The sequence below is a fragment of the Myceligenerans salitolerans genome (genome assembly GCF_017349295.1).
GTDB lineage: Bacteria > Actinomycetota > Actinomycetes > Actinomycetales > Cellulomonadaceae > Myceligenerans > Myceligenerans salitolerans.
On sequence record NZ_JAFMPK010000047.1, the window covers coordinates 669,527 to 727,197 of the forward strand.

The 57,671-nt window shown below is 72.9% G+C and carries 51 protein-coding genes (1 of these 51 cut by a window edge); 29 read left to right on the forward strand and 22 right to left on the reverse strand.

Annotated features, from left to right (window positions below; genetic code table 11):
• Nucleotides 1-16 precede the first annotated feature (16 nt).
• The gene (locus J0911_RS16535; RefSeq protein WP_207276552.1) at nt 17-820 is read right to left on the reverse strand and encodes an SDR family oxidoreductase; all 804 of its coding nucleotides are present in this window, start codon (nt 818-820) and stop codon (nt 17-19) included.
• A gap of 112 nt (nt 821-932) precedes the next feature.
• Between J0911_RS16535 and gnd the strand changes: the two genes are divergently transcribed.
• From gnd to J0911_RS16595, 12 genes are all read left to right on the forward strand, one after another.
• Nucleotides 933-2,378: an NADP-dependent phosphogluconate dehydrogenase gene (gene gnd, locus J0911_RS16540; RefSeq protein ID WP_278186828.1), complete on the forward strand. Its 1,446-nt coding sequence runs from the start codon at nt 933-935 to the stop codon at nt 2,376-2,378.
• Nucleotides 2,375-3,691: a carboxylate--amine ligase gene (locus J0911_RS16545; RefSeq protein ID WP_307865128.1), complete on the forward strand. Its 1,317-nt coding sequence runs from the start codon at nt 2,375-2,377 to the stop codon at nt 3,689-3,691. Before gnd ends, J0911_RS16545 begins: the two co-directional genes overlap by 4 nt.
• A 288-nt stretch (nt 3,692-3,979) precedes the next feature.
• On the forward strand, nt 3,980-4,423 hold the full coding sequence (locus J0911_RS16550) for a DUF805 domain-containing protein (protein ID WP_207276554.1): 444 nt from the start codon (nt 3,980-3,982) through the stop codon (nt 4,421-4,423).
• Between the two features lie 220 nt (nt 4,424-4,643).
• Nucleotides 4,644-5,264, forward strand: coding sequence for a DUF3000 domain-containing protein (locus J0911_RS16555; protein WP_307865129.1), 621 nt, complete (start codon nt 4,644-4,646; stop codon nt 5,262-5,264).
• The gene (locus tag J0911_RS16560) at nt 5,261-6,499 is read left to right on the forward strand and encodes an HRDC domain-containing protein (RefSeq protein WP_207276555.1); all 1,239 of its coding nucleotides are present in this window, start codon (nt 5,261-5,263) and stop codon (nt 6,497-6,499) included. Before J0911_RS16555 ends, J0911_RS16560 begins: the two co-directional genes overlap by 4 nt.
• Before the next feature lie 220 nt (nt 6,500-6,719).
• Nucleotides 6,720-7,820, forward strand: a complete 1,101-nt coding sequence (locus J0911_RS16565) for a lipid II:glycine glycyltransferase FemX (protein WP_207276556.1) — start codon at nt 6,720-6,722, stop codon at nt 7,818-7,820.
• A gap of 280 nt (nt 7,821-8,100) precedes the next feature.
• Nucleotides 8,101-9,351 carry a thiolase family protein gene (locus J0911_RS16570; protein WP_207276557.1) on the forward strand — a complete coding sequence of 417 codons (1,251 nt, stop codon included), beginning with the start codon at nt 8,101-8,103 and terminating at the stop codon, nt 9,349-9,351.
• Nucleotides 9,348-11,486, forward strand: coding sequence for a 3-hydroxyacyl-CoA dehydrogenase NAD-binding domain-containing protein (locus J0911_RS16575; protein ID WP_207276558.1), 2,139 nt, complete (start codon nt 9,348-9,350; stop codon nt 11,484-11,486). Before J0911_RS16570 ends, J0911_RS16575 begins: the two co-directional genes overlap by 4 nt.
• Before the next feature lie 219 nt (nt 11,487-11,705).
• On the forward strand, nt 11,706-13,382 hold the full coding sequence (locus tag J0911_RS16580) for an NAD-binding protein (RefSeq protein WP_207276559.1): 1,677 nt from the start codon (nt 11,706-11,708) through the stop codon (nt 13,380-13,382).
• A gap of 97 nt (nt 13,383-13,479) precedes the next feature.
• The gene (locus J0911_RS16585) at nt 13,480-14,415 is read left to right on the forward strand and encodes a hypothetical protein (RefSeq protein ID WP_207276560.1); all 936 of its coding nucleotides are present in this window, start codon (nt 13,480-13,482) and stop codon (nt 14,413-14,415) included.
• A 70-nt stretch (nt 14,416-14,485) separates the two neighbouring features.
• Nucleotides 14,486-15,148 (forward strand): hypothetical protein, encoded by a 663-nt coding sequence (locus tag J0911_RS16590; protein WP_207276561.1) that lies wholly within the window; start codon nt 14,486-14,488, stop codon nt 15,146-15,148.
• Nucleotides 15,145-15,468 (forward strand): hypothetical protein, encoded by a 324-nt coding sequence (locus J0911_RS16595; protein ID WP_207276562.1) that lies wholly within the window; start codon nt 15,145-15,147, stop codon nt 15,466-15,468. The genes J0911_RS16590 and J0911_RS16595 overlap by 4 nt, the downstream gene beginning before the upstream one ends.
• Nucleotides 15,469-15,528: 60 nt before the next feature.
• Here the strand turns inward: J0911_RS16595 and J0911_RS16600 are convergent, their stop codons facing one another.
• The 4 genes from J0911_RS16600 to dxs form a co-directional block, all read right to left on the reverse strand.
• Nucleotides 15,529-15,786 carry an excisionase family DNA-binding protein gene (locus tag J0911_RS16600; protein WP_207276563.1) on the reverse strand — a complete coding sequence of 86 codons (258 nt, stop codon included), beginning with the start codon at nt 15,784-15,786 and terminating at the stop codon, nt 15,529-15,531.
• 124 nt (nt 15,787-15,910) lie between these two features.
• Nucleotides 15,911-18,202, reverse strand: a complete 2,292-nt coding sequence (locus tag J0911_RS16605; protein ID WP_207276564.1) for a DEAD/DEAH box helicase — start codon at nt 18,200-18,202, stop codon at nt 15,911-15,913.
• A gap of 106 nt (nt 18,203-18,308) precedes the next feature.
• Nucleotides 18,309-19,199 (reverse strand): NRDE family protein, encoded by an 891-nt coding sequence (locus tag J0911_RS16610; protein WP_207276565.1) that lies wholly within the window; start codon nt 19,197-19,199, stop codon nt 18,309-18,311.
• Nucleotides 19,200-19,251: 52 nt separating this feature from the next.
• Complete coding sequence (dxs, locus tag J0911_RS16615; protein WP_207276566.1) at nt 19,252-21,228, reverse strand: 1-deoxy-D-xylulose-5-phosphate synthase; 1,977 nt, start codon at nt 21,226-21,228, stop codon at nt 19,252-19,254.
• A gap of 190 nt (nt 21,229-21,418) precedes the next feature.
• Between dxs and J0911_RS16620 the strand changes: the two genes are divergently transcribed.
• The 3 genes from J0911_RS16620 (at nt 21,419) to J0911_RS16630 (ending at nt 24,727) form a co-directional block, all read left to right on the forward strand.
• On the forward strand, nt 21,419-22,921 hold the full coding sequence (locus J0911_RS16620) for a GuaB1 family IMP dehydrogenase-related protein (protein WP_207276567.1): 1,503 nt from the start codon (nt 21,419-21,421) through the stop codon (nt 22,919-22,921).
• A 37-nt stretch (nt 22,922-22,958) separates the two neighbouring features.
• Nucleotides 22,959-23,657 carry an NUDIX hydrolase gene (locus J0911_RS16625; RefSeq protein ID WP_207276568.1) on the forward strand — a complete coding sequence of 233 codons (699 nt, stop codon included), beginning with the start codon at nt 22,959-22,961 and terminating at the stop codon, nt 23,655-23,657.
• A 119-nt stretch (nt 23,658-23,776) separates the two neighbouring features.
• Nucleotides 23,777-24,727, forward strand: coding sequence for an aminoglycoside phosphotransferase family protein (locus tag J0911_RS16630; RefSeq protein WP_207276569.1), 951 nt, complete (start codon nt 23,777-23,779; stop codon nt 24,725-24,727).
• Between the two features lie 64 nt (nt 24,728-24,791).
• Here the strand turns inward: J0911_RS16630 and J0911_RS16635 are convergent, their stop codons facing one another.
• On the reverse strand, nt 24,792-25,523 hold the full coding sequence (locus J0911_RS16635; protein ID WP_242636767.1) for a TetR/AcrR family transcriptional regulator: 732 nt from the start codon (nt 25,521-25,523) through the stop codon (nt 24,792-24,794).
• 80 nt (nt 25,524-25,603) lie between these two features.
• On the opposite strand from J0911_RS16635, the gene J0911_RS16640 reads away from it, so the two are divergent.
• Nucleotides 25,604-26,476 carry an alpha/beta fold hydrolase gene (locus tag J0911_RS16640; protein ID WP_207276570.1) on the forward strand — a complete coding sequence of 291 codons (873 nt, stop codon included), beginning with the start codon at nt 25,604-25,606 and terminating at the stop codon, nt 26,474-26,476.
• Nucleotides 26,477-26,573: 97 nt separating this feature from the next.
• Nucleotides 26,574-27,113, forward strand: coding sequence for a hypothetical protein (locus J0911_RS16645; protein WP_207276571.1), 540 nt, complete (start codon nt 26,574-26,576; stop codon nt 27,111-27,113).
• A 78-nt stretch (nt 27,114-27,191) separates the two neighbouring features.
• Here J0911_RS16645 and J0911_RS16650 read toward each other — a convergent pair whose 3' ends face one another.
• The 3 genes from J0911_RS16650 to J0911_RS16660 all read right to left on the reverse strand — a co-directional run bounded on the left by J0911_RS16650 (nt 27,192) and on the right by J0911_RS16660 (nt 29,402).
• Entirely contained in the window at nt 27,192-27,605 is a 414-nt protein-coding gene (locus J0911_RS16650; RefSeq protein ID WP_207276572.1) for a VOC family protein, read from the reverse strand.
• A 77-nt stretch (nt 27,606-27,682) separates the two neighbouring features.
• On the reverse strand, nt 27,683-28,285 hold the full coding sequence (locus J0911_RS16655) for a YdeI/OmpD-associated family protein (protein WP_207276573.1): 603 nt from the start codon (nt 28,283-28,285) through the stop codon (nt 27,683-27,685).
• Nucleotides 28,286-28,337: 52 nt separating this feature from the next.
• Nucleotides 28,338-29,402 carry an alpha/beta fold hydrolase gene (locus tag J0911_RS16660; RefSeq protein WP_207276574.1) on the reverse strand — a complete coding sequence of 355 codons (1,065 nt, stop codon included), beginning with the start codon at nt 29,400-29,402 and terminating at the stop codon, nt 28,338-28,340.
• Between the two features lie 146 nt (nt 29,403-29,548).
• On the opposite strand from J0911_RS16660, the gene J0911_RS16665 reads away from it, so the two are divergent.
• A complete protein-coding gene (locus J0911_RS16665; protein WP_207276575.1) occupies nt 29,549-30,136 on the forward strand; it encodes a TetR/AcrR family transcriptional regulator in 588 nt (195 codons plus the stop codon).
• Nucleotides 30,137-30,242: 106 nt separating this feature from the next.
• Here J0911_RS16665 and acnA read toward each other — a convergent pair whose 3' ends face one another.
• The 4 genes from acnA to J0911_RS16685 form a co-directional block, all read right to left on the reverse strand.
• On the reverse strand, nt 30,243-33,020 hold the full coding sequence (acnA, locus tag J0911_RS16670) for an aconitate hydratase AcnA (RefSeq protein ID WP_207276576.1): 2,778 nt from the start codon (nt 33,018-33,020) through the stop codon (nt 30,243-30,245).
• A 163-nt stretch (nt 33,021-33,183) separates the two neighbouring features.
• The gene (locus J0911_RS16675) at nt 33,184-33,375 is read right to left on the reverse strand and encodes a hypothetical protein (RefSeq protein WP_207276577.1); all 192 of its coding nucleotides are present in this window, start codon (nt 33,373-33,375) and stop codon (nt 33,184-33,186) included.
• A gap of 70 nt (nt 33,376-33,445) precedes the next feature.
• Nucleotides 33,446-34,852: a class I SAM-dependent RNA methyltransferase gene (locus tag J0911_RS16680; protein WP_207276578.1), complete on the reverse strand. Its 1,407-nt coding sequence runs from the start codon at nt 34,850-34,852 to the stop codon at nt 33,446-33,448.
• A 124-nt stretch (nt 34,853-34,976) separates the two neighbouring features.
• Nucleotides 34,977-36,977 (reverse strand): APC family permease, encoded by a 2,001-nt coding sequence (locus tag J0911_RS16685; RefSeq protein ID WP_207276579.1) that lies wholly within the window; start codon nt 36,975-36,977, stop codon nt 34,977-34,979.
• 56 nt (nt 36,978-37,033) lie between these two features.
• On the opposite strand from J0911_RS16685, the gene J0911_RS16690 reads away from it, so the two are divergent.
• Together J0911_RS16690 and J0911_RS16695 are read left to right on the forward strand one after the other, a co-directional pair.
• Complete coding sequence (locus tag J0911_RS16690; protein WP_207276865.1) at nt 37,034-37,687, forward strand: potassium channel family protein; 654 nt, start codon at nt 37,034-37,036, stop codon at nt 37,685-37,687.
• Entirely contained in the window at nt 37,687-38,352 is a 666-nt protein-coding gene (locus tag J0911_RS16695) for a potassium channel family protein (RefSeq protein WP_207276580.1), read from the forward strand. Before J0911_RS16690 ends, J0911_RS16695 begins: the two co-directional genes overlap by 1 nt.
• Here J0911_RS16695 and J0911_RS16700 read toward each other — a convergent pair.
• The 4 genes from J0911_RS16700 to dut all read right to left on the reverse strand — a co-directional run bounded on the left by J0911_RS16700 (nt 38,294) and on the right by dut (nt 41,008).
• Entirely contained in the window at nt 38,294-39,133 is an 840-nt protein-coding gene (locus J0911_RS16700) for a DUF3159 domain-containing protein (RefSeq protein WP_207276581.1), read from the reverse strand. The two genes, J0911_RS16695 and J0911_RS16700, sit on opposite strands and share 59 nt — an antisense overlap.
• Nucleotides 39,134-39,314: 181 nt before the next feature.
• A complete protein-coding gene (locus J0911_RS16705) occupies nt 39,315-39,683 on the reverse strand; it encodes an OB-fold nucleic acid binding domain-containing protein (protein WP_207276582.1) in 369 nt (122 codons plus the stop codon).
• Between the two features lie 10 nt (nt 39,684-39,693).
• A complete protein-coding gene (locus J0911_RS16710) occupies nt 39,694-40,416 on the reverse strand; it encodes a DUF3710 domain-containing protein (RefSeq protein ID WP_207276583.1) in 723 nt (240 codons plus the stop codon).
• Between the two features lie 106 nt (nt 40,417-40,522).
• Nucleotides 40,523-41,008, reverse strand: a complete 486-nt coding sequence (gene dut / locus J0911_RS16715) for a dUTP diphosphatase (protein ID WP_307865130.1) — start codon at nt 41,006-41,008, stop codon at nt 40,523-40,525.
• Nucleotides 41,009-41,036: 28 nt separating this feature from the next.
• Here dut and J0911_RS16720 point away from each other — a divergent pair, with 28 nt between their 5' ends.
• Complete coding sequence (locus J0911_RS16720) at nt 41,037-41,495, forward strand: DUF3093 domain-containing protein (protein WP_207276585.1); 459 nt, start codon at nt 41,037-41,039, stop codon at nt 41,493-41,495.
• Nucleotides 41,496-41,630: 135 nt separating this feature from the next.
• Here J0911_RS16720 and J0911_RS16725 read toward each other — a convergent pair whose 3' ends face one another.
• Together J0911_RS16725 and J0911_RS16730 are read right to left on the reverse strand one after the other, a co-directional pair.
• On the reverse strand, nt 41,631-41,933 hold the full coding sequence (locus J0911_RS16725) for a DUF4193 domain-containing protein (protein ID WP_123814110.1): 303 nt from the start codon (nt 41,931-41,933) through the stop codon (nt 41,631-41,633).
• Nucleotides 41,934-42,267: 334 nt separating this feature from the next.
• Nucleotides 42,268-43,119: an inositol monophosphatase family protein gene (locus J0911_RS16730; RefSeq protein WP_307865131.1), complete on the reverse strand. Its 852-nt coding sequence runs from the start codon at nt 43,117-43,119 to the stop codon at nt 42,268-42,270.
• A 253-nt stretch (nt 43,120-43,372) separates the two neighbouring features.
• Here J0911_RS16730 and sepH point away from each other — a divergent pair, with 253 nt between their 5' ends.
• The 4 genes from sepH (at nt 43,373) to J0911_RS16750 (ending at nt 47,587) form a co-directional block, all read left to right on the forward strand.
• Complete coding sequence (sepH, locus tag J0911_RS16735; RefSeq protein WP_207276587.1) at nt 43,373-44,785, forward strand: septation protein SepH; 1,413 nt, start codon at nt 43,373-43,375, stop codon at nt 44,783-44,785.
• A gap of 111 nt (nt 44,786-44,896) precedes the next feature.
• The gene (locus tag J0911_RS16740; protein WP_372434894.1) at nt 44,897-45,481 is read left to right on the forward strand and encodes a DUF5998 family protein; all 585 of its coding nucleotides are present in this window, start codon (nt 44,897-44,899) and stop codon (nt 45,479-45,481) included.
• A complete protein-coding gene (locus tag J0911_RS16745) occupies nt 45,478-46,878 on the forward strand; it encodes an alkaline phosphatase family protein (protein ID WP_307865132.1) in 1,401 nt (466 codons plus the stop codon). Before J0911_RS16740 ends, J0911_RS16745 begins: the two co-directional genes overlap by 4 nt.
• Nucleotides 46,879-46,900: 22 nt before the next feature.
• The gene (locus J0911_RS16750) at nt 46,901-47,587 is read left to right on the forward strand and encodes a thymidine kinase (RefSeq protein WP_207276588.1); all 687 of its coding nucleotides are present in this window, start codon (nt 46,901-46,903) and stop codon (nt 47,585-47,587) included.
• 90 nt (nt 47,588-47,677) lie between these two features.
• On the opposite strand, the gene J0911_RS16755 is transcribed toward J0911_RS16750, so the two are convergent.
• Nucleotides 47,678-50,572, reverse strand: coding sequence for a bifunctional acetate--CoA ligase family protein/GNAT family N-acetyltransferase (locus J0911_RS16755; protein ID WP_207276589.1), 2,895 nt, complete (start codon nt 50,570-50,572; stop codon nt 47,678-47,680).
• A gap of 174 nt (nt 50,573-50,746) precedes the next feature.
• Here J0911_RS16755 and J0911_RS16760 point away from each other — a divergent pair, with 174 nt between their 5' ends.
• Nucleotides 50,747-53,224 carry a DNA gyrase/topoisomerase IV subunit A gene (locus J0911_RS16760; RefSeq protein WP_207276590.1) on the forward strand — a complete coding sequence of 826 codons (2,478 nt, stop codon included), beginning with the start codon at nt 50,747-50,749 and terminating at the stop codon, nt 53,222-53,224.
• 75 nt (nt 53,225-53,299) lie between these two features.
• Complete coding sequence (locus tag J0911_RS16765; protein ID WP_207276591.1) at nt 53,300-53,731, forward strand: GNAT family N-acetyltransferase; 432 nt, start codon at nt 53,300-53,302, stop codon at nt 53,729-53,731.
• Between the two features lie 12 nt (nt 53,732-53,743).
• Here J0911_RS16765 and J0911_RS16770 read toward each other — a convergent pair whose 3' ends face one another.
• Nucleotides 53,744-54,430, reverse strand: coding sequence for an HAD hydrolase-like protein (locus J0911_RS16770; protein WP_307865133.1), 687 nt, complete (start codon nt 54,428-54,430; stop codon nt 53,744-53,746).
• 179 nt (nt 54,431-54,609) lie between these two features.
• Here J0911_RS16770 and fgd point away from each other — a divergent pair, with 179 nt between their 5' ends.
• Nucleotides 54,610-55,611, forward strand: a complete 1,002-nt coding sequence (gene fgd, locus J0911_RS16775; protein WP_307865134.1) for a glucose-6-phosphate dehydrogenase (coenzyme-F420) — start codon at nt 54,610-54,612, stop codon at nt 55,609-55,611.
• Nucleotides 55,612-55,639: 28 nt separating this feature from the next.
• Here the strand turns inward: fgd and J0911_RS16780 are convergent, their stop codons facing one another.
• Entirely contained in the window at nt 55,640-56,818 is a 1,179-nt protein-coding gene (locus tag J0911_RS16780; RefSeq protein ID WP_207276592.1) for a GNAT family N-acetyltransferase, read from the reverse strand.
• A gap of 199 nt (nt 56,819-57,017) precedes the next feature.
• Between J0911_RS16780 and metH the strand changes: the two genes are divergently transcribed.
• Nucleotides 57,018-57,671, forward strand: partial view of a methionine synthase gene (gene metH / locus J0911_RS16785; protein WP_207276870.1) — the 5' end (the start) only. It continues 2,913 nt past the right edge of the window; the window shows 654 of its 3,567 coding nt (coding positions 1-654); its start codon is at nt 57,018-57,020; the stop codon falls past the right edge of the window.

Consider the following 57,671-nt stretch of genomic DNA (forward strand, 5'->3'; position numbering starts at 1 on the left):
GGACCGACCGCAAAGCTCAGACGTGGACGACGGCGGGGGTGGCCGGGTCGTCGAGGATCGTGGTCAGGGCCGCGGTGACGGCGGCGGGGGCGACCGTGCGGTCCGGGGTCACGTTGCGGTCGTCGCCGGCGACCGCGTGGTCGATGACGAGTTCGTGGAAGCGGACACGACGGCGCTCCTCGGCGTCCGGCGGGGTGGCACCGAGCGGGTCCTCCTCGAGGTTGAGGACCCGGACCAGCATGGCCAGGCCGGCCCCCGTGACGTTGATCGCTCCCGAGCCCGCCATGGGCTGTGCGCGGGCGGCGCCGTTGAGGACGACATGGGCGGGGCGCGGGTGGGCGGAGTCGCGCAGGACCGGGACGAGGGCGCGGATGGTGGCGAGGTGGGCGGTCAGGTGGCTGTCGAGGGTGGTGCGCCATGCGTCGAGGTCGGGCTCGTCCAGCAGGCGCGCGCCGAGCTGCCAGCCGCCGATGGCGGCGGCGACCCCGCCCGGGAGCGGGAGGCCGTCGCGGTCACAGGCCTCTCGGACGGCGTCGCCCAGGCCCGCGGCATCGGCGTAGGTCACGGGCCGCACCAGTCCCCCGAGCTCGTCCGGCACCGGCTCTGGGCCGCCGTCGTGCACGGGCACGGGAACGGGCGTCCGGGAAGCGGCGAGGACCGTGCGGCCGGTGCGGGCGAGGCCGGCGGCCAGCCGGCTGCCGACGTACCCGCCCGCGCCGACCACGACCACGGGGGACGGCGAAGGCTGTGCCGCGGCGTGCGGTGTGCTCCCCGGCGCGGTCCGTTCCGGCCTGCCCGCCGGTGCCGTCTCGCTCGTCATGGCGCCGACGCTACCCGGGACGCGCCGGTCAGGGGATGGACACGGCCTGGCAGGTCTCGCCCGCGGAACTAGGCTGGCCGCGACTCGTCCGTCCGTACGACAGGAGCGCACATTGTCAGCACGAGCACAGATCGGCGTCACCGGCCTGGCGGTCATGGGCCGCAATCTGGCCCGGAACTTCGCCCGGAACGGATTCACGGTGGCGGTGCACAACCGCTCGTCCGCGCGCACCAAGTCCCTGGTGGCGGAGCACGGCGACGAGGGTGACTTCGTGCCGTCGGAGTCGCTGGAGGACTTCGTCGCGTCTCTGGAGCGGCCGCGCAAGGTCGTCGTCATGGTCAAGGCCGGTGGCCCGACCGATGCGGTGATCGACGAGCTGGTGCCCCTCCTGGAGCAGGGAGACATCGTGGTCGACGCCGGGAACGCGCACTTCCCCGACACGATCCGGCGGGAGAAGGACCTGGCCGCGAAGGGGCTGCACTTCGTGGGCACGGGCGTGTCCGGCGGCGAGGAGGGCGCGCTGAACGGCCCCTCGATCATGCCGGGCGGCACGGCCGAGTCGTACGAGTCGCTGGGGCCGATCCTGGAGAAGATCTCGGCCCATGTCGACGGCGTGCCCTGCTGCGCGCACGTCGGCCCCGACGGCGCGGGCCACTTCGTCAAGATGGTGCACAACGGCATCGAGTACGCCGACATGCAGCTCATCGCGGAGGCGTACGACCTGCTGCGGCAGGGCCTGGGTGCGTCGGCCGCCGAGATCGGCGGCATCTTCGCCGAGTGGAACACGGGCGACCTCGAATCGTTCCTGGTGGAGATCACCGCGGAGGTGCTGCGCCACCAGGACGCGGCGACCGGCCAGGCGTTCGTCGACGTCGTGCTCGACCAGGCCGAGCAGAAGGGCACCGGCCGCTGGACCGTGCAGAACGGGCTCGACCTGGGCGTCCCGATCACCGGCATCGCCGAGGCCACGTTCGCCCGCTCCCTGTCCGGTTCGGTGCCGCAGCGCGAGGCCGCCGCGAACCTGCCCGCCCACACCGCCGGCTGGGAGGTCGGAAAGGACGACGCCTCCCGCGCCCGTTTCGTCGAGGACGTCCGCCAGGCGCTCTACGCGTCCAAGGTGGTCGCCTACTCGCAGGGCTTCGACCAGATCGCGGCGGCGTCGGCCGAGTACGGCTGGAACATCGACCGCGGGGCGATGGCCCGCATCTGGCGGGGCGGCTGCATCATCCGCGCCGGGTTCCTGAACCGGATCACCGAGGCGTACGAGCGCGACGAGAACCTGCCGCTGCTCATCGCCGACGAGTACTTCGCCGACGCGGTCGGCGCCGGCCTGGCGTCGTGGCGCCGCATCGTGGCCGGTGCGGCGCAGGCGGGTATCCCCACCCCGGCCTTCTCCTCGTCCCTGGCCTACTACGATGCGGTGCGCGCGCCGCGTCTTCCCGCAGCCCTCGTGCAGGCGCAGCGGGACTTCTTCGGTGCGCACACGTACCGTCGCACGGACCGCGACGGCACGTTCCACACCGACTGGTCAGGTGACCGCACGGAGGCTGAGGCGTGAGGGGATTCCCCAAGGATCTGAACGAGGCGGGCGGCGCGGGGGCGCCGGCCGCCTCGATCACCGGCGACAACACGGTCGCGGTGGGAGTCGGCGGTGACGTCGGCACCTATGCCCTGATCCGGGCTTTCCACGAGCAGTACGGGATCACGGGCGTGGTCCTGTCGTCGGTCGCGACCCGGCCGATGCAGGACTCGGCGATCGTGGAGAACGTCGTCGTGCCGAACCTGGACGACACGGAGACGTTCCTGTCGTCGCTGGAGGAGGTCGCCCGCCGGCACGCGGGCAAGCGGCCGATCCTGCTGACCAACGCGGACTGGTTCGTCCGCGAGGTCATCGTGCACCGCGAGCGCCTCGAGGCGGCCGGGTTCGTGACGCCGTACCCGAGCCTGGAGGTGCTCGAGCAGGTCTCCAGCAAGGAGGGCTTCGCCGAGGTGTGCGACCGGCTCGGGATCCCGACGCCGCGCACCGTCGTGGCGGACATCCCGAAGCTCGTCGCCGGTGGCGGTCGTGCGGCCGTCGCCGAACTGGAGCTGGACCTTCAGTTCCCCCTCATCGGCAAGCCGTCCAACAGCGCGGACTGGCACTACGTGTCGTTCCCGGGCAAGGCGAAGATCCACCACCTGAACGACCGCGCGGAACTGGACGAGGTGCTGGGGCACCTGGTCGACGCCGGCTACCCGAGCGCGTTCCTGGTGCAGGAGTTCATCCCGGGCGACGAGACGCAGATGCGGTCGCTGACGGCGTACCGCGACTCGTCGGGCACGGTGACCCTGCTGGCCACCGGGCGCGTGCTGCTGGAGGAGCACACGCCCGGCACGCTCGGCATCCCGGCCGCCATCCTCGTGGAGCCGTACGACGACGCGATGGAGGCAGCCACGCGGTTTCTCGACGCGACCGGCTACGTGGGCTTCGCGAACTTCGACTACAAGCTCGACCCGCGCACCGGCAGACACGTGTACTTCGAGGTGAACCCGCGCATCGGGCGGAACAACTTCTACGTGACGGCCGGCGGGGCGAACGTGGCGCGCGTGCTCGTGGAGGACCAGGTGCTGGGGCGGCCGATCCAGCCGCTGCGGGCCACGTCCGAGGTGTTGTACACGGTGGTGCCGTTCGGGCTGCTGCTGAAGTACGTGCTCGACCCGGAGCTCAAGGCTCGTCTCAAGCGCCTGAAGTCCGAGGGCAAGGTCGTCAACCCGCTGAAGTACGACCAGGACACCGGTCTCAAGCGGCGCCTGATCGTCGAGGCGATCACGCAGAACTACCGGCGCAAGTACGCGCAGTACTACCCGGAGCCGACCAGCACGGGCTACTGAGCGTCGGCGGACGGGACGGCGGGCCCGCCGTGGACCGGGTTCGTGCGGGGCTTTGCCCGTACGGCCACGGTCCGCGGCGGGCCCGCCGTTCCCGGTCCGCGAGGGCGAGGCGTCGCCGGCACCCATACCGGGGATGCGACCGCCGGACAAGTCATAACGATTCGGCGTCGATACGTGGGGTTTTACCCCGAGACGCCGGAAAACGGCGTGAAGAACCTGTGGAAGCCGCCAGACTGTGGCGCGAACGGGTGGTGACGGTATCCACCCTTGGTCACAGAAAGGTCTCTCATGTCCTTCATGGAGTCGATCCGCACCGTGCTGTCCAAGTATGCGGACTTCAACGGGCGGGCGCGCCGGTCCGAGTACTGGTGGTACATGCTGGCGTACGTCGTCGTCGTGCTGGTCCTCGAGGCGATCTTCATCTTCCCGGCGCTCGGCCAGATGACCGCGGCCCAGACGGAGAACCCGGGCGCGGTGGCGGAGACGCCGCCCATGATGGTCGTCGGGTACGTGATCCTCCTGATCGTCACGCTCGGCCTGCTCCTGCCGAGCCTGGCCGTGACGATCCGCCGCCTGCACGACAGCGACAAGTCCGGGTTCTTCTTCCTGCTCGGCTTCATCCCGTTCGTCGGCGGGATCATCGTGCTCGTCCTCACGCTCCTGCCCGGGACCCCCGGTCCGAACCGCTTCGGCCCGGACCCGAAGGCCGCGCAGGTGCCGGCCCAGGCCTGACGCCAGAGCGGGCCGGGCGCGGCTGAGGACGACGTGGCGGGTGGAGGGAACAGCCCCCACCCGCCACGTCGTCCGGCGACCGGGACCGGCACGGTCAGCGCTCCGGCCCCCGACGGGACCTCGCAAGGACGCGGGGACGGGTCACGATCTGGGCACGGAGCGCCGCGTGCGTCCGCGTGGCGGCCCGGGCGTGGCGTGCGCGGCGCGTACCGTGCTGTGCGTGAGCAACGACGTGCCGGCCGAGTTCGCGGAAGCCCTCGCCGATCTGCGGGCGCAGGGCGCACGGCCCGGCGTGCACGTCGAGGAGATCGCGGCGCCCGTGCGGGTCGCCCCGTACAGCGCCGCGTTCGCCGGCGAGGTGACCGGCGAGGACGCCGGGGCGGACGACGACCCGGTGGCCACCGGACGCTTCGTCGTCCTGCACGATCCGGCGGGGCAGGAATCCTGGCAGGGCACGTTCCGAATCGTCACCCTGGTGCGCGCCACGCTCGAACCGGAGATGGCCGCCGATCCGCTGCTGGCCGAGGTCGCCTGGTCCTGGATCCCCGAGTGCCTGCAGCTCGCGGGGCTGCGGCCCGGCAGCGACGCCGTGGCCGAGGGCGGCACGGTGACACGCGTGATGTCCAAGAGCTTCGGCGCACTCTCCAACACGCCCGACGCCGTCGACCTCGAGCTCCGCGCCTCGTGGACACCGGCCGACACACGTCTCGGCGCCCACCTGCAGGCCTGGACGGCACTCCTGTCGACCGCCGCCGGGGCCCCTCCGCTGCCGGCCGGCGTCACGGCGCTCAACAGGCGCTTTACCGATCGCCCCCCACGCCCGCATACGGTGGGACCATGAACGAACCCCCTGCGCACCGCGCCGACGACGGCGTGGTGGTGACGCCGCTGACGGAGCCGGCCGGGGGCCTGCCTCCCGTGACCACCCGGCCGGAGGAGCTCGAGAAGGTCGTCGACGCGTTCGCACGCGGCACCGGGCCCGTCGCCGCCGACGCCGAGCGAGCGTCCGGCTACCGCTACGGACAGGCCACCTACCTCGTACAGCTCAAGCGCGCCGGCGCGGGGATCGCCCTCGTCGATCCCGTGGCGCTGCCCGACCTCTCCGCCCTCGCCGACGCGATCGGCGACGCCGAGTACGTGCTGCACGCCGCCTCCCAGGACCTGCCCGGCCTGAACGAGCACGGCCTCGTCCCCGCGCGCGTCTTCGACACCGAGCTCGCGGCACGCCTCCTGGGCTTCGAGCGCGTCGGCCTGGCCGCCGTCGTCGCCGAGACCCTGGGCCTGGGCCTCGCCAAGGAGCACTCCGCCGTGGACTGGTCCACCCGTCCGCTGCCGGAGGACTGGCTGCGCTACGCCGCCCTCGACGTCGAGGTCCTGGTCGAGGTGCGAGACGTCCTCGAGGAACGCCTGGCGGACGCGGGGAAGGCCGACTGGGCCGCGCAGGAGTTCGAGGCCGTGCGGACCGCGCCGCCCCCTGCCCCGCGTGTCGACCCGTGGCGCCGCACCTCAGGAATGCACGTCCTGCGCAACCCGCGCCAGGTCGCCGTCGTCCGGGCACTGTGGGAGGCACGCGACGCGACCGCACGCGCTCGCGACATCTCGCCGGGCCGCGTGCTGCCGGACCGCGCGATCGTCGCCGCGGCACGAGCCATGCCCCGCACGGCCGGACAGCTCGTGGCGCTGCCGGAGTTCGCCGGCAAGGGCACCCGGCGCCGGGCGGGCTACTGGCAACGCGCGATCGACGACGCGCGGGCACTGCCGGACGGACAGCTTCCCACGGTCCGCGGGCCCCGCACCGACGGGCCGCCGGCCCCGAGACTGTGGGCAGACCGCGACCCGGCAGCGGCCCGCCGGCTCAAGGGCGCGCGCGAGCTCGTCGCGGCGTTCGCCGAACGCCACTCCGTCCCGGTGGAGAACCTGCTGCAGCCGGACGCGTTGCGACGGCTGTGCTGGAAGCCTCCCGAGCCCACCGATCCCGACAGCGTCGCGGAGTTCCTGCGGGACCGCCGGGCGCGAGAATGGCAGATCGGCCTGCTCGCGACTCCCCTCGCCGAGACCCTCGCGGGAATTCGCTGACCTCTTCGTCGTTGTCCGTGCCTCCGTGGACACCTCCTCGAGCTCCACTCCAGGCGCCGGCCTCGTACCTCGGCCCACACCCTGCGTTTCACTCTTCGTCGTTGTCCGTGCCTCCCTGGACACCTCCTCGAGTTCCACTCCAGGCGCCGGCCTCGTACCTCGGCCCACACCCTGCGTTTCACTCTTCGTCGTTGTCCGTTGCTCTCGATAGAGTCTGACCATGCCAGCCTCCGCGACACCCTCGCCTGCCACGTCAGCCGCCGCTTCCGTCTCCGTCGAGGTCGTCACCGACCGGACCGTGTGGGACCACGAGGTCAACGGGCTCGGGGGCCATCCGCTGCAGCTGTGGGGCTGGGGCGAGGTGAAGTCGGCCGGGGCGTGGACGGCACACCGGCTGCGTATCACGGCGGGCGGGCACACGGCCGGACTGGCACAGGTCCTGGAGCGGCCCCTGCCGGCGCAGTTCAAGGCGCTCACCTACGTCCCCCGCGGACCCGTCGTCGCACACCTGGACGGGGCGAACACCATGCGGGCGGTGTTCGGCGTGGGTGATTCCGACACCCGCAACCTCGTCACCAACGCCGTCACGGACTGGGCCCGGGAGAACGTGGGTGGCGTGGGCATCACCCTCGAACCCGACTGGCCCGTCGGCACCCGGGCGGACCTGCCGAACCGGCGCTACGCGCCCAACCCGGTCCTGTACCCCTCCACGCTGATCCTCGACCTGCGCAAGAGCGAGGACGAGCTCATGTCGGCCATGTCGAAGAAGACCCGGCAGTACATCCGCAAGTCTCTTCGCGAGGACCTGGAGTTCCGGGAGGTCACCACGTCGAAGGAGATCGACGCGTGCCTCCGGATCTACCGCCAGACGGCCGAGCGCGCCGGCTTCGGCCTGCACTCCGACAGCTACTACCACCTGGTCAAGACCGAGCTGGGCAGCGCCTCACCCGTCTTCGCGGCCTTCGCGCGCTCGTCGGCGGACGGCCCGTACGACCGGCCCGTGTCGTTCGTGTGGTTCGCCGCGTCGAACACGACCTCGTTCGAGCTGTACGGCGGCATGAACGACGACGGCATGAACCTGCGGGCGAACTACGGCCTGAAGTGGCACGCCATCTGCGCCATGAAGGATCGCGGAGTGATCCGTTACGACGTCAACGGCCTGCTCAACGACGGCATCTCCAACTTCAAGCGCGGCTTCGCCAAGCACGAGGACGAGCTCGTGGGCAGCATCGACGTGCCGTTCTCCCGCTGGTACAGCACGTGGAACAGCGCCCTGCCGACCGCCAAGAAGGTGGTCCGCAAGCTCCGCGGCAGCCACTGAGCTCTGTTTTCCCGAGCCGCTCTGTTTTCGCGAGCCGCCGGGCTCAGCCGTCCTCGGCTCGCACCTCGCCTGCGGGCGGCTTCGCTGCGCTTCGCATCCGGCGGCCGGGGACCGGTTGGGTCATAGGGGACGAGACCGAGCGAGGCTGAGACTCGATCTCACGGCTCGGTGGACTCGGTCTCGTCGGAGCTAGGATTTTTACCGATACTCGGGGTAGCGTGTATTGCGAGCACCGAGCGGCGTCGCTGAGGGACGCCGCCGTCCGACCAAGGAGCTGCCCATGACGGCCACATCCGCGCCCACGCGCCGGACCGTACGCGACGTCGTCTTCGTCGACGGCGTCCGCACCCCGTTCGGCAAGGCGAAGCCCGACGGCATGTACGCCGAGACCCGTGCCGACGACCTCGTCGTCAAGCTGATCCGCGAGTTGCTGCGCCGCCACCCCGAGCTGCCCACCGAGCGCATCGGTGAGGTCGCCATCGCGGCGACGACCCAGGAAGGCGACCAGGGCCTGACCCTCGGCCGCACGGCCGGCGTCCTGGCGGGCCTGCCCAACACCGTCCCCGGCTACGCGATCGACCGCATGTGCGCGGGCGCGATGACGGCCGTGACCACCACCGCCGGCTCCATCGCCATGGGCGCGGCCGACATCACCGTCGCCGGCGGTGTCGAGCACATGGGCCGCCACCCGATGGGCTTCAGCGCCGACGTGAACCCGCGCTTCGTCGCCGAGAAGCTCGTCGACCCGCAGGCGCTCAACATGGGCGTCACCGCGGAGAACCTGCACGACACGTTCCCGGGGCTCACCAAGGAGCGCGCCGACGCCTACGCGGTGAACTCCCAGGCCAAGTACGCCAAGGCCCTCGCCAACGGGAACATCGACCCGGACCTCGTGCCCGTCGCCGTACGCTCCACGGAACTGGGCTGGGGCCTGGCCACCGCCGACGAGCTGCCCCGCCCCGAGACCACCATGGAAGGCATCGCCGACCTGAAGACGCCGTTCCGCCCCGGGGGCCGCGTCACCCCGGCGACGTCGTCCCCGCTGACGGACGGCGCGACCGCGTCGGTGCTCGCCGCCGGCGACACGGCCGCCGAGCTCGGTCTCCCGGTCCGGATGCGTCTGGTGTCCTACGCGTTCGCCGGCGTGGCCCCCGAGATCATGGGCTACGGCCCGGTCCCCGCCACGGACAAGGCGCTCGCGAACGCCGGTCTGGCCATCGACGACATCGGCCTCTTCGAGATCAACGAGGCCTTCGCCGTCCAGGTCCTCTCCTTCCTGGACCACTACGGCATCGCCGACGACGACCCGCGCGTCAACCCGTACGGCGGCGCCATCGCGATGGGTCACCCCCTCGCGTCGTCGGGCGTGCGCCTCATGACACAGCTCGCCCGCCAGTTCGAGCAGCACCCCGAGGTGCGCTACGGCATCACCACCATGTGCGTGGGCCTGGGCCAGGGCGGCACCGTCATCTGGGAGAACCCGCACCACGCCGACTACACCGGCCACACCAGCGAGGAGAACGACAAGTGACCGAGAACGCCCCCGCCGAGCGCGTCACCCACGCCCTCGTCCGCGACGTCACCCTCCCGGGCGGGGCCGGCACCCTGGCCCTCGTCACGCTGGACAACGGCTTCGACCACACCAAGCCCAACACCCTCGGCCCGCAGGGCATGGCCGAGCTCACCGCCGCCCTGGAGGGCGTGCGGGAGCGAGCGGCCGCCGGCGAACTCGCCGCGGTCGCCGTCACCGGCAAGCCGTACTTCCTGGCCGCCGGCGCCGACCTCAAGGGTGCCCAGGCCATCACCAGCCGCGAGGACGCCCTCGAACTCGGCCGCGCCGGTCACCGCGCCTACTCGATCCTCGGTGACCTGCGCGAGCAGCACGGCGTCCCGACGTTCGCCTTCGTCAACGGCCTGGCCCTGGGCGGCGGCCTGGAGGTCGCGCTCAACTGCGACTACCGCACGGTCGCGTCCGACGCAGCGGGTCTGGGCCTGCCGGAGGTCTCCATCGGGCTGGTCCCGGGCTGGGGCGGCGCCTACCTCGTACCGCGCCTGGTCGGCATCGAGAAGGCGATCGACGTCATCTTCACGCGGCCCGCGTCGCAGAAGCCGTACAAGCCCGCCGAGGCCCTGGAGATCGGCCTCGTCGACGCGCAGTTCGACGCCGCCGACTTCCTGGAGCAGTCGATCCGGTGGGCCGCGAAGGTCGTCCAGGGAGAGATCGAGGTCACGCGCCGCGAGCTGGACCCGCAGCCCGTGTGGGACGCCGTCACCACCGGCGTACGGCAGCACCTCGAGGCGACGATCGGCGACTCCCGCCCCGCGCCCTACCGCGCGCTGGACCTCGTCACGGGCGCTCGCAACGCCTCGCGCGACGAGGCGTTCGCGGCCGAGGACGAGGCGCTGGCCGACCTCATCATGTCCGACGAGATGCGCGCCGGCGTGTACGCGTTCAACCTCGTCTCCGGCGGCAAGAAGCCGCACGGCGCCCCTGACCCGAAGCTGGCCCGGCCGGTGACCCGCGTGGGCATCGTCGGGGCCGGCCTCATGGCGGCGCAGATCGCGTTCCTGTTCGCCCAGCGCCTGCAAGTGCCGGTCGTCATGCGCGACCTCGACCAGGAGCGCGTCGACAAGGGCCTGGAGTTCGTGCGGGGCACGGCGGAGAAGCTGGTGAAGCGCGGCAAGCTCGCCGAGGGTGCCGCGCGGCGTATCGTCGCGTCGGTGTCCGGCACGACCGACATCCAGGACTTCGCCTCCTGCGACTTCGTCATCGAGGCGGTCACCGAGGTGATGGGCCTGAAGAAGAAGGTGTTCGCCGAGCTCGAGGGCATCATCTCCCCCGAGGCGGTCCTGGCCACCAACACGTCGGCGCTGTCGGTCACCGAGATGTCGGCCGACCTCCGGCACCCCGAGCGCGTCGTGGGCATCCACTTCTTCAACCCCGTGGCCCAGATGCCGCTGGTCGAGGTGATCCACGCCGAGAAGACCTCCGACGAGGCGCTCGCCACGGCATTCGGCATCACGAAGAAGCTGCGCAAGACGGCGGTCCTGGCGGGCGACCGGCCCGGCTTCGTCGTGAACCGGCTGCTGATCCTCGTCATGGGCAAGGTGCTCGAGGCGATCGAGAACGGCACACCGGTCGACGTCGCGGACCGTGCGCTCGCGCCGCTCGGCTTCCCGATGCCGACGTTCGAGCTCACCGACCTCGTCGGCCCGGCCGTCGCGGACCACGTCCTCACCTCGCTGCGCGAGGACCTCGGGGACCGCATCCCGACGTCGCCCGGCCTGAAGAAGATCGTCGCCGAGAGCACGCCGCTCGTGCTCGACGCGCCGGCCAAGGGCCTGCCCAAGCCGGTGGACCCCGCCGTGCAGGCGTCGTTCGGGGAGGCGCTGGAGCCGGGCACCACGGGCCGCCACGGCACGCCGGTCCTCGACGGGCCCGGTGTGCTCGACGCGGTGCTCACCGCGACCGCCCAGGAGATCGGTCTCATGCTGGAGGAGCAGGTCGTGGCGGGCCCGCAGCAGATCGACCTGTGCATGATCCTCGGCGCCGGCTGGGGCTTCCACACGGGCGGCATCACGCCGTACCTGGACCGCACGGGCTACAGCGAGAAGGTCCTGGGCAGCCGCTTCCTGCCCGACGGCGTGGCGAACGTGCCGGCCTGACCCGGCGGCGCCCCACGGCGGTCACAGCACCGCGGCCCCGCCCGAGGCGTCGCGACCCGACACCGAGTGCTCCGCATCCGGTGAGAACCCGGCAGGCTCGTCGGCCTGCCGGGTTCCGCCGCGCCCGGCGCCGCGACCGCCACCGGCGCCACGGCGGTCGCCGTCGCGCGGCCCCGGCTTTTCGCGCATTTGGTCCTGACCTCGGTATATCGTCCCGCCATGGTCATCGCCAGGCGGCAGCAACGGCCGCAGTTCATCGTGTGCGGGGACGGTCCGCTCGCGTTCCGCGTCTCGTTCGCGCTCAGCACCCGCTACCAGGGCGATGTCACCGTGATCCTGCCGTACGCGGGCTCCAAGCACGGCGCCCAGATGGCCGCCCTGGACCACGTGCGGATCGTCGAGGCGGTCCGGCCCGACGACGACGCCTTCCGGCGTGCCCGCCTCGCCGACGCCGACGCCGTGGCGCTGCTCGACCAGGACGACGCGGGGAACATCGAGACCGCGCTCCTGGTCAACGAGCTCAAGCCCGGGGTGCGGCTCGTGGTCCGGTTCTTCGACGACGAACTCGGCGCCGGCATCGCGGATCACCTGCCGAACTGCGACGTGCTGTCCGCGTCGAAGATCGCGGCCCCGCCACTCGTCGCTCTCGCCCTGGGCGAGGCCCGGCACCTGGAGGTGCCGGGGATCGACCTCGTGGTCGGCAAGCCGGACCAGCTCCCCGGCACGGCGCTGTTCACCCTCGCGGGAGTCCGCGGTACGGACGCTGCGATGCTGCCGGGAGACGACGCCGGGCTCGAGCCCCGCATCGCCATCGGGCTCGCCTCACCCGACCCGGAACCGGCGAGGCGCACGCGCCGGCCGAACGGGCGCGTGTGGTATTTCGTGCGTCAGAACCTCAACCGGTACATCTGGTACGCCCTCGCGGTCCTGATCCTCGTGATCGTCGCGGGGACGACGCTCGTCGCCCTCACCGAGCCGACGCACTGGACGACGGCGCTGTACCGGGTGGTGCTCGACACCCTCGCCGGCGCCGACCCCGACGAGGAGGCGGCGCTCGTCACCCGCGCCGTGCAGGTGATCGTCACGGTGATCAGCGTCGCGGTCATCCCGCTGCTCACGGCCGCACTGGTGGACGCCGTCGTCCGCGCGAGGATCGCGGCGGCCGTGTCCGGACCGGGCTCCCCGATGTCGGGCCACGTCGTCGTGGTGGGGATGGGCGACGTCGGCACCCGGGTGCTCGCCACGCTGCTCGAGCGCGGCATCCCGGCGGTCGCCGTCAACCTGCGCGACGACGGCTCCCGCGGTATCCCGTTCGCCCGGGAGCACGGCGTTCCCGTGGTGATCGGTGACGGCCGCCGTACCGACGTGCTCAAGGCCGCCCAGATCGGCACCGCACGGGCGGTGATGGCCATGACGAGCGACGACGTCGCGAACATCGGCATCAGCATCGCCGCGGACTCCGTCGAACGCGATCCGGAACACGGCAGGCTTCGCCGCGTGCTGCGTCTCTTCGACGAGGACTTCGCCCGCCGGGTACGAGGGCTCATCCCGCGCTCGGCGCCACGCAGCGCGTCGGCGCTCGCCTCGCCCGCCTTCGCGGCCTCCGTGATGGGGCCGGACGTGCTCGACACCGTGCCCTTCAAGGACCGCGTCCTGCTGGTCGCGGAGGTCCCGATGCGTGCGCACTGCGAGCTCGAACACCGTCCCGCGCAGGAGGTGGACGTCCCCGGCGAGGCGCGGCTGCTCGCGGTACGCCGCCCCGAGAAGGGTTTCGTGAGCGACGTGTACCGCCCGGCGGCCACCAACCCGCTCCAGCACAACCACCACCTGATCGTCATCGCGACGCGCAGCGGCCTGGAACGTCTCCGTGCCCGGACGGCGGCCCCCACACCGTGACCTGGCGCACGTGGGGAGAGTTACCCATCCTCGACCGTGGCCGGCCCGCATATAGTGACCCCGCTGGAGTGGATCAGTACGAACCGGGAGCAAGTGCGTGAGCGGAAACATGTACGGCGCGGACATCGAACAGCTCCGTGCGTTGGCGACCGTGTTCGAGGACAAGTCGAACCAGCTCGGCACCGCCGTCCAGGTGATCGCCGGTTCGGTCGACCAGGTCCCGTGGTTCGGACCCAGCGGCGAGATGTTCCGGGAGGAGTGGGAGGCCGGCCACGCCCCCGCCCTGCGCGACGCCGCCGACTCCCTCCGCGCCGCGGCGGACGCGGCCCTGCGCAACGCCGACGCCCAGGACGAGACGAGCAACGAGTACGGCGGCGGCATCGGCGGCGGCCCGTTCCCGGGCACCAACCCGTTCCCCGGCGCGTCCGGCACCGGGAGCGGCACGACCGACGACGGCGGCTGGGCGGGCTGGCTGAACGATCTGGTCGGCGAGACCGGCTGGTGGGCGAGTGTCGCCGGAGCCACCGAGTTCATCGCCGAGACCGCGTACCGCTACGGCACCGGGCTCTGGGGACTCGCCGACGACATCCCGGCGGGCTTCGGATGGGCCGGGAAGGCCATCGGCTGGGCGGGCGTCGCTCTCGGCGGCTGGACCATCGGCCAGGGCATCGCCGAGGGCGACTGGTGGAAGGTGGGCGACGGCGCGATCACCGCCGGGCTCGGGCTCGGCGCGGTGCTCGCCGGTGCGGCGCTGGTGTCGAACCCGGTGGGCTGGGCGATCCTCGGAGCGGGAGCCGCGTGGGCGGTCGCGGACATCTTCATCGACGGCAACATCACCGAGGCGGCGTGGAACGGGATCTCCAGCGCGGGCGAGTGGGCCTGGGACGCCGCGGGCGATGCCGCCGGCTGGGTGGGCGACACCGCGGGCGACGTCTGGGACGGTGCCACGGACGTCGCGGGCGACATCTACGATGCTGGCGGGGACCTGCTCGAGGGCGCGGGCGACTTCATCTCGGACATCACCCCGTGGTGACGGCTCCGACGCGCCACGCTGACCCGGCACGAACCAACGGCGCACCAGGGCCGTACGAGGAGGAAGAACGATGAACGACGCCACGGCGCACCCGGCTCCGGGCCAGGACGACCGCGCGATCGAGCTCACGGGATTCGAGATCCTGACGCTGCTCTCGCTCGGCACCGACGACCCCGGCGCCGAGGGCACTCGCAGGGCACTGCACCTGCCCGAGATCGCGAAGGACTCGCCGCTGCTCTCCGCAGGCATCAGCTCGCTGGTGGTGCGCAGGCTCGCCGTGCCGAACGAGGGCCAGCGGCAGCTCACCCCCCAGGGCAAGGTTCTCGCCCTGACTGCGGTCATGAACCAGGCCACCGAGTGGATCGAGGCCTCCGGCGGGGCGGGCGAGTCGGCGAACGCCGCCGTCCTGCTGAGGAGCCCCGCCGGTTCGGCGCTGATCGAGCCGAAGCCGTACGGCATCTGGCAGGCGCTGCCCCTCCCGGGTGACCGCGCTCTCACCGACCTCGCCGCGGACTACGTCAAGGCCGCCTTCACCCACACGCCCGAGCGCCCGTTCGCCGGGACCGTCCGGCTGCTGGAGTCGAGCGGCACGACGACGCGGGCCGCGGCGATCCGCGTCGACGAGAAGAACACCTGGGAGTTCACGAGCGGGACGCCGGACGCCATGCCGGAGCCGGTCGTCATCGCCGCCGACCCGACCTTCCAGGTGGTGGCCAAGGGCCTCGCGGCATGAGCGGCCGCGGGAACGGCACCACCGCGAACGGGAACGGCCCGGCGAAGCGCGTCGACCCGGACAGCCCCGACGGAGCGCGGCGCGTGGCGGTGATGTGGACGCTCTTCATCGGGGTGGGGCTCGTCCTGGTCGGCCTCACCTGGGGCGGCTGGGCGGTCGCCCAGGCGGGCGGGTACGAGGACAACTTCCGCGGGTTCGACGCGGGCGACCCGTTCCCCTGGGTACCGGTGATCCTCGGCGGCGCGTTCAGCGCCTTCGCGTTCTTCCGCGCGATCGGCAAGTGGTCCCGCTACGGGAGGATCCGCCGCCAGCACCGGTGACCTCGCGAGGGTGACGTGGTGCGGACCGCGGTGACGCCCCTCGGCGTCACCGCCGGCAGGTCAGGCGCCGACGAGGCTCTCCTGGTCGCGGGACGCGCGGTCGGCCTTGTAGGTGTCGACGTCGGCCGCGTCGAAGCAGATGTCCGAGCCGACCATGTGGAAGTCGAGCTCACCCGCCTCCAGCAGGTCGATGACGTGCAAGGACGACACGCCCAGCCGGCGGGCCGCCTCGGCTGCCGTGAGGTTCTCCCCACGCGCGACGGAACCGCCGGCGCCGGGCATGGTGTCGGATGTCGAATGGTCTGTGAAATCGCTCACAGGAAAAGTCTTGCGCAGCGGGGTGCCGCGAGTCCAGTCGAAACGCTACGAAAGCGGAGTCCTGTGGAAGAGGTTTTCCATCTTCACCCGGCTCCTCGACTCGGGCGGTACTCGCCAGGCGCTGTCATCGCACCGTGACGGGCGTCTCGTCGTCGCTCCGCCCGGCCGCACCCGAGCCGGACGCGTCGCGAGCGGTGCTCCCGCCACCGGCGGCGGCTCCCAGACGTTCGCGCTCCTGGGCGACGATCGTCCTTCCCAGCTCCGCCTCGCTCGGCCCGCCTCCTGCACCAGGCCCGTCGGCGACGTCGGCGACGGCGAGCTCCGACGTCTCGGTGATCTCGGACTGCCGTGCGAACTGCTCGAACAACGCGGCCTTCGTGTCGAGGATCTCCATCATGCGCTGGTCCACGGAGTCGGCCACGAGCAGGCGGTGCACCTGGACGGTGCGGGTCTGACCCATCCGGTGCGCCCGGGCCACGGCCTGCGCCTCGATGGTGGGCTTGACCTGCGGCTCGCAGAAGATCACCACCGAGGCCGCCTGCACGTTCACCCCCACGCCCCCGGCCGTGATCTGGCTGACGAGCACCCGGGGGCCGTCCGGCGCGGACAGGCTGTCCACCATCTCCTGCCGTTCGGTGATCTTCACCCTCCCCGTGAGCGGGCCCACCGCCATGTCGCCGAGCAGCTCCATCACCTGCTCCAGCACGTCGAGGAAGTACGAGAACACGATGACCCGGCGGCCGTTCTCCGCGGCCTCGTCGACCAGGGCCCGCAGGCGCACGAGCTTCGCGGAGTCGTCCGCGCGCTCGACGGCGAACGCCGCACGCCGCATCGCCATGAAGTTGCCGTCCGCGACCGCCCGCCGGTACGCGGCGCCGTCGGCCGGGCCGAACTCCTCCCACTCCTCGACCTGGACCAGGTCGGGCAGCTCGGTGAGCACGTCCTCGGTGTTGCGTCGCAGGTAGGCGGGAGCGACGATGCGCCGGAAGGCCTGCGCGCCGGACAGGTCGGCGTTCGGGTCGAGCTGCCGGGCCACCGCCGGCTGCAGGTAGCCCACCATCGCCTTGAACTCCGCGACCTTGTTCTCCATCGGCGTGCCGGACAGGAACAGGACCCGGTCGGCGCGGTCGGACCAGGTGCGGACGGCCTGCCCGCGGAGGGTCTCGGGGTTCTTCACGTAGTGCGCCTCGTCGACGACCAGAAGCGTGGGGCTCAGGTCGTCGGGCAGGCGCAGCCGCGCGAGCATCTCGAACGTCGTCACACCCACACCACCGGCCTCGACCCACACCCGGGCCGCCTCGTCCCGGTCCCCGCCGTGCATCACGAGGGCAGTCAGACGGGAGTGGGTGGTCACCTCGCGCGCCCAGTTCGTGACCACGCTCGCCGGGCACACCACGAGGAAGTGCGCGGGCCCGTCGTCGTCCGGCCTCGTCGCCGCGAGATGCGTCATCGTCGCGATCGACTGCATCGTCTTGCCGAGGCCCATCTCGTCGCCGAGGATCGTACGCCGTTGCACCAGTGCGTACTTGGCGCCGAAGGCCTGGTAGGCGCGCAGGTTCGCATGCAGGAGCGAGCGGTCCAGGGGCTGCGCCTCGACACGACGGACGACGTCGGCCGGGAGGAAGCCCTCGGCCGCCTCGTGGTCGTTCCCGAGGTCCACGACCTGGCTGAGCAGACCGTAGTACTCGGCGGACCGACGTTCGAAGTCCTCCCACACGTCATCGGCGCCCCGCCGCCCGGTGATCGTCCGCACCTGGCCGGCGGCCGCCGCCAGGTCCGGCGACGACGCCGCGAGGGCGTTGCGCAACGCGCCGATCGCCGCGGTCGCCTCGGCACGTCGGCCCGTGTCCGCGAGCAGACGCCGCCACCAGCGGGTGAGTGCCTGCGCCGGGCCGATGTACTGCGGGAGGACGGCGTGCAGGCGCCGCGCGTCGTCGTAATGACGGTGCCGCGCGTCGGTGACGACGCCGAACATCCGCAGCGACCGCACGAGGTCCGTGGCGTAGGGGTCGTCGGGGTCGACGTCGATCCGGAAGCGGAGGTCGGCATCGACCTCCTCCGCCAGCTCGGTGGCCGCGGCGACCGCGGGTCGCGCCGTCGTCTCCCCGATACCGGCCTCGACCAGCCCGTCGACGCCGGCCTCCAGGACCTGGGGAACGTCACGGAAGCCCTTCTTGCGCAGCACCGCGACACGGAGCTTCTTGCGCCGTTGCTCGAGCTCCTCGACGGCCACCGTCCGCAGCTCGGCGCGGATGCGTACCTGCCGGGCGGCGAGATATGCCTCACGGACCTTCTCGCGATAGGGGCCGTCGGAGGCCAGGAGCAGCCGCGCGTCCCCCAGCCGGGCGACCGCCTCCTCCACGACCTGACGCGCCTCGCGGCTCTTGATCGGAACGCCCTGGGAAGTCTGAGTCATCGCGGCGCCAGCGTACCTGCCGTGTCCGACATTTCCTCCACGCCTCAGCGGGCGCCACGGCGCTTGGCACACTTTTTCCACCCGCGCGGCCGGGACGGGCCCGCGTTCAGAGGTCCACGCGCTTCCAGTCCGGGGAGGACGGCGTGCCCGTGAAGTCCATCCGCACCCGGCCGGGCTCCCGGCCGAGGGCCACCAGCGTGGCCGACGTCGAGGCGAAGACCCGGCCGTCCGGCACGTCGTGGCGCACGAGCAGCGCGCGCGGGTCGTCCTCCGCCAGGCCGCCGCCGCGCATCAGCTCCACCCAGTCACCCCACCACTCCGCGGTGGCGGGGTGCGGAACCGGCCCGCCCGGACGGTCCGCCGTCGCCGCCGGCCCGATCTGTGGCGCGCGGCGCGTGGCGGGGGTGAAGCCCGCTCCTGACCGCCCGGTCCCGTCGAGCAGCGGGGCGAGATGCGGCACCAGCGGGTCCTCGGCGACGTCGAGGCCCTCGTTGGTGATGATGTGGTCGCCGGGCGGGATCTCGGCATCGGTCACCTCGTGACCGTCCCAGGAGACGAGGCGCGCCCCGGTGGCGTCCGCGACGAGCAGGTGCACCACCTCGTACGCCCGCAGGTCCGCGGCGTCCGGCACGCCGGACGTCAGCGCCTGCAGAGGCAGCCTCCCACGGCTCGGCCTCGTGGACGACGGCGGGCTCCCCGGCGGGGACCGGTCGATCCGGTTCATGAAACTGCCGTTCAGCACGGCAGCGACACCGGGCCGCGCTCCCCCGGCCGGCAGACCGGCCGCCTCCCCCGCCTCCGTACCGACGTCGCCGGCCCGCACCGCCAGCCACGTGCCGCCGGCCACCCGGTCCCGCCCGCCGACCAGCCCTGGTGCCTCCCGCGGCCAGTGCTCCCCCGGGGCGTCCCAGGGCCGGTCGGTCAGCTCGTCACGAACGGCGGCGAGCAGGAGCGGCCATTCGGCGGCGGGGTCCAGACGCAACAGCACGGTGCACACGCATGCACCCTACGCGCCCCGCGCTCCGGTCCCCCGCCGGGCCTCCCCCGGCTCAGCCGTCCGCGAGCGCCGCCAGGGCGTCGCGGACGGCGTCGGCGGCGGTCATGCGCTGCGAGCCGGCGATCTGCTCGCGGCTCGCGTGGTCCAGGAACTCGGCGTCGAGGCCGACGTGCACGTGGCGGGTACGGATGCCCTGCTCGCCGGCGCGCTGGGCGAGCAGGGCGCCCGCACCGCCGTCGGCCAGGCCGTCCTCGATCGTCAGGACGAGGTCGTGCTCCCCGGCGAGCTTGACGAGCGCGGCGGGGACGGGCAGCACCCAGGTGGGTGAGGCGACGGTGGTCTCGAGGCCGTGTTCGGCGAGTGCCCTCGCGGCGTCGAGCCCGGCGCGTGCCATGGCGCCGATCCCGACCACGAGGACGCGGCGCGGCGCGTCCGGCGCGGAGGTCGTTCCGGCCGCCTGCGCCGTGCCCGGGCCGCCGGTCACGGACGCGCCTGCCGTGCGACGGTCGCCGGCGGACGCACCGGCCGGCTGGGGCTCGAAACGCCCGATGACGTCGACGCCGTCGAGCTCCTCGACGCACGGGATGTCCTCGCCGAGGGCCCCCTTGGGGTAGCGCACGACGGTGGGCGCGTCGTCGACGTCGACGCTCGCGCGCAGGGCGGCGCGGAGGGTGGGTTCGTCGCGCGGGGCGGCCAGGCGCAGGCCGGGAACGACCCGCAGCATGGCCATGTCCCACATGCCGTTGTGGCTGGCGCCGTCGGCGCCGGTGATCCCGGCGCGGTCGAGCACGAAGGTGACACCGGCCTTGTGCAGGGCGACGTCCATGAGGACCTGGTCGAACGCGCGGTTCAGGAACGTGGCGTAGACGGCGACGACGGGGTGCAGCCCGGCGTACGCCATGCCGGCGGCGGAGGTGGCGGCGTGCTGCTCCGCGATGCCGACGTCGAAGGTGCGCTCGGGGAACTCCTTGGCGAACGGCGCGAGACCCACGGGGTGCAGCATGGCGGCGGTGATCGCCACCACGTCCGGCCGGCGGCGTCCGATGCGGACGATCTCGTCGGCGAACACCTTGGTCCAGCCGAACCGGGACTGCGCGACGGGCAGCCCGGTCTCGGGGTGGATGACGCCGACGGCGTGGAAGCGGTCGGCGATGTCCTCCTCCGCGGGCTTGTAGCCGCGGCCCTTCTCGGTGATGGCGTGGACGATGACGGGCTTGCCGAACGCCTTGGCGCGGCGCAGGGCGTGCTCCATGGCCGCGGTGTCGTGGCCGTCGACGGGGCCGATGTACTTGATGCCGAGGTCCTCGAACAGGCCCTGCGGCGCGATGACGTCCTTGATGCCCTTCTTGAAGCCGTGCATCCAGCGCCAGGCGAAGCGTCCGGGCGGGCCGGAGCGGGTGAGGGTGCGGGTGGCCCAGTCGAGGAACGCCTCGTAGCCGCTGGTGGTGCGCAGCGTGTCGAGGTGGTTGGCGAGCCCGCCGATGGTGGGCGAGTAGGAGCGGCCGTTGTCGTTGACGACGATGACGAGCCGGCGGTCGGGGCTCTCGGCGATGTTGTTGAGAGCTTCCCAGGCCATGCCGCCGGTCAGGGCGCCGTCGCCGATGACGGCCACCACGTGGCGGTCGTCGCGCCGGGCGACCACGTTCGCCTTGGCGATGCCGTCCGCCCAGGACAGGGCGGTGGACGCGTGGGAGTTCTCGACGACGTCGTGCTCGGACTCGGCGCGCGACGGGTAGCCGGAGAGGCCGCCCTTCTGCCGCAGGCGGGAGAAGTCCTGGCGGCCGGTGAGCAGCTTGTGCACGTAGGACTGGTGCCCGGTGTCGAACACGAGGGTGTCGCGCGGTGAGCGGAACACCCGGTGCATGGCGATGGTGAGCTCGACGACGCCGAGGTTCGGGCCGAGGTGCCCGCCGGTGCGGGAGACGTTCTCCACGAGGAAGTCGCGGATCTCCTGCGCGAGTTCCCCGAGCTGGCCGGGAGTCAGTTTCCGGACGTCCTCGGGCGAGCTGATCCCGCTCAGCAGTGCCATGTCGTTCCTTCCCCGCGGCTCCGTCCCGGGCGGGCCGGGCGCGCACTCGTCGTCGTCCCCCTGCACTCACGCGTCGGTGAACACTGCGCCACGCGCGGCAAGGTGTCATCGTACGTACCCCGGCGGGGCCGCACGAACTCGGGGGCCCGAGTTCCACACCGGCCTCACCCAACAGTCATAGTCTGTCATCGTGCGATTCCTCCCTGGCCAAGATCCCTCCCACGACCTCACCTACGGTGACGTGTTCCTCGTCCCGTCACGGTCCGACGTCTCGTCGCGGTTCGACGTCGACCTGAGTACCGCGGACGGCACGGGCACGACCATCCCCGTCGTGGTGGCGAACATGACCGCCGTGGCGGGCCGTCGCATGGCGGAGACGGTCGCGCGGCGCGGCGGTCTGGCGATCCTGCCGCAGGACGTGCCGGCACGCGTGGTCGCGGACGTGGTGGCGGACGTGAAGTCGAAGGACCCGGTGGTGGAGACGCCGGTCGTCGTCGGCCCCGACGACACGGTGCACACCGCCCTGACGCTTCTCGGCAAGCGTGCGCACGGCGCCGCCGTCGTCACCGAGGACGGCCGCCCCGTGGGGGTGGTGACCGAGAAGGACTGCCTGGACGTCGACCGCTTCGCCCAGGTGCGCACGGTGATGACGACCGACCCGCTCGTGGTCGAGGCGGGGACGCTGCGTGACGCGCCGGGGCGTGGCGCGGACCGGGACGGCGACGACGCCCCGGCCTCCGGGGCACGCGGGCTCGAGCGGGCGTACGACATGCTGCACGCCGCGCACCTGCAGTTCGCGCCCGTGGTGCGCGACGGGCTCCTGACCGGTGTCCTGACACGCAAGGGCGCCGTCCGTTCGTCCGTCTACGCGCCCGCGGTGGACGACGGCGGCCGGCTGCGCGTCGGGGCGGCGGTCGGGATCAACGGCGATGTCGCGGCCAAGGCGAAGGACCTGCTCGCCGCCGGGGTGGACGTCCTGGTCGTCGACACGGCGCACGGCCACCAGGGGCGGATGCTGGCCGCCCTCGACGCGGTCCGGTCCGTGAGCCCGTCCGTCCCGGTCGTGGCGGGCAACGTGGTGACCGCGGACGGGGTGCGCGACCTCGTGGCCGCCGGCGCCGACATCGTGAAGGTCGGCGTGGGGCCCGGGGCCATGTGCACGACGCGGATGCAGACGGCCGTCGGACGGCCTCAGTTCTCCGCGGTGCTCGAGTGCGCCGCGGCGGCGCGCGAGCTCGGCAGGCACGTGTGGGCCGACGGCGGCGTGCGGCACCCCCGCGACGTCGCCCTGGCCCTGGCGGCCGGCGCGTCGCAGGTGATGGTCGGGTCCTGGTTCGCCGGAACCTACGAGTCGCCGGGCGACCTGCGCGAGGACGGGAAGGGGCGCCTGTACAAGGACTCGTTCGGGATGGCGTCCGCGCGGGCCGTGGCGGCGCGGACCGCCGGGGAGGGCTCCCCGTTCGAGCGGGCACGCAAGGCGCTGTACGAGGAGGGAATCTCGACGGGGCGCATGTACCTGGACCCGCAGCGTCCCGGTGTGGAGGATCTTCTCGACGAGATCACGTCGGGGCTGCGGTCCTCGTGCACGTACGCGGGCGCCCGGGACCTGGCCCAGTTCGCCGAGCGCGCCGTGGTGGGCGTGCAGTCCGCGGCCGGCTACGAGGAGGGCCGCCCGGTCGAGACCAACTGGTGAGGGCCGGCCGGCCGGCGCGCGGCGGTAACCTCGTCGGATGAGCTCGTCACCTGCGGTGTCCTCCGCACGCACACAGTTGGAAGCACTGGCCGAGGCCGGGTTTCCGGCGCCGTGGCGGCATGCCCGCGGGGATTTCTCGGGTGCGGCCCGGCCGGCGGCGGTACTGATCCTGTTCGGCGTGCTCGACGGGCTGCCCTCCGACCACCACGCCCAGGCCGACGCGGTCCGGGACGACCTCGACGTCCTCCTGCTCGCGCGTGCCGCGACGCTGCGCTCGCACGCCGGGCAGGTGGCATTCCCCGGCGGCCGTGCCGACGCGGGCGAGACGATGGTCGACGCCGCCCTCCGGGAGGCCGAGGAGGAGACGGGCCTGGACCCGTCCGGCGTCGAGGTGCTCGGCGAGTTCGACCCGCTGCCGATGCCCGTGTCGAACCACGTGGTCACGCCCGTGCTGGGATGGTGGACGAAGCCGACCACCGTGGGCGTGGTGGACGAGGCGGAGTCCTCGCACGTGTTCCGCGCACCGGTCGCCGACCTGCTGGACCCGGCGTCGCGCGTCACGGTCGTGGTGGGCCACGAGGGCCGTTCCTACCGGGGACCGGGCTTCCAGGTCTCCGACGGGACGACGACCCACCTGGTGTGGGGCTTCACCGGCGGTATCCTCGACGCCCTGTTCGACGCACTGGGCTGGACCGAGGACTGGGACCGCAGCCGGGAGTACGAGCTGCGCCCCTGAGCCGGGCACCCCGCCTCGTGGGTGGCCGGGCCGCGTCGCCGCCCGGCCACCGACCGGCGATCACCACGGGCCCGGCGCGTCCGGCCCACCAGCCCGCACCGCACCCCGACGGAGGATTCATGGTCGCCGCCGATATCGACGTCAGCGTCACGCTCGCCAGGGAACTGCTCGCCGAGCAGCATCCCGACCTCGCCGCCCTGCCGCTGGAGGTCGTCGCGAACGGCTGGGACAACGTCATGCTGCGGCTCGGCCCGCTACCCGACGGCGGTCACCTGGCCCTCCGGCTCCCCCGGCGCGAGGCCGCCGCCCACCTGATCGAGCACGAGCAGACGGCACTCCCCCGCCTCGCGCCCGCGCTGGGGACGACCGGGATCGCGTTTCCCCGCCCGGTACGCACCGGGAGACCGAGCGACCGCCTCGGGTTCCCGTGGTCGTGGAACGTCGTGCGGTGGGTGGACGGCGTGGCCGCGGCCCGGACCGAGGTCGCCGGCCGCGGCGCGTGGGCCGCCGACCTCGCGAATTTTCTCGCCACCCTCCACGTTCCCGCCGACGACGCCCCCGCGAACCCGTTCCGGGGAATTCCCCTGGCCGCGCGGCCGGACGCCCAGGACCCGGCCGTGTTCACCGCTCGCCTGAGGCGCGTGCCCGAGGCTCTGCACGACGCCGCCACCCGCCTCTGGCACGAGGCTCTCGACGCCCCTGCCCACACCGGCCCGCCGATGTGGCTGCACGGCGATCCGCATCCGGGCAACCTGGTGGTCCGCGAGTCCGCCCACGGCACCCAGGAGCTCGCGGCCGTCGTCGACTTCGGCGACGTCACGTCCGGCGATCCGGCATCCGACCTCGGAGAGGCCTGGCTCACCTTCGACGCCGAAGGGCAGGCACGCTTCCGCACCGCGGTCGACTCACGCGCCCACGACGGCCGCGGCTGGGACGAGGCGACCTGGACCCGCGCCAAGGGCTGGGCCCTGATGTACGCGACCAACATGCTGGCGCACCCCGACGAGCACCCCTGGCTCGTGCCGATCGGCGAGCACGGCCTGCGGCGGCTGCTCGTCGACGGCGACTGAGGGGCGCCGCTCCGCCGCGGGTCCCGGGACGGGCACGGGGCCGGACGGGACACAGGACCCGTACTCAGCGCAGCATCGCCGGGTCGGCGCCGTGGGCCCGCAACACGGTTCGCACCGCGGCCTCCGTGCGCGCGTACACCCGGTCGTCCTCCAGCAGCAGCGAACGGTCGTTCGCCGCGTTGAGCAGGGCGTTCACCTCGAACGCCACCTGCTGGGCGTCCGTCCCGGCGGACAGTTCACCGGCCTCGACCGCGACCGCCACCTGGTGGGCGAGATATCCGTCCCACTCGGCCTGCGCCTCGACCACGGCGTCCCGCACCGGGCCCGGTCGCATGTCGAACTCGATCTCGACGGTGCGGAAGAAGCAGCCGCCCCGGAACACCCGGCGGCGTGAGTAGTCGATCCATCGCCGTACGAGCTCCCAGACCCGCGCGAGCCCTCGCTCGGTGCCCCGCGCCGGGAGGACGACCGCCTCGGCGTAGATCTCACGCGCCCGCGCGACGACGGCGAGCTGCAGCCCTTCCTTCGAGCCGAACAGCCCCGCGATGCCGCTCTTGTTCACGGGGGCCGAGGCCGCGAGCCCACCGAGCGACAGGGCGTCCAGCCCGTGCACCGAGGCGTCCTGCACCGCCTGGTCCAGCACGGCCCGGCGGGTGCGGTCACCGCGTGCGCGGCGAAGGTCGGTCGCACCACCCGGCGTGCCGCCCGCCGCGGCGCCCGTAGCGCCCGCGCCGCCGCGCGCCGTACCGCCCGGCGTGCCGCCGTGCGCTGCCGGGGCCGCGTCAGATGTCCGCATGAAGAGAGTGTACGACCGTACGGACATCCTGTACCGTGAGAAACAATCCGATCGATCGTTCAGATTCACTGGGAGCACCCGTGACCGCCTTGCGCCACCTCGTCCACCTGCCCGCGCCGCTCGCCGCCGAGATCGCCGCCTGGGCCGCCTTCCGGCTCGGGCCGCCCGCTCCCGTGCGGCCGCACGAACGTGAGGTGCACGAGTCGTCCCGCCGCAGCACGCTCCGGCACCGCCCCGACGCCGGGAACCCCGGCCGGCCGGTGGACGTCGTCGTGCACGCCTGGGGCGAGCCGGACGCCCCGGCAGTCCTGCTCGTGCACGGGTGGCAGTCCCGCGCCTCGTTCTTCGCTCCTCTGGTGCGGGACCTGCTCGCCGCCGGACGGCGCGTGGTCGCGTACGACGCCCCAGGACACGGCGCATCGGGCGGCAGGCGCCGCACCCTCGCCGACGACGTCGCGATCATCCACCGCCTGTCCGCCACGGAGCCCGGAGGCTGGGAGGGCGTCGTCGCGCACTCGGCGGGCGTGCTCGGTGCCGGGGTGGCACTCGCCGACGGCGCGCCCGCCCGGCGGTTCGCGGGGCTGGCCGGGATCTCGTCCGCCACCGCGATCAACGACGGCTTCTTCGCCTTCACCGGCACCCCGCCGGCACTGCGCCGACGGTACGACGACATCGTGCGGCGACGCCGGTTCCCTGACGAGCCGGATCTCTACGAGCGCTACGACCTCACGCGCCGCCCCGTGCCCGCGACGATCCCGGCGCTGTTCGTGCACGACGACTCGGACCGGCGCGTACCCCACCACCAGTCCGAACTGCTCCTGGCGGCGCACGCCGGATCTGCCGAGCTCGTCACCACCACGGGACTCGGCCACAACCGGATCGTGCGTGACGACCGCGTGCGGCGCCGCACCGTCGAGCACCTCACCGTGGTGAAGCCCAGTAATCTTCCCTGACCTGCGGCTTTCCCCTACACTGGCGTCGCGTTCGTCCGGCTTGCGGGATTCTTGCCCACGCCGGCTCCCAGACGCGCGACGACCGAGTGGGGAGAGCATGCCTGCCGAACACGCCCGGGACGCGGCCACCGCCGCGATCGTTCTGGCCCTCTTCGCCGGGCTGTGGTTCGCCTGGTCGCAGCGCCACATCCGGGGCCTGTGGATGCTGGCGCCGATCGTCGGCGTGGTGAGCGCGATCGTGGTCGTGGTCAGCGGAGTCATCGCCGTCGTCGGCGCGTGGGACACGGGAACCACGGTCGACGCGGGAACCGTGGGACTCTACGTCGTGGCAGTGGCCCTGCAGGCCGTCGTCACGCGTCTGATCACCGGCTTCCTCGCGGCCCGCGGCCTCAACCGGCTCGTGCCCACGACGGTCGCCGTGTCGATGACGGTCCACCTCGTGGTGCTGGCCGAGCTGCTCGCGGTGAACGACCTCTACCTCGTGGCGCTGGTCTGCGTGGCCGCCGTCGTCCTCGCGTGGCCGGTCGCCGCCGTCGGCCGGCTCATGTCGCCGAGCGGCGCGCCGATGATCCACGCGACGACGGGCATCCTCATGGGCGTGATCCTCCTGGGCGCGGCCGCGCGGGCGCTGAGCTGACGGCGTGCGGCCCCACCGCGGGCGCCGCCGCCCTACCGCTCGCTCCGCGCGGCCGGACGCCCGTCCGGGGCGGCGGGCTCACAGCACGATCCGCGCGATCTCGCCGGGATTCCAGGCGATCTCCCAGTAGTAGCCGTCCGGGTCGGTGAAGTAGCCCGTGTAGCCGCCCCACTCCCGGTCCTGGGGCGCGTGCGGAACGCTCGCGCCGGCCGCCGTGGCGGCGGCGAGGACGGCGTTCACGTCCTCCCGGTGGGGCACGTTGTGGGCGAGGGTGATCGGCGCGGCGCCCGCTCCCTTCTGGACGGCCCCGACCTCCTGCTCGAACTGGTCCCGCACCCAGAACGACAGCAGGAGGTGCTCACCGGCCTGGATCATGAGGACCTCCCCGGGCTCCTCGAAGGCGGGCGTCCAGCCCAGACCGTCGACGTAGAAGGCGCGCGAGGCGCGGACGTCCCGCACCGCGAGCGTGACGAGGCTGAGTCGCTGTTCCATGCCCCGAGCCTGCCACCGCTGTACGACAAACCGCCGGCCCACCATCCGTCCCCGGGTACCGGCCCAGGGCGCATCGTTCAGCTCTCGGCCTCCAGCGTCCGCTTCTGCGGGTACGGCGTCTCGCCGCGCTCCAGCATGGCGACGAACTTGCCGACGTTGCGGGTGTGGGCCTCCGGCGTCCGCAGATTGGCCAGGCGGTGCAGGATGGCGTACCGGTTCTGGCCGGACAGGATCTCGAACATCGCCGCGGCCCGGGGATTCACGCCGAGCGCCTCCGCGAGCTCCTCCGGCACCTGGATGCTCCGGGGACCCTCGTACGCGGATTCCCAGCGGCCGTCGGCCTTGGCCTTCTCGACCTCGTCCGTACCACGTGGCCGCATCCGCCCCGCGGCCGTGAGGCGTTCCACGATGCCGACGTTGCGGGCGGACCACCGGCTGCGAGCGCGGCGGGGACAGAACCGCTGCAGGCTGGTCGCGTCGTCACGGCGGCGCTTCTGCGCGTCGATCCAGCCGCTGCACAGCGCCTCCTCGAGCGCGGCCGCATAGCTCAGCGAGGTGGGGGTGGTCGTCCCCTTCTTCGCCAGGACGAGCCACACGCCGTCGGACAGCGACTCGTTCTCGTCCAGCCATGCCCGCCAGGCGGCGCCGTCGGGAACGATCAGCTCGGGGTCGTCGATCATGCGAGGACCGTACGCCGGGAGTCTGACATCCTCCCGCGGTGGGGTCGTCCCGTCAGGCGTCGTGTCGCTCCATGAAGTCGAGAATCTCGGCGTCGACCGCCTCCGCCTCCTCGAACGGGAGCGAGTGCGAGGCGCCGGGCCAGAGGCTCACCTCGGACCGCGCCAGGTGCTCCTCGGCGTACCGGACGGCGGCCTCCGGGTCGCTGTTGACCTGCCCGTCGCCGGCCATGGCGGCGTAGACGGGCACGGGCAGGCCTTGGAGCTGTTCGGGACTGAACCTCGACGGCGTCGGGCGCCGCGAGGAGTAGTGCGTGGTTCCCGCGGCGATCATCCGGGTCATCGGGTCGTCCGGGTCGAGCTCCGTGACCCCGCCGATGCCCGCGAGCGCGGCGTCCCGCCAGCTCTGGGGCAGGAAGGGGATCGAGCTGGGGATCGACCGCAGCACGAGCTGCACCGAGAAGGTGTCGAACGTCTGCACCGGGTCCAGCAGGCTCAGGGAGGCGACGCGCGCCGGGTGGTGGATCGCGTAGTTCATCGCCGACCAGCCACCGAAAGAGTGCCCCACCACGTGGGCCCGGCCGACGCCGAGTCCGGCAAGTGTCTGGTCGATCCATCGCGCCTGGGAGGCCGGGCTGCCGAGGGGCGCGACCTGTGCGCTCATCCCGGCGTCGCCCAGGGCGTCCAGGGCGTAGACGGGACGCTCGGACATCAGGTCCGGGAGGTTCGTCTGCCACATGGGCGCGCCCGATCCCCAACCCGGCAGCAGGACGACGGGGGTCGTGCCCGCCGCGTCCCCGGCGGTGCCTGAGGTGCTCGCGTTCGCGTCCGGGGCGCCGCTTCCCGTCTCGGCGAAGAGGTAGGCGCGCACCGTCCCGTAGTCCGTGGGGACGTCGTGCGTGCGCGCGGGTGGCGGGAGGGTCGCCATCACGTCCTCGTAGGCGGCGACGTACTCCGCCCGCCCTTCCGCGCTCCGCCAGGCGCCCACGGCGGGACCGCCGGGCATGGCCAGCAGCACCACGTTCGCCACGACGGACACCGCGAGGACCCCGCGAACGAGGTTCCGTCGCCGGCGCGGCACCGGGACGACCGACGCCTTGCCCTTGCTCTGTTTCGTCATAGCAATACACTTGCACTGTAAAAGCTTCCGCGCAACCACCCGCCGCGCACCGTGCCGCAGCCCCCGAGCCGCGCGTCGTCCGGCCGAGCCGCGTACCGTGCGCACGGCGCGTGCCGTCCGGCCGAGCCGCGTGAAAGGATCTGGCCGTGCCCCGGATCGTCGACCACGCCCAACGTCGCCGCGAGATCGTCATCGCGGTGTGGGCGCTCATCGCGCGGCGCGGGTTCGAGGGCGTCACCCTCCGGGCCGTCGCCACCGAGGCGAACATCTCCGTCGGGCGCGTGCAGCACTACTACGCATCGCGCACCGAACTCGTCCGCGACGGCTGCCGCCTGATGCTCGACGAGGCGCGCTCGCGCTTCACCGCGCAGATCGAGCCGCTGCCACCCGTCGAACGCCTGCGCGCGCTGGTCCGTCGCGCGGTCCCCACGTCACCGGAGTGGGCGCTGGGCACCATCGTGTGGCAGGCCTACCAGGCCAAGACCGTGGACGACGCCGAGATCGCCGGCATGGTCACCGAGGCGCACGCCGACGCGGTACGCCAGGCCGCCGCGTTCATCGTCGCGGCGCGCCGCGACGGCACGCTGCCCGACGGCGGCCCTCCGGGCGACATCGCCCTCCGGCTCCTCGCCACGTCCGAGGGCTACGCCGCACGCGTCATCGCCGGCAGTCTCGACGCCGACGACGCGCTCCGCGCCCTCGACCGGGACGTCGACGCCCTCCGTGGGCGGTGAGACGGTCAGCCGGCCCCGACGACGTCGGCCCCGGCCCCTCCCCTGAGGAAGGCGACCGGGGCCGACGTCGGGCAGCCCGACGGGTCAGGCCGCGCTCATGCCCGGCTCACGCCGCGAGCGAGCGGAGCACGTACTGCAGGATGCCGCCGTTGCGGTAGTAGTCCGCCTCACCCGGGGTGTCGATGCGGACCACGGCGTCGAACTCGACCGTCGTCCCGTCGGCCTTGGTCGCCGTGACGGCCACGGTGGACGGCGTCTCGCCGTCGTTGAGCGCGGTGATGCCGGAGATGTCGAACACCTCCGTACCGTCCAGGCCCAGCGAGTCCGCGGACTCGCCCGCCGGGAACTGCAGCGGCAGCACGCCCATGCCGATGAGGTTCGAACGGTGGATGCGCTCGAAGCTCTCGGTGATGACGGCCTTCACGCCGAGCAGCTTCGTGCCCTTGGCGGCCCAGTCACGCGAGGAGCCGGAGCCGTACTCCTTGCCTCCGAGCACCACCAGGGGGGTGTTCTGCGCGGCGTAGTCCTGCGCGGCGTCGTAGATGGTGTCCTGGGCGTCCTTCACGAAGTTGTACGTGAAGCCGCCCTCGATACCGGCGCCGTCGTTCTCCGCGGCCAGGAGCTGGTTGCGCAGGCGGATGTTCGCGAACGTGCCGCGGACCATGACCTCGTGGTTCCCGCGGCGCGAGCCGTAGGAGTTGAAGTCACGGCGCTGCACGCCATGAGCGGCGAGGTACCGGCCGGCCGGGCTGTCCGGCTTGATCGCGCCGGCCGGGGAGATGTGGTCGGTGGTGACGGAGTCGCCCAGCTTGGCCAGGACGCGCGCGCCGGCGATGTCCTCGACCGGGGCCGGCTCCATGCCCATGCCGTCGAAGTAGGACGGCTTGCGCACGTAGGTGGAGTCCGGGTCCCAGGCGAAGGTGTCGCCCTCGGGGGTCTCGAGCGCGCGCCAGCGGTCGTCACCGGTGAACACGTCGGCGTAGTCCGTCTCGAACATCTTGCGGTCGATCGAGGACTCGATCGTCGCCTGGACCTCCTCCGGGGAGGGCCAGATGTCCTTGAGGAACACCGGGTCGCCGGCCTCGTCACGGCCCAGCGGGTCGTGGTCGAAGTCGAACTCCATGGTGCCCGCGAGGGCGTACGCGATGACCAGGGGCGGGGACGCGAGGTAGTTCATCTTGACGTCCGGGTTGATGCGCCCCTCGAAGTTGCGGTTGCCCGACAGCACGGAGACGACGGCCAGGTCGTGCTCGTTGACGGCCTCCGAGACCTTCTCGTCGAGCGGGCCGGAGTTGCCGATGCAGGTGGCACAGCCGTAACCCACCAGGTGGAAGCCCAGCTTCTCGAGGTACGGCCACAGGCCGGCCTTCTCGTAGTAGTTGGTGACGACCTGCGAGCCCGGCGCCATGGAGGTCTTGACCCACGGCTTGGACACCAGGCCCTTCTCCACGGCGTTCTTCGCGAGCAGCGCCGCGGCGAGCATGACCGACGGGTTCGAGGTGTTGGTGCACGAGGTGATCGAGGCGATCGCGACGGCGCCATGGAACAGCTCGAACTCCTTGCCCGCGCTGTTCGTGACGTGCACGTGCTTGCGGCCGTTCGGCGTGACCGCCGGGGCGTCCGACGCGGGGAAGGACTCCTTCTCGGCCTCGTCGACGCGGTCCATGACCTCGGGCGCGTAGTTCGGCAGGTCGCGCGTGAACGCCGCCTTCGCGTTCGTCAGCTCGATCCGGTCCTGCGGGCGCTTCGGGCCGGCGATCGACGGGACGACCGTCGACAGGTCCAGCTCCAGGTACTCGGAGTACTTCGCCTCGGGGGCCTCCGGGTCGAGCCACAGGCCCTGCTCCTTGGCGTACGCCTCGACGAGCGCGAGCTGCTCCTCGGAACGGCCGGTCAGGCGCAGGTAGTCGACGGTGACGCCGTCGATCGGGAAGATCGCGGCCGTCGAGCCGAACTCCGGCGACATGTTGCCGATGGTGGCGCGGTTCGCGAGCGGCACCTGAGCCACCCCGGCGCCGTAGAACTCGACGAACTTCCCGACCACGCCGTGCTGGCGCAGCATCTGCGTGATGGTGAGGACGACGTCGGTCGCCGTGACGCCCGCCGGGATGGAGCCGGTGAGCTTGAAGCCGACGACCCGCGGGATGAGCATGGACACCGGCTGGCCGAGCATCGCGGCCTCGGCCTCGATGCCGCCCACGCCCCAGCCGAGCACGCCGAGGCCGTTGACCATCGTGGTGTGCGAGTCGGTGCCGACGCAGGTGTCCGGGTAGGCCCGCAGCACCGGCGCCTCCCCGTCCACGGAGACCTCGCGCGTCATGACCGTGCGCGCCAGGTACTCGATGTTCACCTGGTGCACGATGCCGGTGCCCGGCGGGACGACCTTGAAGTCGTCGAACGCCGTCTGGCCCCAGCGCAGGAACTGGTAGCGCTCGTGGTTGCGCTGGTACTCGATCTCCACGTTGCGCGCGAACGCGTCCGTGGTGCCGGCGACGTCGATCTGCACCGAGTGGTCGATGACCATCTCGGCCGGCGACAGCGGGTTGATCCGCGTCGGGTCGCCGCCGAGCTCGGCGACCGCCTCGCGCATGGTGGCCAGGTCGACGACGCAGGGCACACCGGTGAAATCCTGCATGATCACGCGCGCGGGCGTGAACTGGATCTCCGTGTCCGGCTGGGCGTCCGGGTCCCACGACGCGAGCGCGCGCACGTGGTCCGCCGTGATGTTGGCACCGTCCTCGGTGCGCAGAAGATTCTCGGCGAGGATCTTGAGCGCGTACGGCAGGCGCTCGACGCCCTCCACCGCCGACAGCCGGAAGATCTCGTAGGCCGTGCCGCCTACCTCCAGCGTTCCCTTCGATCCAAACGTGTCCACGCTGCTCACTGCGGCTCCTTCGCGGGGCTTGCGGGCCACCGGGCGTCCGGCGCGCACACGCGCCGGCCCGACGGCGGGATTCGGGGGCTCCACCCAGCCTAGGCCGGGCTGCTTCCGCCAGCATACCGCATGTATCTTGACGTCAAGATACTTGCCCGTCACGAACCGGGGCTCAGCCCGTCAGCAGCCGGACGACCACCACCACGAGCAGCACCAGCACGGCGACCGGAACCAGAAGCACCACGCCGACCCTCCGTGCCAGCGGATTCCGCGTGGCCACCCGTGCCACCCGTGCGAAGCGCCCCCATCGCCGCACCCACGCGATCAGCAGTTCGAGCCTGCTCGCCTTCCCGTCCTCGGCCATGGACGCCAGCGTAGGAGACGGAGGGTGCGCTTCCGGCCCGCCTCCGCCCCGTGCGCGGGGCCCCGGCGCCTCAGCGGCGCTCCAGGACCGCTACCGCCTCGACATGATGGGTGTGCGGGAAGAGGTCGAACGCGCGCAGGGCCGTGAGGCGGTAGCCCGCCTGGCCGAGGTAGCCGACGTCGCGCGCGAGCGCGGCCGGGTCGCAGGCCACGTAGACGACCCGCTCCGGGTCGCGGTCGGCGATCGCGGCCACCACGTCGCGCCGGGCGCCGGCGCGGGGCGGATCGAGGACCACGACGTCGGCCTGCCCGGGGACCGTGTCGCGGCCGGACAGGACGTCCGCCACGTCACCGGCGAGGAGGCGGACCCGGCCCAGGCCGTGGGCGTTACGGCGTGCGTCGCGCACCGCGCCGGCGTCGCCCTCGACCGCGACGACCGTGCCGCTCTCCCCCACGGCGGCAGCCAGCGGGAGCGTGAAGAGCCCTGCCCCGGAGTACAGGTCGAGCACGGTCGCGCCGGAGACCCCTCCGGCGGCGTCGAGGACCGCCTGCGCCAGCAGCCCCGGAGCGGCGCGGTGCACCTGCCAGAACCCGGAGGCGCTCACGCGGTACGCGAAGGTGGTCACGGCCTCGGCGCCCGGCAGCCGCACGGTGGCCCCCTCCTTCACCGTCCGCCGTGCGTTCGGCCGGGAGTCGACCCGCCCGCGGTGCCACGGCTCGCCGTCGACCAGTACGAGCCCGCCCCCGCCGGCCGGGCCCGCACCCGGCTCGGCCGGGCCGCCGTCCGCGGCCGGCGCCACGAGCTCCACGCGCGTGCCCGGCGGCCAGCGCCGGTCGAACACGCCCTCCGCGGACGCGAGCGCCGCGACGTCGGGGGTGGCGAGGGGCATGCCGGCCGGCAGCGCGTCGAGCGGGACGACGTCGTGGGAGCGGAAGCGGTGCATGCCGAGCCGGCCGTCGTCGCCTGCCACGAGGTCGATCCTGGTGCGGTAACCGAGCCCTCCGGCGTCGTCGTCGCCGGGCACCGCCTCGACGGTGAGACCGTCGAGCAGGGGGCCGTCGTAGCGCGCGATGCGGCGGAGCTGGTCGGTGAGGACGTCGGCCTTCCAGCGCCGCTGGGCCGGGAGGGCGACGTGGGAGAGCTCGCCGCCGCCGACACCGCCGGGCCCGGCGGCGGGCCAGGCGGGGTCGACACGGTCGGGTGAGGCCTCGAGGACCTCGACCGCGTCGGCGCGCCAGAAGCGCGACCCGGTGCTCGTCACGCGGGCGCGGACGCGCTCGCCGGGAAGGGTGTGCCGGACGAAGACGACGCGGCCCTCGTGCCGGGCGACGCAGTGGCCGCCGTGCGCGGCCGGGCCGATCTCCAGGTCGAGGATCTCCCCGGCGCCGGGGAGGTCGCCGAGCCGCGCCTCGGGACGGCGGGGCGGGCGCCCGGGACGGGCGCGGCCGAGCCGCGGGCGGGACGGTCGGGTGGTCATGAGGCCTGCCTTCTGCGCCGGGCGCGGAACATGTCGTGGTCGAGCGAGGGACACGGTGTCGACGCGGGCCACGGCTCAGGCCCGTGGGCCGTGCCGCCGCCCGCAGGCCGCGACCGTCCGGGGGTCACGGCGCCTGCCGCCGGCGGTGGGCGTCGGCGCCCTCAAGGCCGGTCTGGCCGGCCGAGGACTCCAGCTGCCACGGCACGGACGCCACGACGACCCCCGGGGTGAACAGGAGACGCCCCTTGAGGCGCAGCGCCGACTGGTTGTGCAGGAGCTGCTCCCACCAGTGGCCCACCACGTACTCGGGGATGTACACGACGACGAGGTCACGCGGGGACTCGCGGCGTACCGATCGGACGTACTTCAGCACGGGCTTGGTGATCTCGCGGTACGGGGAGTCCAGGATACGCAGTGGGACCGGCAGGTCGAGCGCGTCCCACTCGCGGGTGAGCCCGGGGATGTTCTCGCGGTCGACACCGACGGTGACGGCCTCCAGCGTCTGCGGCCGCGAGGCGCGAGCGTAGGCGAGGGCACGCAGGGTGGGCTTGTGCACCTTCGAGACCAGCACGATGGCGTGCACGCGGCTGGGCAGGGCGCGGATGGTGTCGTCGTCCGCGAGGGCGAGCTCCTCGCTGACGCGGTCGTAGTGCTTGTGGATGGCCCGCATGATGACGAACAGCCCCATGATGGCGAGCAGGGTGATCCAGGCGCCGTGCGTGAACTTCGTGACGAGCACGATGACGAGCACGGCGCCGGTGGCGACGAGGCCGACCGAGTTGATGAACCGCGAGCGCTTCATCCGGACGCGGGTCTCGGGGCGCACCTCGGTGCGCAGCTCGCGGCTCCAGTGCCGCACCATGCCGAGCTGGGACAGCGTGAACGAGAGGAACACGCCGACGATGTAGAGCTGGATCAGGGCGGTGACGCGGCCGTCGAACACGACCACGAGCACGATCGCTCCGGCGCCGAGGGTGAGGATGCCGTTGGAGAACGCGAGCCGGTCGCCGCGCGTGTGCAGCTGGCGGGGCAGGTAGCCGTCACGGCCGAGGATCGAGCCGAGCACGGGGAACCCGGCGAACGCCGTGTTCGCGGCGAGCAGCAGGACCAGCCCGGTCACGGCCACGACCAGGTAGAACACGAACGGTGCCCCGGAGAACACCGCCTCGGCGAGCTGGCTGATGACGGGGTGCTGGACGTAGTCGACGGGCAGGGCCTCGCCGTCGAGCGTGAGCTGGGTGTGCGGGTCCTCGGCGTAGCGGACGCCCGTCGCCTGGGCGAGGAGGACCAGCATCATGAGGGTGGCGGCGGAGACCAGGCCGAGCATCGCGAGCGTGTTGGCGGCGTTGCGGCCCTTGGGCTTGCGGAACGCCGGCACGCCGTTGCTGATGGCCTCGACGCCGGTGAGCGCGACCGAACCGGACGCGAACGCGCGTGCCACCAGGAGCGCACCGCCGAGACCCACGAGCCCCTGGTCCATGCCGGCGGCCGGCACGATCTCGAACCCGGCGCTCTCCGACGGCGGGAGGGTCCCGGTGTAGTGACGGATCGCGCCGACCACCGCCATGGTGCCCATCAGGCCCATGAAGCAGTACATCGGCACGGCGAAGAACCGGCCGGACTCCCGCACGCCCCGGAGGTTCATCAGGGTGAGGAACCCGATGATCCCCACGGCGACCAGAACCTCGTAGCCGCGCAGCGCCGGGAGCGCGCTGGCCGCGTACTGGGCGCCGGAGGACACGGACACGGCGACGGTGAGCACGTAGTCGACCAGGAGCGCCGACGCGACGCCGAGGCCCGCCGTCGGCCCCAGGTTCGTGGTGACGATCTCGTAGTCGCCGCCGCCCGACGGGTACGCCCGCACGTTCTGCCGGTAGGAGGCCACGACCACGAGCAGCATCACACCGACCGCGAGACCGACCCAGGGTGAGACCGCGGTCGCCGTCAGACCGGCCACCGCGAGCATGAGGAGGATCTCGTCCGGCGCGTAGGCCATCGAGCTGAGCGCGTCCGAGGAGAACACCGGGAGCGCCAGCCGTTTCGGCAGCAGGGTGCGCCCCAGGCTGTCACTCCGCATGGGACGGCCGACCAGCAGTCGCTTGGCCGCGTCGATAATTTCCGGCACGTTGCATGATGCTATGCCCAAAGGCGGGTAGCGTTCCCATCGTGCACTTCGTGATCATGGGCTGTGGCCGTGTGGGCGCCACACTCGCGCAGAACATCTCCGAGCGCGGGCACTCGGTCGCCGTCGTCGACCAGAACACCGACGCGTTCCGGCGTCTGCCCTCGGACTTCGCCGGGAAGAAGGTCACCGGCGTGGGGTTCGACCGGGACACGCTGGTCCAGGCCGGGATCGAGGAGGCCTTCGGCTTCGCCGCCGTGTCCGACGGCGACAACTCGAACATCCTGTCCGCGCGTGTCGTGCGGGAGACGTACGGCGTGGACAACGTGGTCGCGCGCATCTACGACCCGCAGCGGGCCGAGATCTACCAGCGGCTGGGCATCCCCACCGTCGCGACGGTGCGCTGGACCGCCGACCAGGTGCTGCGCCGCATCCTGCCGCTGGGTTCCACCGACGAGTTCCGGGACCCGTCGGGCAAGGTGCGGATCGCCCAGGTGGACTACCACCGCGGCTGGGTCGGGTCGCCGCTGCGGCGGCTCGAACGAGCGGCGGGCGCGCGCGTCGCGTTCGTCACGCGCTTCGCGGAGGGCATCCTGCCCGACGACGGGACCGTCCTCCAGGAGAACGACGTGCTGCACGTGATCATGCGGGTCGACGACGCCGACGACGTCGAGCGCGTGCTCACCACCGCGCCGAGGGAGGAGGACGAGTGATGCGGGTCGTCATCGCCGGGGCGGGCTCGGTCGGCCGCTCGATCGCCCGGGAACTGCTCAGCCACGACCACGAGGTCGTGCTCGTGGACCGCAACCCCCTCGCCATGCGTGTCGCTCAGGTCCCCGAGGCCGACTGGCTGCTCGCCGACGCCTGCGAGCTGTCGAGCCTGCAGGACGCCGACGTCGAGACCGCGGACGTGGTGGTCGGTGCGACCGGCGACGACAAGGTGAACCTCGTCTTCTCACTCCTGTGCAAGACGGAGTTCGGGGTACCGCGCACGGTGGCACGCGTGAACAACCCGAAGAACGAGTGGATGTTCGACGGCTCGTGGGGCGTGGACGTGGCCGTGTCCACCCCGCGCATCATGACCGCGATGGTCGAGGAGGCCGTCGCCGTGGGCGACCTCGTGCCGATCTTCACGTTCCACCAGTCGGGTGCGGACATCCTCGAGCTCACGCTCCCGCGCGACTCACCCCTGATCGGGACGCGGGTGGGTCAGATCGAGTGGCTGGAGGACACCGCGCTGTCCACGATCGTGCGGGACGGCCGACCGATCGTGCCCAGCGACGACGACACGCTGGAGGGGCACGACGAGCTCCTGATCGTCACCGGTTCCGGCGTCGACCGGGCGAAGCTGCAGCGCCTCCTGACAGGACAGGCCTGATCACGATCCAGCACCCGAACAGCACCAGGGCGAACAGGGGCACGCCCAGCACCAGGTGGAACGTGCCGAGCCACGCCACGGTCCCGGCGAAGTAGAGCGGCGTCTTCACGGCGAGACGCAGCGCGAACATGCCGACCCAGAGCCACGTCGCGATGGTGTAGGCGCGCACCTTCGCCGGATCCTGCCGCCAGGCCGTGAGCGCGGCGAGGGGGTTGGGCTCGTCGTCCGACCCGCGCTCGTCCTCACGGGGTGCCGTGCTCCGGCGGTCCGGGGCGGCGTCCGACGACGGCGGGGCCTCCTGCCCGTTCCGGCGCACCTGGTCCGGGGTCAGCCCGGACACCAGTGCCTCCACGAACAGGCCGATCACCGGCCAGCGGACGAGGATCGAGACCAGCATGACCACCAGGTAGGCGGCGTTGGTCCAGAGCGCCCAGACGAACACGTTCTCCGCGTCGCCGGTGCGCCACGCCCAGACCGCGCCGATCACGACGCCGACGAGCCCGCCCAGCGCCGTCGTCAACGGGGTGCGCTGCACCAGTCGCACGACCGCCGCGAGGACCGCGACGGCGACCGAGGCCACCAGAGGGACCATGAGGTCCTGGAGGATCACGAACAGCACGACGAACACCACGCCCGGCGCCACCGACTCGACCATGCCGCGCACGCCGCCCACCGCGGCCAGCGGCGAGAAGTCGTCCGCCGTCACCGCGGCGAGGCCGCGTCCCGGCGACGTGGACTGGTCGTGCTCGGCGGAGGACCGGTGATCGGTGCGGTGCGTCATGCGGACATTCTGCCGTGCCGGGAGGCGTCGGGGGACATCGGCCGCCGCTGCGCGCCGAGCGGCGCCTCGGTAGCATGTTGCGGCCTGTCGGCACGAACGGCGGGCACGGCATCCCGTGCGTTCGGGCAGGGTCGTGTCCGGATCCCGCGGGAACCCTGCGCCACGCTCGCCGTGGCGCGGCTCAGTCGGCCGGGCGAGGGCGCAGCTCGTAGCGGGGGTTGAAGATGGTCCGGCGGCCGTGGACGTCGCTCACCATGCCTTCCACGCGCAGACGGCGGCCGGGTTCGATCCCCGCGATGGAGCGGCGTCCGAGCCAGACCAGGTCCAGCACGCCGGAGCCGTCGTACAGCTCGGCCTCGACCGTCGGTACGCCTTCTCTCGGTCGCAGCACGACCGATCTGAGGATGCCGGCGGCGGAGCCGCGCCGTCGCGTCTCCAGCCTGTCCACGGCGGTACAGCCCGCGCTGCGGGCCGCCGCGGCGCGCTCGTTGACCGCCTCGCGCTCGTCGTTGGAGGCGAGAACCCCGGCCAACGCGGATCGCAGCCCCATGGCGCCTCGCTCAGCCGATCTGGGTGATCTCGGGGCCGCGGCGCAGGGGGTTGAAGTCCGTGGCCTGCGGCCGGGCAGCGGCGCCACCCTCGGCGGTCGTGGTGGACTCCGCGGCGGCGCTCTTCTGCCGCGGCAGCGTGAGCGTGAGCAGATCACGCGGAGGGCGCGGGCTCTCGTCCCGCACGACCACGACGTTGGCGAACACCGACTCCAGGGGGCGCGCCGCCTCCTTGTCGAGTGCCGCCTTGCCCGCGAGGACGCCACGCACGAACCAGCGCGGGCCGTCCACGCCGATGAACCGCGCCGGCCGGGTGCGCGGTGAGCCGTCCGGTGCCGTGGCCGGCATGTGCACGAGCAGTTCCCGTCCGAACACTCCGGGGACGTCGTCGACCGAGCCGCCCTGGCGAGCCACGGAGTCGGCGATCTCCGCGCGGATCTCGTCCCAGATCCCGGAGGACTTCGGGGCAGCGAACGCCTGCAGCTGGAGGCTCGAGCCGCCGAGCGCGGCGGTGACACCGGTGACCTTCTGCGTCTTCTTCTCGATCTCCATGCGGAGCTCGAGACCAGGAAGGACCGGGAGCCAGATCGCGCCGAGATCGACGCGCGGACCGGGCTTGTCCACGTCGGAACGGTCGAACGGGCCTTGCGCCGGAGCCGGCGAGGCCTGACGCTGCGGAGCCTCCGGCTCCGGTTCGGGCGTCGCCGCCTTCGCTCCTCGTCGGAACAGACCCACTTGGCCACCATCTCCTCTCGGATGGGCGCGGGCTTCGCGCCCAACGCTCTACTTTAGTCCCGCTCGCCGAGCGCCAGGTACAGGTACGGGCCTGCCGGTGCTCGTATCAGGAACGCGCCGCGGCCCACCCGCCGCTGGAGCCGAAACCGCCCGCGCCCCGCGCACTGCCCGGCAGGGTCTCGGCGGGCAGGAACCGGGCCCGCTCCACCTTCTGGATCACGAGCTGTGCCACACGGTCCCCGCGCATGAGCTTCACCGGTTCGTGCAGGTCGGTGTTGAGCAGGGTCACCTTGATCTCGCCGCGATAGCCCGCGTCGACCGTACCGGGTGCGTTGACGAGCGTCACTCCGTGCCTGGCCGCCAGGCCGGACCGGGGGTGCACGAACGCGGCGTAGCCGTCGGGCAGCGCGACGGCCACCCCGGTGGGGACCATCGCACGACCGCCGGGCGGCAGCTCGATGTCCTGCGTGGTCACGAGATCGGCGCCGGCGTCGCCCGGGTGGGCGTAGGCGGGAACGGGGACGTTGGGGTCGAGCAGCTGGATGAGCACGTCCACGGTGCTGCCCGGGTCGTTGGTGTCGTCGTGAGGCACGCTGCGAGGGTACGGGATGATGTCCTCCATGACCTCCCGCGCCACCCCCGAGTTCCACGAGCGCCTGCTGCCCGGCCCGGGCGGTTGGCTGGGCACCGCGGGACTGGGTGTGATCGCGGGGATCGTGCCGTGGCCGTTCAACCCTCCGCTGGGGGTCGCGACGGCGATCCTGGTCGGCGCCATCGCCGCGATCGCGCTGGCGACCACGTCGCCCGTGGTACGGGTGAGCGCCGGCGTGCTGCAGGCCGGCCGGGCCAGCATCCCGCTGTCCCGGCTCGGGGACCCGGCCGCGCTCGACGCGACCGCCATGCGCTGGGAGCTCGGCCCGGGCCTCGACGCCCGCGCCTACGTCTGCCTCCGGGCGTGGGCCCGCACGGGCGTCCGCATCCCCGTCGAGGACCCCCACGACCCGACCCCCTACTGGCTCGTCTCCACCCGCGACCCGCGCACGCTGGTAGCGGTCCTCTCCGGCACGCCCGCCTCGTAGCGCGGGTCGCGCCCGGCGGGCCCGGGAAAGGCCGGGACCGGAAAGCCAGGAGAACAGAGCACGACAAAGGCTGCCACGATGCCGTGACAGCCTGGTGTCGAAAACTCGCGAGGATTGCTCGCGTCGCGCGCTGGGTCAGGCAGCGGCGCACTCCGTGCAGATCGGCTGGCCGCCGTTCTCGGCCGCGAGCTGGCTGCGGTGGTGCACGAGGAAACAGCTCGAGCAGGTGAATTCATCGGCCTGGCGCGGCAGCACCCGGACGGCGAGTTCCTCACCGGAGAGATCCGCGCCCGGAAGCTCGAATCCTTCTGCCGCCTCGGTCTCGTCCTCGTCCACGACGCCGGACGACTTGTCCTGGCGACGAGCCTGCAGCTCCTGGATCGAGTCCTGCTCGACGTCCTCGTCGGTCTTGCGAGGTGCGTCGTAATCAGTGGCCATGTGTGTCTCCGTGGGTCTTCCGTGGGTGGGGGCTGAGCTGATAATGCGTGGCGGCCGGGTTTTGTTCCCGGACGGGCGAACGGATTCTGCACGATTTTTTCGCGCTGCGCGACACGTATCGGTGTTAACCGCGTCACGTCGTGGATGACCTGCGCCGACAGTGGCACTGACCTGGGCTGCGACCTCCCCGATCCCCGCCCGGTGAACAGGATTTCGTCGCAGCCGTTTCACGACGTGACACGGTTGCGACGCGATAGCGCGCACACCCCTCCCCGTCGCCCGCGCTCCGGCGGGCTCGGCCGCGCGATCGGAAAGCCCTTTCTAACCTTCGTCCCTAACCCTCGTCGGCGTTGGCCGCCTCGAGGATCTTCGCCAGGGGAGCGACGAAGTCGGCGCCGCCGGCCACCACCATGTCACCAGTGGCCACACGCCCTCGCAACCCGGTCATCACGGCCCCGGCCTCGGTCGCCACGAGCGCGCCGGCGGCCATGTCCCACGGGTTCAGGCCGCGCTCGTAGTAGAGGTCGATCGAGCCCTGGGCCAGCAGGCACAGGTCGATCGCGGCCGATCCGAGCCGCCGGATGTCACGAACCTGCGGCAGCACGTGGGTCAGCACCACCGCCTGGGCCGCCCGGCGGTCGGCGTCGTACCCGAAACCCGTGCCCACCAGGCACTCCCCCAGCGATGCGGGCCGGGACACACCGATCGGCTCGCCGTCGCGGGTCGCGCCCTGGCCGAGGCCCGCCGACCACGTCGTGTCCTGCGGCACGGAGTGCACGGCACCGGCCAGGATCGTCCACGCGGCCGGATCCGGCGGCCCGGCGACGACGGCGACCGACACCGCCCAGCCCGCGACCCCGTAGAGGTAGTTGACCGTGCCGTCGATCGGGTCGACGACCCAGGTGAGCCCGCTCGTGCCGGCCACGTCGTCGCCCTCCTCGCCCAGGATGGCGTCGTCGGGCCGCTCCTCGGCGAGGATCCCGCGCAGCAGGTCCTCCGAGGCCCTGTCCATCTCGGTGACCGGATCGGTGCCCGTCGACTTCGTCGCGGCGACCTCGACCGTCGCCGGTCTGCCGTCGCGGACGAGCGCTCCCGCGGTGGTGGCGAGACGCTCCGCCAGGGCGCGAAGACTCGCGATATCGATATCAGCGCCGGCGGGAACGGGGGGAAGAGAGTTTTCGCTCACGCTTGCCATCCTGCCGGAATTGTCGTGCACGGAGGTTCCGGTGTTCACCCGGCAAGACCAGAGGAACCGTGGTATGACATCGCGAACCTGGTCAATCGTCCAGCGAATGACCGTCACCTGGAAGAGCCGGTCCCCCGCGCGCTCCGGGCGCCGAACCGCCGTCGGTGCCGGATTCCCGGCGCGCCTGTTGGTCGTATCGCGTGGATGATGGCAGTCTCGCAGGTGCACGCGAGCCCATGCGGAGGTAAAGACGATGGACGAGCTCGAGCTCGTACGGCTGCACGAGGACGGTGACCGCCTGGTCGTCATCGGTCCTGACGGCGCCGAGCACACGCTGCCCATCACGGACGCCCTCCGCGCCGCCGTGCGTGGTGACCGCCCGCGGATGGAGTCGATCCGCGCCGACGAGGAACTCGCCATGCGGCCGCGGGACATCCAGGCGCGGCTGCGCGCGGGCGCGACGGCCGACGGCCTCGCCGCCGAGTCGGGGATGCCCGCCGAGCAGATCCGCCGGTTCGAGTACCCGGTCATCTCCGAACGCGAGCACGCCGTCGGGCGTGTCCGCGCGAAGGCCGTGATGTCCGAGGACGGTGGCACGGCGACCATCGGCGACCTCGCCGACAAGCGCCTGCGGGAGCGTGGCAGCGACCCCGCCACCATCGTGTGGACGGCGACCCGCGAAGGCATCGCGCCGTGGGTCGTCACGCTGACGTTCACGGTCGACGCCGGCGAGCGGGTGGCGCGCTGGTCCTTCGACCCCCGCGGGGGTGCCGTGATCGCACTCGACGACGAGGCCCGCTGGCTCGCGCTGCCGGAGGACGACGGCGGCCCCGTCTCGCGGACCGTCACGACGCTGCCGCCCACGCGTGGCTACGGGCGGGCCACCGTCGTCGACGACGAGACCGACCTGCTGCTCGACGGCCTGTCCGAACGCCGGGGGCAGCGCCCTCAGCGCGGCCCCGAACCCGCCGACATCGATGCCGGGGAACTGGACCTCGACGACCTGTCGCCCCGGCGGCGCCGCCTCGACCCGGCCACGCCGGGGGCCGGGACGCCGCGGCCGGGAACCGAGCACTCCCGCCCGGGCACCCCGGGTACGCACGGGACAGGAACCCACGCCGTGACGGAGGACGGGTCCGCGAACGGGCCCGCAGGGCGTCCCGGGGCGGGGAACGGGCCCGACGAGGAGCAGCCCGCCCCGGCCGCCGTCGTCGACCTCGGCTCCCGGCGGGGCAAGCACAGCACCGAACAGCCACCGGAGGAGTCCGCCCCCGGGTCCACGCCGCCGGACGGGCGGCTGGAGTGGGACGGGCCGAGCCAGTGGGAGATCCCCGGTCCCGACAAGGACGAGGAGCGACGGCCCCGCACCGCGGCACTCCGCACCGGCGGGCCGCTCACCGGCGCCGTGCCCAAGGCGCTGCGGCCGGCGACCGCCCGGCCGGCCCCGCCCCCGCCCTCCGGCGGTGACGGGAGGACGGGCGGGCCGGAACCCGGGGTCCGGGGTCGCGCACCGGCCGGCGACGGGGCGGGTGACGGGTCGCAGCCCGCGGACGGCACAAGCGGCGACAAGGCGAAGCAGTCCGCGCGGCGTCGTTCGGCACGCCGCGGCCGCGCGCAGGTACCGAGCTGGGACGAGATCGTCTTCGGCTCGCGCCCTGAGGGCTGAGCGGCCGGAACCCGGGCCGGCGTCGGCCGTCCTCGCCCGTTCACCGGCAGCAATCCACAGGTGATGAGCACGAACTGGCCCTCATGTCCCGGTCGGTGGGACAATCACCCGGTGCCTACCGCCCCCGCCGCCGAGATGCGCAAGACGCTGAACACCCGCCTGCACCGTGCCGGTTACTACCCGCAGCTCGTCTCCGACCTGCTGGAGGTCGCGCTCGCCGGTGAAGACGTGGTGGCGCACCTGGTGCAGGCGGAGACCACGTTCGACTCCGAGGTGCGCCGGCACCTGACGGTCCTCGTCCTGACGCCCACGCGCCTGATCACCGCGCATGTCGACGACCAGCCCGCCGACGAGGACGACGGCCGCCCGGGTCAGGCCGCGGCGACGACGGAGGCCGTCCCGCTGAAGGAGGTCCGCTCCGTGGGCCTGACCCACATCATCGGGGAACCCGAGAAGCACCCGAACGGCGCGTCCCGGCTGGAACTGAACCTCGCCATCGGCTGGGGCGGCGCGCACCGCATCGATCTCGAGCCGGCCACGTGCACCGACCCGAACTGCACGGCGGACCACGGGCTGACCGGGCAGTCGCTGCCCGACGACGTCGTGGTGCGGGTGTCCTCGGCGGCCGAGGGCAACGACGCCGTCCGCGCCGCGACCGAGTTCGCCGAGGCGCTCTCCCGGGCCACCGCGGCGTGAGGCCGCGCACGGACACGTCCGGGCGGCCGCTCCCGGACGACCCGTCGGCCGGCCCGGACGATCACCCGGCCGACGGGGCCGGCGCCCGCCCGGACGGCCTGCCGGGTGACGGTACCGGCGCCCGAGCCGCCGATCTGCCCGCAGGTCTGGTCGCGCCGTCGTACGGCCTCGACGGTCTGGCCGCTGTGCTGCCCGCGGCGGCCGGAGCGCTCGGGCACGAACTCACCACCGCCACCGGCATCGACGCGCGCACCGCGGCCGGGCGCCTGGCAGGGGGGTTCGGCGCGGCCACCCGCTGCGTCGTCGTCGTCGTCGACGGCCTGGGCACGCACAACCTCTCCGACCGTGGCGGGCACGCCCCCACGATGCGCGGGCTGCTGCCCGACGCCCGCACGCTCACGTCCAGCTTCCCCAGCACGACGGCCGCGGCACTGGCGACCCTCGGCACGGGGACCGGCCCCGCCCGCACGGGGCTGCTCGGATACACGCAGCGGAACCCGGCCACCGGCGGGCTCGCCACGCTCGTGGCCTGGCAGGAGCAGTCCGACCCGTACCGTCGGGGGCCGCGGATGTCGCAGCCGCTCACCGTCGCCCCGCAGGACCTGCAGCGAGAGCCCACGGTGCTGGAGTCCCTCGCGGCGCGCGGGGTCGACGTGAGCGCGCCCGGACCTCAGAAGTACGACAACTCCGGCATGACGTCCGCGGCGCTGCGCGGGCCCCGGTACGTGGTGACCGGCAACCGGTTCGCCGACGCCGTCGACGCCACCGTCGCGGCACTGCGTGCGCGGGACGGTGCGGACAACCGGCTCGTCTACCTGTACCAGGCCGCGGTGGACAAGGCGGGCCACAAACACGGCTGGGCGTCGTCCCAATGGGGGGACGCCCTGGAGGACACCGACCGCGAGCTGCGCCGCCTGCTGCGCAGCGTGCCGCGTGGCACGCTCGTGCTGGTCACGGCGGACCACGGCCAGGTCGCCACGACTCCGTCGCGGCAGCACGACGTCGCGGCCGACGCGGCGCTGTCAGAGGGCGTCGCGCTGCTCGGTGGCGAGCCCCGGGCCCTGCACGTCTACACCCGGGACGGCGTGGAACCGGCCGACGTCGCCGCGCGCTGGACCGACCGGCTCGGCGAGGACGCCGTCGTCCGGCTGCGCGACGACGCCGTGCGCCAAGGCTGGTTCGGTCCGGCGGCAGGTCCCGGGTCGGACGTCCCGGAGCACGTCCGCCGGATCATCGGCGACGTCGTCGTCGCCACGACTGGAGGTGAGGACGGCTCGGGTGCCGCGACCGTGGTCGACTCCCGGCTGCACTCCGCCGACGCCCGCGCCATGCCCGGTGTGCACGGTTCGCTCACCCCGTACGAGATGCACGTGCCGCTGCTGGTCGCGGTGGCCTGACCCGAACCCCGCGAGGAGCATCGTGGCCGAGCTCGTCTTCTTCACCGGCACCATGGACTCCGGCAAGTCCACCCTGGCGCTGCAGACCGACCACAACTACACCGCACGCGGCCGGCGCGGCCTGATCTTCACGCGCGGGGACCGCGCGGGGACGGCACGGCTGTCCAGCCGTCTCGGACTGGAGGTGAACGCCCGCGAGGTGCTCGACGGCACCGACTTCTGGGCCGAGGTGCGCGCCGAGCGGCACGCGGGCCGTGCCGTCGACCACCTCGTCTGCGACGAGGCGCAGTTCTACTCTCCACGGCAGGTCGAGCAGCTCGCGCGCCTCGTCGACGAGACCGAGATCGACGTCTTCGCGTTCGGCATCACGACCGACTTCCGCACCCGCCTGTTCCCCGGGTCGGCACGGCTGTTCGAGCTGGCCGACCGGATCGAGGTGCTCCAGGTGCAGGCCCTGTGCTGGTGCGGCGCACGGGCCACGCACAACGCCCGCACGGTCGACGGCGTCATGGTGACCGAGGGCGACCAGGTCGTCATCGGTGACACGGCGGACGACGGGAACGACGGCGGGAACGACGGCACCGGCGCGGCGACCGCCGGCGCGGCGGCCGTGGCCTACGAGGTGCTCTGCCGCCGTCACCACATGCGCCGCATGACGGCGGCCACGGCCCGGCGCCGCAGCACGGCGGACGAGTCGCTCTGGGCGTAGCGGCTCGCTGCGGGCGTGGCCGCGGCCGGGGACCAGACGCTCACGGTCTCCTGGCGCTCGACCGGAGACCCGTCCGCCACGGAGCTGCGCCTACTCCGGAAGGGACCGGCGCAGCGGGTCGGTGCGGCGGCCGGCCGGGCGCAGGCGGACCGTGGCGTGCAGGACGGACGCGCCGTGCTCGGCCACCGTCACCGGGTAGAGCTCCAGCGACGCGAGTTCGGGGAGGTCGTCCGCCATGACCGACACCCTCGACAGCACGTCCTCGAGCGCGGCCACGTCCGCCGTCGGGGCGCCCTGGTAGCCGAACAGCCGTGGCGCCGTGCGCACACCCCGCACCATCCGGGCCACGTCCACGTCGGTCAGCGGCGGCACCCCGTGCGAGACGTCGTCGAGCAGGTCGGTCGCGTCTCCCGCGAGCCCGAACGACACCACCGGCCCGAACAGGTCGTCCTCCCGGCTCCGGATCACGCACGCCACACCGGGCGGGGCCATGGCCTGGACCTCGAGCGCCGGGTCGACGGCGGGCACCAGGGAGCCGGCCGCGGCCTGCATCCGCGCCGCGTCGGCACGCAGCTCCGACTCCTCCGCGATGTCGAGCTTCACCCCGCCCAGGTCCGCGCGATGGCGCAGCGCCGGCGTCGCGATCTTGAGGGCCACCGGCCAGCCGATCTCGCGCGCGGCGTCCACCGCCTCGTCCGCGGAACGGACCGTGCGCGCCGTCCACACCCGGATCCCGTAGCAGGCGAGCAGCTCCGCGGCGCGGCCGTCGTCGAGCGGCATCTCCTGCCCGCTGCCGGCGAGCGCGGCCTCCACCAGCTCGCGCGCGCGGGCACGGTCGACGCCCTCCGGACGCACCGGTGCCCCGTGGTCCTGCTCCCGCCAGCGGGCGTAGCGGACGACGGCGCCCAGCGCCCAGACCGCGTCCTCGGGGGTGGAGAACGCCGGGACCCGTACGCCGTCGCCGGTGAGCGACGTGCCGGACGGAGCGTGCCGCGGGTCCGGGTTCTCGTCCGGAGCGGAGGCGACGGCGTCCGCGGCCGGGTACGGCGCGCGGAGCACCTCCGGCATACCGTGCAGCCCGAGCATGCTGGCCACCGTGGTGCGGCCGGTCCGGGCCGCCGCGGCCGCGACGGCGCGCGCGATCCCGTCGGACCGCGGGACGACGACCGGGACGTCCACGACGACGACGGCGTCACAGGCATCGGGCGCGTACAGCGTCTCGACGGCACGCGCGACGTCCTCGTCGGACGCGCCGGGCCGGAGCGCGACCGCCTCGCGGACGTCCAGGCCCGCGGCCCCGCACGCTTCGGACACCAGCGTGAGCAGGGTGGGCGACCCCGCGAGGATGCCCACGCGCCTCCCGCGCGGGAGCGGCTGATGCGCCGCGACCTGCGCGACGTCCATGAGCTGGTGGGTGTTCTCGGCCCGGATCACGCCCGACTGGGTCAGCACCTCGTCGAGCATCCGGCGCGGCGCCCGCGTGCTCCGCACCACGTGCCCCGGCGGCACCACGTGCCCGGACCGCCCCGCGACCACCACGACCACCGGCTTGCGCGCGGCGAGCCGGCGCGCGACACGCGAGAACTTGCGCGGGTTGCCGAGCGTCTCCAGGTAGAGGCAGACGACGCCCGTGGTGGGGTCGTCCTGCCAGTACTGCATCAGGTCGTTGCCCGAGACGTCCGCCCGGTGTCCCGCCGACACCAGCGCCGAGACGCCGAGACCACGGCGCACGACCGTCTTCGCGAGCGTGACCGCGGCCGGGGCCGACTGGCAGAAGAGTCCCACCACCCCGTCGGGCGGGGCGTGCTCCGCCAGCGACGCCCGCAGGCGGGCGCCGGGCGCGTTCGTGACGAGTCCGTACGACGCCGGTCCCACGACCCGCATCCCCGCCCCGTGCGCCACCCGCAGCAGCTCGCGCTGGCGGGCCAGCCCTTCCGGCCCGGTCTCCGCGTACCCCGCCGAGAGCACGACGACGCCTCGGGCGCCCCGGACGGCCGCACGCCGCACCGCCTCGGTCGCCCGGTCGGGCGGGGCGGCCACGAGCAGGAGATCGATGTCGCCGACATCGTCCCAGGACGCCGCGGGAACGACGGCCGGCGACGACACGGCCGGTGTGGGCGGGGCCTCCGGCGCGGACCCGGCCGCCGCCGCGGGCTCGCCCGGCCCGGCCGTCTCCCCCGCCACTCCCAGCACGGTCAGTACGGTGTCTCCGGGATCCGTGCGGTGCGACGCGACGACCCGGGCCGCCTGCAGGGCCTCCAGGGAGTGGTGCGGGTCCGCCTCACCGTCGTCGTCCCCGATGCGGGCGGGCCCGACGAGCAGGACACGGCGGGCACCGAGCAGGCCGGCCATCGACACGGCCTCGGCCCGGTGCTCCCGGTCGGCCATGACCTCACGTGAGCGGTCGGTGGGGTCGAGGCCGATACCGACGTGCACGAAGCCGTCGTCGAGATGCTGCTCGACGGCGTAGCCCGCCTCGCGGAACACGCCGAGCATGGCGCGGTTCTGGGGCAGCACCTCGGCGACGAAGCGACGGACGCCCCGCTCGCGGGCGGCGTCCGCGACGTGCTCCAGGAGGACGGATCCGAGACCGCGGCCCTGCACGGAGTCGGCGATGTTGAACGCGACCTCGGCGGTCCGGGGCCCCGGACCGGGAACGACGTCGAACCGTGCGACGCCCAGGATCTCCTCGCCGTCGGACAACTCGCTCGCCGGGCGGACGGCGACCAGTGCGACGCGGTCGGTGTGGTCCACCGTGACGAACTGCCGCAGCATCCGCTCCGGGATGCGGTTCAGCGCCGCGAAGAAGCGGAGGTAGACCGAGCGCTCGGACTGGGCCATGTGGAAGCGCTGCAGGGCGTCCGCGTCGTCCGGACGGATGGGGCGCAGGTGGGTGGTGCTTCCGTCGCGGAGCACGACGTCGGCCTCCCACTCCACCGGGTACGGGACCTGGCTCCCCTCCGCGCCTACGGCGTCGTCGCTCACACGGCAAGGCTAACCACACCTGGCGGTCCTCCGGGTGCGCTCGCACGGGATCACTCCGGTGTCGATACGCGGGAGTGTCGGTGAGCCCATGTAGGTTTGGCCCTGTCACCGAGCCGCCCGCACGGGCTGCCACGACGTCCCCGACCCCACCAGTCCGCAGGAGCCCGAAGAAGAATGGCCCGTAAGCCGTCGTCCGCCCCGCTCGACGAGAGCGAGATCCACGAGACGATCGTCGACATCGACGTCTCGGCGGAGATGGAGTCCTCGTTCCTCGAGTACGCGTACTCCGTGATCTACAGCCGCGCCCTGCCGGACGCGCGCGACGGCCTCAAGCCGGTGCAGCGCCGCATCCTCTACATGATGGCGGACATGGGGCTGCGCCCCGACCGCGCCCACGTGAAGTCGTCCCGCGTGGTCGGCGAGGTCATGGGGAAGCTGCACCCCCACGGCGACACGGCCATCTACGAGGCCCTCGTGCGGCTCGCGCAGGACTTCTCGCTGCGGCTGCCGCTGGTGGACGGTCACGGCAACTTCGGCTCGCTCGACGACGGCCCCGCGGCCCCCCGGTACACGGAGGCCCGGCCCGCGGCGTCGGCCACGGCGATGACGGCGGACCTGGACGAGGACGTCGTCGACTTCGTACCGAACTACGACAACAAGCTCACCCAGCCCGAGGTGCTGCCGTCGGCGATCCCGAACCTGCTGGTCAACGGTGCGTCCGGGATCGCGGTCGGCATGGCGACGAACATGCCGCCGCACAACCTCGTCGAGGTCGTCGCCGCCGCACAGCACCTGCTGAAGAACCCGGACGCCACGCTCGAGGACGTGCAGCGGTTCGTGCCGGGGCCGGACCTGCCGAGCGGCGGCAAGATCGTCGGGCTCGAGGGCATCCGCGACGCCTACCGCACGGGCCGGGGCACGTTCCGCACGCGAGCGACCGCGCGCATCGAGAACGTGACGCCGCGGCGGCGCGGCATCGTGGTGACCGAACTGCCCTACGCCGTGGGGCCGGAGAAGGTGATCGAGAAGATCGCCGACGGCGTCAAGGCCAAGAAGATCCAGGGCGTCACCGCCGTGCAGGACCTCACCGACCGGACGCACGGTATGCGGCTGGTCGTCGAGGTGAAGGCGGGCTTCGACCCCGAGGCCGTCCTGGAGCAGCTCTACCGCACCACGCCGCTCGAGGACACGTTCGGCATCAACAACGTCTCGCTCGTGGACGGGCAGCCGCGCACGCTCGGGCTGCTGGACCTGTTGCGCGTGTGGGTGAACCATCGCGTGGACGTCGTCCGGCGGCGGTCGCAGTTCCGCCTGACGAAGCGCCAGGAGCGGCTGCACCTGGTCGAGGGCCTGCTCGTCGCGATCCTCGACATCGACGAGGTGATCCAGGTCATCCGCTCGTCGGACGACGCCGCCGTGGCGCGGGAGCGTCTGATGAGCGTGTTCGACCTCTCGGAGGCGCAGGCGGCCTACATCCTCGACCTCCAGCTGCGCCGCCTGACCAAGTTCTCGCGGATCGAGCTGGAGAAGGAGCAGGAGGAGCTGCGGCTGGAGATCGCGAAGCTGGAGGAGATCCTCGGCTCCGAGAAGGTGCTGCACCGGCTCGTGTCGAAGGAGATGGGCGAGGTCGCCAAGACGTACGGCACGCCGCGTCGCACGATCCTGCTCGACGCCGAGGGCGGCAGCGTCGGCTCGGCCGCCCCGGCGGCACGCGGCAAGAAGGGCGCGCTGGACGACCTGAACCTGGAGATCGCCGACTCCCCCACCCGGGTGGTGCTGTCCGCGACGGGCCTGCTGGCCCGGCTGACCGACGACGCCCCCGTGTCACGCGAGGGCAACCGCGCCGCCCACGACGCGCTGCGCGCCGACTGCGCCGCCACCACGCGCGGCGACATCGCGCTGGTCACGTCGCGTGGTCGTGCGCTGCGCGTTCCCGTGGTCGAGCTGCCGACCCTGCCCCCCACGGAAGGTGCGCCGTCGTTGTCCGGCGGGCTGCCGCTGTCCGAACTCGTGGATCTCGCCCCGGACGAGACGGTCCTGGGGCTGCTCTCCCTCGCGGAGGGCGCCCCCACCCTCGCGCTCGGCACCGCCGCGGGCGTGGTGAAGCGCGTGACGAGCACCGACGTACCGAAGAACGGCGACGACTGGACGGTCATCGGGCTCAAGGACGGCGACGAGGTGGTCGGCACCGCGCTGGTGACGGACGACGACGAGCTGGTGTTCGTCTCCTCGGACTCCTCGCTGCTGCACTTCCCGGCCTCCGTGGTGCGGCCACAGGGCAGGTCGGGCGGCGGTGTCGCGGGCATCAAGCTCGCCGCCGACCAGAAGGTCGTGTTCTTCGGCGCGGTCCGGGCCGGGACCTCGGCGTCGGTCGTGACGATCGCGGGTGCGGCGGGCGCGCTGCCGGGCGTGGAGGCCGGAATGGGCAAGGTGACGCCGTTCGAGCTCTACCCGGGCAAGGGGCGCGCCACCGGCGGTGTCCGCTCGCAGCGGTTCCTGAAGGGGTTCGACGGCCTGGTCCTGGCCTGGGTCGGTGCGGCTCCGCCGCGGGCTCTCGGCGCGGGCGGGCAGCCGGTGGACCTCCCGGAGGTCGACGAGCGCCGCGACGGCTCGGGCACGCCCATGGAGACCCCGGTCACGGTGGTCGGCTGACGGACGCGGTCCCCGCCCGTCCGTCGTCCGGGTACTTCCTCGCCCGCATCCCCGGCACGTGATTGACTGCCGGGCATGGTCACCGACGAGTCGCAGTACGAGTTCTCCGCGGACGCGGGGCGGATCGATCCGGCCCGCGTCCACGCGCTGCTGACCGAGCACGCCTACTGGGCTGCCGGCCGGTCGCGCGAGGTGCAGGACGCCGCGATCGCCGGATCGCGCAACTACGGCGTGTACGCGCGGGACGCCGGCACGCTCGTCGCCTACGCCCGCGTCGTGACGGACGGCGCGACCTTCGCCTGGCTCGCCGACGTCGTGGTGGATCCCGCCCACCGCCGTCGCGGACTCGCCCGTCTCCTCGCCGAGGGGATCACCGCCGAACTGGACCGGCTCGGGGTGGCGCGCACCCTGCTCCGTGCCTCCGGCGAGGGCCGCGCCCTCTACGAGGACCTCGGCTGGAAGTCCGTGGACGAGCCCGATGCCTGGATGGCCCGCTACCACGGCTGAGCACCGCCGGACTCAGCCCAGCAGGAGCCCGCGCAGCTCCTCGGGCGTGCCGGCGACGGCCGCCACGCCCGCTTCCTCGAGCTCGCCGGGTTCGCCGTAGCCCCAGGCCACGCCGATGGCGGGGATCCCGTTCGCGGCGGCGGCGTGCACGTCGTGCTCCCGGTCACCGACCATGACCGCGGCGGCGCCGGCCTGGTCGCCGCCGGACGCGGCGAGCGCCCGGGCCACGACCTTCTCCTTCCCGGTGTGCTCCCCCGCGCCCTCCATGGCCGGCCCGAACACGGAGTCGAGGCCCGCGGACAGGTACCGGTGCAGGCCGAAGTGCTCGACGATCGGGCGGGCCAGCGGCTGCGGCTTGGCGGTGGCCACGACGAGCGTCGTCCCGGCGGCGCGCAGGGCGGCGAGAAGGCCGGGGACGCCGTCGAACACGGCGTTGTCGTACATGCCGCCGGCCTCGAGCTCGCGCCGGTAGACGGTGACGACGGCCTCGGCCTGGTCGTGGGTGAGTCCGAGGCGGGCGAGGGAGAGCCCGAGGGGCGGGCCGACGAACCGGCGCAGGCGGGCGTCGTCCGGCACCGGGATCCCGGTCTCCGTGAAGGCGGTACGCAGGCAGGCCATGATGCCGGGAGCCGAGTCGGTGAGGGTTCCGTCCAGGTCCAGAAGGACGTGTGTGGGGCGGTCGGGCAGCGTGGTGGTCACGGACCGAGCGTACGGTGCGCCGATGTCCCGCAGGCACCGTCGCCCCGGTCGAGCAGGCCGTACATGCTCGGTGTCGTCGCAGGTCACGACGCCGGGGGCCGTGGCGGCCCGGAGCACGCGCCGCGAGGGTGACCGTGGTCTCAGTGTCGATGTCGGCCTCGGGGCGTAAGGTCGCGGATGTGACTCTCAAGATCGGCTACAAGGCATCCGCAGAGCAGTTCGGTCCCCGGGACCTGGTGGATTTCACGGTTCTCGCCGAAGAGGCCGGACTGGACAGCGCATGGATCTCGGACCACTTCCTGCCCTGGCGCGTCAACGGGGGGCATGCGCCGTCGGCCCTGGCGTGGCTGGGCGCGGCGGGCGAGCGGACGGAACGGATCACGCTCGGCACGAGCGTGATGACTCCCACGTTCCGGTACAACCCGGCGGTGGTCGCGCAGACGTTCGCGACGCTGGCGCTGCTCACCGAGGGGCGCGTCGTGCTGGGTGTGGGCTCGGGCGAGGCGCTGAACGAGATCGCGGTGAGCGGGCGCGAGTGGCCGGAGTTCAAGGAGCGGTTCGCACGGCTGCGGGAGGCCGTCGCGCTGATGCGGCGGCTGTGGACCGAGGAGTCGGTGGACCACGACGGCGACTACTACACGCTGGTGGGCGCGACGATCTACGACCGGCCGGAGCGGCCGGTCCCGGTGTACGTCGCGGCCGGGGGTCCGATGGTCGCCCGGTACGCGGGCCGTGCGGGCGACGGCTTCATCTGCACGTCCGGCAAGGGCATGGACCTGTACACCGAGAAGCTCCTGCCCGGGGTGGCCGAGGGGGCCGCGAAGGCGGAGCGCGACGTGGCCGGCATCGACAAGGTGCTGGAGCTGAAGATCTCCTACGACCGGGACCCGGTCGCGGCGCGCGAGAACACGCGGTTCTGGGCGCCGCTCTCGCTCACCCCGGAGCAGAAGCACAGCGTCACCTCGGCGCAGGAGATGGAACGGCTGGCCGACGAGCTGCCGATCGAGCAGATCGCGAAGCGCTGGATCGTCGCGTCCGAACCAGAGGAGGCGGTGGAGATGATCAAGCCGTATCTCGACGCGGGCCTCAACCACCTGATGGTCCACGGACCGGGCCACGACCAGCGGCGCTTCCTGACCCAGTTCGGCGAGGACGTCCTGCCGCTCCTGCGGCGGTTGTGAGCGGGTGCGGCTCGTGGGTGCCCGCCGGTCAGAGGTCGATGGCGAGCATCCGTGAGCCGCCCTGCTTCTCGTAGCCGAGCGTGGCGTACAGGCCGACCGCTCCCGACGGGTTCTCGGTATCGACGTCGAGGACGGCGTACCGCATGCCGTCGTCGGCCATCGCTCGCATCCCGGCCGCCATCACCGTCGGCGCGAGACCGCGCCCCCGGTAGGCACGGCGCACGCCGACGTTGTCGGAGTACCCGAACGTGAAGCCGCGCACCTCGAAGTCCTCGACGTACTTCGAGGCGATCTGGTAGGCCACGACCAGCGGCTCCCCCGCCCGCAGGGCGGCCGCGGTCTCGTCGTCGGTGTCCGGGGAGGCGAGCAGCGCGGCGACGTCCGGTGCGTCGTCGACGACGACGTACGTCCAGGCCGGCATGAACGCCGTGCGGTCCTCCGCCCAGGTCTCGCGTGTCTGGGGCTGGCTCCCCCAGTGGTCCCGGAACGCGTCGTTCCGTGCGAGCCGGGTCGGCTCGTCCAGTTCGGGCGTCCACCGGACGAGCCGCAGCGTGCCGCCCGACGGCGGGGCGCTCACCGGTGGGATCGGCTCCGACAGGTCGCGGCGCAGGTCGGAGTAGTACCGTCGCGCGGCGAACCCTGCCCGCTCGAAGGTGTGCCCCAGGGTCTCGGGTGCGTCGTCCTCCATGTACACGGCGAGCCAGGCCGGGACCTGCCGGTCCGCGAGCGCCGACGCCGCGAGCTTCTGCCGCCCGCGGGCGATCTGCCAGGCGAGCAGTTCGCGCCCGATGCCCTCACCGCGCCGGTCGGGGTGGACGCCGCCCTGGAGGATGGCTCGTGCCACGGTCTCGTCGGCGGGTGGTGTGTGGACGTCGGCGAACGCGCGGAGCGTGCCGGTGTCGTCGGACCCGAGGAGGAAGTCCCGGTCGAGGTCGCGGTAGGGAGCGGCGAGGCGTTCCTCGATCTCGGGGAGGGACCAGCGGAAGGGGGCGTTGTCGGCCGCGGCGAGCTCGTTCAGGATCGTGAGGACGGCCTGCGCGTCCTCGCGGCGAGCGCCGCGCCAGGTGAGTCCGCCGGCCGTGACGGCGGGCAGGGTCGCGGGTGCGGCGGCCCGCTCCGCGACCGTGCGGGTCGGCGGCGCCGGGTCGGAGGTCCCGGCGGGCGCGCTGGTGGTGGTCGCGGGTTCGACCGCGTCGGCGGTACTCATGCGGTCCACGCTAGGCGGAGCGGCCGCCGTCGGTCACCGGATTTTCCGGGAGCTCGACGGAGTACAGGGGTTCCCGCACGTCCGGCGGCGCCGTCGTGCGACCACCACGGTTCCAGCCCCCGGTCCGCCTCTCCCCTGCCGACGGCCGCGGGTTACGCTGCGATTCGTGAGTGCTCCCTCCGCTGCCCCGGTCCTGCCCATGCCCGAGCGGGCGGCCGCCCTGCTCGACGCCATGCGCGAGCGCGTGGTCGTGGCCGACGGCGCGATGGGCACGATGATCCAGCAGGCGAACCCCACCCTGGCGGACTACCAGGACATGGAGGGCTGCAACGAGATCCTCACGGTGACCCGGCCGGACCTGATCGCGGGGATCCACGACGCCTTCCTGGAGGTGGGCGTGGACGCCGTCGAGACCAACACGTTCGGCGCCAACTGGTCCAACCTGTCGGACTACGGCATCGACGACCGCATCCGCGAGCTGGCCCGTGCCGGTGCGGCCCTGGCCCGTGAGCGCGCCGACGCCCACACCACCGAGGACCATCCCCGCTGGGTCCTGGGCTCGATGGGCCCGGGCACGAAGCTGCCGAGCCTGGGCCACACCACGTACGCGCACCTGCGCGACACGTTCGCGGAGCAGGCGGCGGGCCTCCTGGAGGGCGGCGCGGACGCGATCCTCGTCGAGACGAGCCAGGACCTGCTCCAGACGAAGGCGGCGATCGCGGGGTCGCGGCAGGCGATGGCCGAGGTCGGGCACCGCGTCCCGATCCTCGCGTCGGTGACGGTGGAGACCACGGGCACGATGCTCATGGGTTCGGAGATCGGTGCGGCGCTCACCACGCTGCAGGCGGTGGGC

Excerpts from the sequence above, each read along its gene's own strand:
- J0911_RS16535 (WP_207276552.1), bottom strand. The coding sequence starts at position 820 with ATGACGAGCGAGACGGCACCGGCGGGCAGGCCGGAACGGACCGCGCCG.
- J0911_RS16550 (WP_207276554.1), top strand. The coding sequence starts at position 3,980 with ATGTCCTTCATGGAGTCGATCCGCACCGTGCTGTCCAAGTATGCGGAC.
- J0911_RS16560 (WP_207276555.1), top strand. The coding sequence starts at position 5,261 with ATGAACGAACCCCCTGCGCACCGCGCCGACGACGGCGTGGTGGTGACG.
- J0911_RS16565 (WP_207276556.1), top strand. The coding sequence starts at position 6,720 with ATGCCAGCCTCCGCGACACCCTCGCCTGCCACGTCAGCCGCCGCTTCC.
- J0911_RS16570 (WP_207276557.1), top strand. The coding sequence starts at position 8,101 with ATGACGGCCACATCCGCGCCCACGCGCCGGACCGTACGCGACGTCGTC.
- J0911_RS16580 (WP_207276559.1), top strand. The coding sequence starts at position 11,706 with ATGGTCATCGCCAGGCGGCAGCAACGGCCGCAGTTCATCGTGTGCGGG.
- J0911_RS16590 (WP_207276561.1), top strand. The coding sequence starts at position 14,486 with ATGAACGACGCCACGGCGCACCCGGCTCCGGGCCAGGACGACCGCGCG.
- J0911_RS16595 (WP_207276562.1), top strand. The coding sequence starts at position 15,145 with ATGAGCGGCCGCGGGAACGGCACCACCGCGAACGGGAACGGCCCGGCG.
- J0911_RS16605 (WP_207276564.1), bottom strand. The coding sequence starts at position 18,202 with ATGACTCAGACTTCCCAGGGCGTTCCGATCAAGAGCCGCGAGGCGCGT.
- dxs (WP_207276566.1), bottom strand. The coding sequence starts at position 21,228 with ATGGCACTGCTGAGCGGGATCAGCTCGCCCGAGGACGTCCGGAAACTG.
- J0911_RS16625 (WP_207276568.1), top strand. The coding sequence starts at position 22,959 with ATGAGCTCGTCACCTGCGGTGTCCTCCGCACGCACACAGTTGGAAGCA.
- J0911_RS16630 (WP_207276569.1), top strand. The coding sequence starts at position 23,777 with ATGGTCGCCGCCGATATCGACGTCAGCGTCACGCTCGCCAGGGAACTG.
- J0911_RS16635 (WP_242636767.1), bottom strand. The coding sequence starts at position 25,523 with ATGCGGACATCTGACGCGGCCCCGGCAGCGCACGGCGGCACGCCGGGC.
- J0911_RS16645 (WP_207276571.1), top strand. The coding sequence starts at position 26,574 with ATGCCTGCCGAACACGCCCGGGACGCGGCCACCGCCGCGATCGTTCTG.
- J0911_RS16650 (WP_207276572.1), bottom strand. The coding sequence starts at position 27,605 with ATGGAACAGCGACTCAGCCTCGTCACGCTCGCGGTGCGGGACGTCCGC.
- J0911_RS16655 (WP_207276573.1), bottom strand. The coding sequence starts at position 28,285 with ATGATCGACGACCCCGAGCTGATCGTTCCCGACGGCGCCGCCTGGCGG.
- J0911_RS16660 (WP_207276574.1), bottom strand. The coding sequence starts at position 29,402 with ATGACGAAACAGAGCAAGGGCAAGGCGTCGGTCGTCCCGGTGCCGCGC.
- J0911_RS16675 (WP_207276577.1), bottom strand. The coding sequence starts at position 33,375 with ATGGCCGAGGACGGGAAGGCGAGCAGGCTCGAACTGCTGATCGCGTGG.
- J0911_RS16680 (WP_207276578.1), bottom strand. The coding sequence starts at position 34,852 with ATGACCACCCGACCGTCCCGCCCGCGGCTCGGCCGCGCCCGTCCCGGG.
- J0911_RS16690 (WP_207276865.1), top strand. The coding sequence starts at position 37,034 with ATGGGCTGTGGCCGTGTGGGCGCCACACTCGCGCAGAACATCTCCGAG.
- J0911_RS16695 (WP_207276580.1), top strand. The coding sequence starts at position 37,687 with ATGCGGGTCGTCATCGCCGGGGCGGGCTCGGTCGGCCGCTCGATCGCC.
- J0911_RS16700 (WP_207276581.1), bottom strand. The coding sequence starts at position 39,133 with ATGACGCACCGCACCGATCACCGGTCCTCCGCCGAGCACGACCAGTCC.
- J0911_RS16705 (WP_207276582.1), bottom strand. The coding sequence starts at position 39,683 with ATGGGGCTGCGATCCGCGTTGGCCGGGGTTCTCGCCTCCAACGACGAG.
- J0911_RS16720 (WP_207276585.1), top strand. The coding sequence starts at position 41,037 with ATGACCTCCCGCGCCACCCCCGAGTTCCACGAGCGCCTGCTGCCCGGC.
- J0911_RS16725 (WP_123814110.1), bottom strand. The coding sequence starts at position 41,933 with ATGGCCACTGATTACGACGCACCTCGCAAGACCGACGAGGACGTCGAG.
- sepH (WP_207276587.1), top strand. The coding sequence starts at position 43,373 with ATGGACGAGCTCGAGCTCGTACGGCTGCACGAGGACGGTGACCGCCTG.
- J0911_RS16760 (WP_207276590.1), top strand. The coding sequence starts at position 50,747 with ATGGCCCGTAAGCCGTCGTCCGCCCCGCTCGACGAGAGCGAGATCCAC.
- J0911_RS16765 (WP_207276591.1), top strand. The coding sequence starts at position 53,300 with ATGGTCACCGACGAGTCGCAGTACGAGTTCTCCGCGGACGCGGGGCGG.
- J0911_RS16780 (WP_207276592.1), bottom strand. The coding sequence starts at position 56,818 with ATGAGTACCGCCGACGCGGTCGAACCCGCGACCACCACCAGCGCGCCC.